50 protein-coding genes and 4 tRNA genes (2 of these 54 only partly in view) are annotated in these 57,671 nt (G+C 41.2%); 36 read left to right on the top strand and 18 right to left on the bottom strand.

Annotated features, from left to right (window positions below; genetic code table 11):
• The 8 genes from R2Q66_RS13405 to R2Q66_RS13440 form a co-directional block, all read left to right on the top strand.
• On the top strand, positions 1-1,304 hold the 3' portion of the coding sequence (locus tag R2Q66_RS13405) for a nitrite reductase (RefSeq protein ID WP_316749765.1). Its footprint begins 784 nt before the window's first position; 1,304 of the gene's 2,088 nt are visible here — the last part of the coding sequence; its start codon lies off the left edge, out of view; its stop codon occupies positions 1,302-1,304.
• Positions 1,304-2,092 carry a uroporphyrinogen-III C-methyltransferase gene (gene cobA, locus R2Q66_RS13410; RefSeq protein ID WP_316749767.1) on the top strand — a complete coding sequence of 263 codons (789 nt, stop codon included), beginning with the start codon at positions 1,304-1,306 and terminating at the stop codon, positions 2,090-2,092. Before R2Q66_RS13405 ends, cobA begins: the two co-directional genes overlap by 1 nt.
• Positions 2,093-2,097: 5 nt before the next feature.
• Entirely contained in the window at positions 2,098-3,615 is a 1,518-nt protein-coding gene (locus R2Q66_RS13415) for a TSUP family transporter (RefSeq protein WP_316749769.1), read from the top strand.
• Between the two features lie 2 nt (positions 3,616-3,617).
• A complete protein-coding gene (locus tag R2Q66_RS13420) occupies positions 3,618-4,322 on the top strand; it encodes a phosphoadenylyl-sulfate reductase (protein WP_316749771.1) in 705 nt (234 codons plus the stop codon).
• A gap of 11 nt (positions 4,323-4,333) precedes the next feature.
• Positions 4,334-5,239, top strand: coding sequence for a sulfate adenylyltransferase subunit CysD (cysD, locus tag R2Q66_RS13425; RefSeq protein ID WP_316749773.1), 906 nt, complete (start codon positions 4,334-4,336; stop codon positions 5,237-5,239).
• Entirely contained in the window at positions 5,239-6,489 is a 1,251-nt protein-coding gene (locus tag R2Q66_RS13430) for a sulfate adenylyltransferase subunit 1 (RefSeq protein ID WP_316749775.1), read from the top strand. The genes cysD and R2Q66_RS13430 overlap by 1 nt, the downstream gene beginning before the upstream one ends.
• A 512-nt stretch (positions 6,490-7,001) precedes the next feature.
• Positions 7,002-8,408, top strand: coding sequence for a glycogen synthase (locus R2Q66_RS13435; protein ID WP_316749776.1), 1,407 nt, complete (start codon positions 7,002-7,004; stop codon positions 8,406-8,408).
• Between the two features lie 11 nt (positions 8,409-8,419).
• Positions 8,420-9,691: a glucose-1-phosphate adenylyltransferase gene (locus R2Q66_RS13440; RefSeq protein WP_316749778.1), complete on the top strand. Its 1,272-nt coding sequence runs from the start codon at positions 8,420-8,422 to the stop codon at positions 9,689-9,691.
• A gap of 87 nt (positions 9,692-9,778) precedes the next feature.
• Here the strand turns inward: R2Q66_RS13440 and R2Q66_RS13445 are convergent, their stop codons facing one another.
• Together R2Q66_RS13445 and R2Q66_RS13450 are read right to left on the bottom strand one after the other, a co-directional pair.
• Complete coding sequence (locus R2Q66_RS13445) at positions 9,779-11,140, bottom strand: sensor histidine kinase (protein ID WP_316749780.1); 1,362 nt, start codon at positions 11,138-11,140, stop codon at positions 9,779-9,781.
• Positions 11,137-12,507: a sigma-54 dependent transcriptional regulator gene (locus R2Q66_RS13450; RefSeq protein ID WP_316749782.1), complete on the bottom strand. Its 1,371-nt coding sequence runs from the start codon at positions 12,505-12,507 to the stop codon at positions 11,137-11,139. The genes R2Q66_RS13445 and R2Q66_RS13450 overlap by 4 nt, the downstream gene beginning before the upstream one ends.
• 241 nt (positions 12,508-12,748) lie before the next feature.
• Between R2Q66_RS13450 and R2Q66_RS13455 the strand changes: the two genes are divergently transcribed.
• From R2Q66_RS13455 to R2Q66_RS13520, 14 genes are all read left to right on the top strand, one after another.
• Positions 12,749-13,993 (top strand): efflux RND transporter periplasmic adaptor subunit, encoded by a 1,245-nt coding sequence (locus tag R2Q66_RS13455; RefSeq protein WP_316749784.1) that lies wholly within the window; start codon positions 12,749-12,751, stop codon positions 13,991-13,993.
• A 17-nt stretch (positions 13,994-14,010) separates the two neighbouring features.
• The gene (locus tag R2Q66_RS13460; RefSeq protein ID WP_316749787.1) at positions 14,011-14,709 is read left to right on the top strand and encodes an ABC transporter ATP-binding protein; all 699 of its coding nucleotides are present in this window, start codon (positions 14,011-14,013) and stop codon (positions 14,707-14,709) included.
• Between the two features lie 7 nt (positions 14,710-14,716).
• Positions 14,717-17,080, top strand: coding sequence for an ABC transporter permease (locus tag R2Q66_RS13465; protein ID WP_316749788.1), 2,364 nt, complete (start codon positions 14,717-14,719; stop codon positions 17,078-17,080).
• 3 nt (positions 17,081-17,083) lie between these two features.
• On the top strand, positions 17,084-19,510 hold the full coding sequence (locus tag R2Q66_RS13470) for an ABC transporter permease (protein ID WP_316749790.1): 2,427 nt from the start codon (positions 17,084-17,086) through the stop codon (positions 19,508-19,510).
• A gap of 14 nt (positions 19,511-19,524) precedes the next feature.
• Positions 19,525-21,987 (top strand): ABC transporter permease, encoded by a 2,463-nt coding sequence (locus R2Q66_RS13475; RefSeq protein WP_316749792.1) that lies wholly within the window; start codon positions 19,525-19,527, stop codon positions 21,985-21,987.
• A gap of 60 nt (positions 21,988-22,047) precedes the next feature.
• Complete coding sequence (locus R2Q66_RS13480) at positions 22,048-22,737, top strand: ABC transporter ATP-binding protein (protein WP_316749795.1); 690 nt, start codon at positions 22,048-22,050, stop codon at positions 22,735-22,737.
• 40 nt (positions 22,738-22,777) lie between these two features.
• A complete protein-coding gene (locus R2Q66_RS13485; protein WP_316749798.1) occupies positions 22,778-25,156 on the top strand; it encodes an ABC transporter permease in 2,379 nt (792 codons plus the stop codon).
• Between the two features lie 31 nt (positions 25,157-25,187).
• Entirely contained in the window at positions 25,188-25,985 is a 798-nt protein-coding gene (locus R2Q66_RS13490) for a helical backbone metal receptor (RefSeq protein WP_316749799.1), read from the top strand.
• Between the two features lie 197 nt (positions 25,986-26,182).
• Positions 26,183-26,264, top strand: a tRNA-Leu gene (locus R2Q66_RS13495).
• 378 nt (positions 26,265-26,642) lie between these two features.
• Positions 26,643-26,724, top strand: a tRNA-Leu gene (locus tag R2Q66_RS13500).
• A gap of 532 nt (positions 26,725-27,256) precedes the next feature.
• A complete protein-coding gene (gene tig / locus R2Q66_RS13505; protein WP_316749801.1) occupies positions 27,257-28,603 on the top strand; it encodes a trigger factor in 1,347 nt (448 codons plus the stop codon).
• A gap of 174 nt (positions 28,604-28,777) precedes the next feature.
• Positions 28,778-29,488, top strand: coding sequence for an ATP-dependent Clp endopeptidase proteolytic subunit ClpP (clpP, locus tag R2Q66_RS13510; protein ID WP_316749803.1), 711 nt, complete (start codon positions 28,778-28,780; stop codon positions 29,486-29,488).
• A complete protein-coding gene (gene clpX, locus R2Q66_RS13515; RefSeq protein WP_316749805.1) occupies positions 29,472-30,713 on the top strand; it encodes an ATP-dependent Clp protease ATP-binding subunit ClpX in 1,242 nt (413 codons plus the stop codon). Before clpP ends, clpX begins: the two co-directional genes overlap by 17 nt.
• A gap of 149 nt (positions 30,714-30,862) precedes the next feature.
• Complete coding sequence (locus R2Q66_RS13520) at positions 30,863-31,726, top strand: AMP nucleosidase (RefSeq protein ID WP_316749807.1); 864 nt, start codon at positions 30,863-30,865, stop codon at positions 31,724-31,726.
• Here R2Q66_RS13520 and R2Q66_RS13525 read toward each other — a convergent pair.
• The 7 genes from R2Q66_RS13525 to sppA form a co-directional block, all read right to left on the bottom strand.
• The gene (locus tag R2Q66_RS13525; protein ID WP_316749809.1) at positions 31,723-32,223 is read right to left on the bottom strand and encodes a SixA phosphatase family protein; all 501 of its coding nucleotides are present in this window, start codon (positions 32,221-32,223) and stop codon (positions 31,723-31,725) included. The two genes, R2Q66_RS13520 and R2Q66_RS13525, sit on opposite strands and share 4 nt — an antisense overlap.
• 21 nt (positions 32,224-32,244) lie before the next feature.
• Complete coding sequence (locus R2Q66_RS13530) at positions 32,245-33,225, bottom strand: glycosyltransferase family 9 protein (RefSeq protein WP_316749811.1); 981 nt, start codon at positions 33,223-33,225, stop codon at positions 32,245-32,247.
• A gap of 13 nt (positions 33,226-33,238) precedes the next feature.
• Entirely contained in the window at positions 33,239-33,736 is a 498-nt protein-coding gene (rfaE2, locus tag R2Q66_RS13535) for a D-glycero-beta-D-manno-heptose 1-phosphate adenylyltransferase (protein WP_316749814.1), read from the bottom strand.
• Between the two features lie 2 nt (positions 33,737-33,738).
• A complete protein-coding gene (locus R2Q66_RS13540; protein ID WP_316749816.1) occupies positions 33,739-34,293 on the bottom strand; it encodes a D-sedoheptulose 7-phosphate isomerase in 555 nt (184 codons plus the stop codon).
• Positions 34,294-34,299: 6 nt separating this feature from the next.
• Positions 34,300-35,280: a D-glycero-beta-D-manno-heptose-7-phosphate kinase gene (rfaE1, locus tag R2Q66_RS13545; RefSeq protein WP_316749818.1), complete on the bottom strand. Its 981-nt coding sequence runs from the start codon at positions 35,278-35,280 to the stop codon at positions 34,300-34,302.
• Between the two features lie 38 nt (positions 35,281-35,318).
• The gene (locus tag R2Q66_RS13550) at positions 35,319-37,013 is read right to left on the bottom strand and encodes a helix-hairpin-helix domain-containing protein (protein ID WP_316749820.1); all 1,695 of its coding nucleotides are present in this window, start codon (positions 37,011-37,013) and stop codon (positions 35,319-35,321) included.
• A 98-nt stretch (positions 37,014-37,111) separates the two neighbouring features.
• Positions 37,112-38,887 carry a signal peptide peptidase SppA gene (gene sppA, locus R2Q66_RS13555; RefSeq protein WP_316749822.1) on the bottom strand — a complete coding sequence of 592 codons (1,776 nt, stop codon included), beginning with the start codon at positions 38,885-38,887 and terminating at the stop codon, positions 37,112-37,114.
• Positions 38,888-38,945: 58 nt separating this feature from the next.
• On the opposite strand from sppA, the gene folK reads away from it, so the two are divergent.
• Together folK and R2Q66_RS13565 are read left to right on the top strand one after the other, a co-directional pair.
• Positions 38,946-39,440 carry a 2-amino-4-hydroxy-6-hydroxymethyldihydropteridine diphosphokinase gene (gene folK, locus R2Q66_RS13560; RefSeq protein ID WP_316749824.1) on the top strand — a complete coding sequence of 165 codons (495 nt, stop codon included), beginning with the start codon at positions 38,946-38,948 and terminating at the stop codon, positions 39,438-39,440.
• A gap of 17 nt (positions 39,441-39,457) precedes the next feature.
• Positions 39,458-39,835: an Hpt domain-containing protein gene (locus tag R2Q66_RS13565; protein ID WP_316749826.1), complete on the top strand. Its 378-nt coding sequence runs from the start codon at positions 39,458-39,460 to the stop codon at positions 39,833-39,835.
• Here R2Q66_RS13565 and pssA read toward each other — a convergent pair.
• On the bottom strand, positions 39,819-40,535 hold the full coding sequence (gene pssA, locus R2Q66_RS13570) for a CDP-diacylglycerol--serine O-phosphatidyltransferase (protein WP_316749828.1): 717 nt from the start codon (positions 40,533-40,535) through the stop codon (positions 39,819-39,821). The two genes, R2Q66_RS13565 and pssA, sit on opposite strands and share 17 nt — an antisense overlap.
• Before the next feature lie 6 nt (positions 40,536-40,541).
• Positions 40,542-42,227: a transcription termination factor Rho gene (gene rho, locus R2Q66_RS13575; RefSeq protein WP_316749829.1), complete on the bottom strand. Its 1,686-nt coding sequence runs from the start codon at positions 42,225-42,227 to the stop codon at positions 40,542-40,544.
• Positions 42,228-42,499: 272 nt separating this feature from the next.
• Between rho and pyrF the strand changes: the two genes are divergently transcribed.
• From pyrF to R2Q66_RS13595, 4 genes are read left to right on the top strand one after another with little or no spacing between them, the layout of a single operon-like run.
• Positions 42,500-43,330, top strand: coding sequence for an orotidine-5'-phosphate decarboxylase (gene pyrF, locus R2Q66_RS13580; protein ID WP_316749831.1), 831 nt, complete (start codon positions 42,500-42,502; stop codon positions 43,328-43,330).
• Positions 43,327-44,217, top strand: coding sequence for a DMT family transporter (locus R2Q66_RS13585; protein ID WP_316749833.1), 891 nt, complete (start codon positions 43,327-43,329; stop codon positions 44,215-44,217). The genes pyrF and R2Q66_RS13585 overlap by 4 nt, the downstream gene beginning before the upstream one ends.
• A 51-nt stretch (positions 44,218-44,268) precedes the next feature.
• Entirely contained in the window at positions 44,269-45,549 is a 1,281-nt protein-coding gene (locus R2Q66_RS13590) for a DUF2851 family protein (protein ID WP_316749834.1), read from the top strand.
• Position 45,550: 1 nt separating this feature from the next.
• Positions 45,551-45,772, top strand: coding sequence for a PspC domain-containing protein (locus R2Q66_RS13595; protein WP_316749836.1), 222 nt, complete (start codon positions 45,551-45,553; stop codon positions 45,770-45,772).
• 53 nt (positions 45,773-45,825) lie between these two features.
• Here R2Q66_RS13595 and R2Q66_RS13600 read toward each other — a convergent pair whose 3' ends face one another.
• Positions 45,826-46,476 carry an ankyrin repeat domain-containing protein gene (locus tag R2Q66_RS13600; protein WP_316749838.1) on the bottom strand — a complete coding sequence of 217 codons (651 nt, stop codon included), beginning with the start codon at positions 46,474-46,476 and terminating at the stop codon, positions 45,826-45,828.
• Positions 46,477-46,794: 318 nt separating this feature from the next.
• On the opposite strand from R2Q66_RS13600, the gene R2Q66_RS13605 reads away from it, so the two are divergent.
• The 4 genes from R2Q66_RS13605 to R2Q66_RS13620 all read left to right on the top strand — a co-directional run bounded on the left by R2Q66_RS13605 (position 46,795) and on the right by R2Q66_RS13620 (position 51,078).
• Positions 46,795-49,503, top strand: coding sequence for an FtsK/SpoIIIE family DNA translocase (locus tag R2Q66_RS13605; protein ID WP_316749840.1), 2,709 nt, complete (start codon positions 46,795-46,797; stop codon positions 49,501-49,503).
• 16 nt (positions 49,504-49,519) lie between these two features.
• Complete coding sequence (locus R2Q66_RS13610) at positions 49,520-50,170, top strand: outer membrane lipoprotein carrier protein LolA (protein WP_316749842.1); 651 nt, start codon at positions 49,520-49,522, stop codon at positions 50,168-50,170.
• Positions 50,171-50,208: 38 nt separating this feature from the next.
• Positions 50,209-50,973 carry an MBL fold metallo-hydrolase gene (locus R2Q66_RS13615; RefSeq protein ID WP_316749845.1) on the top strand — a complete coding sequence of 255 codons (765 nt, stop codon included), beginning with the start codon at positions 50,209-50,211 and terminating at the stop codon, positions 50,971-50,973.
• 21 nt (positions 50,974-50,994) lie between these two features.
• Positions 50,995-51,078: transfer RNA gene (locus tag R2Q66_RS13620), tRNA-Leu, on the top strand.
• A gap of 19 nt (positions 51,079-51,097) precedes the next feature.
• Here R2Q66_RS13620 and idi read toward each other — a convergent pair.
• Positions 51,098-51,649 (bottom strand): isopentenyl-diphosphate Delta-isomerase, encoded by a 552-nt coding sequence (gene idi, locus R2Q66_RS13625; RefSeq protein WP_316749847.1) that lies wholly within the window; start codon positions 51,647-51,649, stop codon positions 51,098-51,100.
• A gap of 124 nt (positions 51,650-51,773) precedes the next feature.
• Positions 51,774-52,241: a DUF6265 family protein gene (locus R2Q66_RS13630; protein ID WP_316749849.1), complete on the bottom strand. Its 468-nt coding sequence runs from the start codon at positions 52,239-52,241 to the stop codon at positions 51,774-51,776.
• Between the two features lie 298 nt (positions 52,242-52,539).
• On the opposite strand from R2Q66_RS13630, the gene R2Q66_RS13635 reads away from it, so the two are divergent.
• The 4 genes from R2Q66_RS13635 to R2Q66_RS13650 all read left to right on the top strand — a co-directional run bounded on the left by R2Q66_RS13635 (position 52,540) and on the right by R2Q66_RS13650 (position 56,199).
• Positions 52,540-54,276, top strand: coding sequence for a HAMP domain-containing sensor histidine kinase (locus R2Q66_RS13635; protein WP_316749851.1), 1,737 nt, complete (start codon positions 52,540-52,542; stop codon positions 54,274-54,276).
• Between the two features lie 80 nt (positions 54,277-54,356).
• Complete coding sequence (locus tag R2Q66_RS13640) at positions 54,357-54,788, top strand: DUF2147 domain-containing protein (RefSeq protein ID WP_316749853.1); 432 nt, start codon at positions 54,357-54,359, stop codon at positions 54,786-54,788.
• Positions 54,789-55,811, top strand: a complete 1,023-nt coding sequence (locus tag R2Q66_RS13645) for a WD40/YVTN/BNR-like repeat-containing protein (RefSeq protein ID WP_316749854.1) — start codon at positions 54,789-54,791, stop codon at positions 55,809-55,811. It begins immediately after the preceding gene.
• 4 nt (positions 55,812-55,815) lie between these two features.
• Entirely contained in the window at positions 55,816-56,199 is a 384-nt protein-coding gene (locus tag R2Q66_RS13650) for a VOC family protein (protein WP_316749855.1), read from the top strand.
• Positions 56,200-56,366: 167 nt separating this feature from the next.
• Here R2Q66_RS13650 and R2Q66_RS13655 read toward each other — a convergent pair.
• The 4 genes from R2Q66_RS13655 to R2Q66_RS13670 form a co-directional block, all read right to left on the bottom strand.
• Positions 56,367-56,437: transfer RNA gene (locus R2Q66_RS13655), tRNA-Cys, on the bottom strand.
• A 91-nt stretch (positions 56,438-56,528) separates the two neighbouring features.
• Positions 56,529-56,843, bottom strand: a complete 315-nt coding sequence (locus R2Q66_RS13660) for an iron-sulfur cluster assembly protein (RefSeq protein WP_316749856.1) — start codon at positions 56,841-56,843, stop codon at positions 56,529-56,531.
• A gap of 3 nt (positions 56,844-56,846) precedes the next feature.
• Positions 56,847-57,290, bottom strand: a complete 444-nt coding sequence (locus R2Q66_RS13665; protein ID WP_316749857.1) for a SufE family protein — start codon at positions 57,288-57,290, stop codon at positions 56,847-56,849.
• Positions 57,290-57,671, bottom strand: the 3' portion of a protein-coding gene (locus R2Q66_RS13670) for a cysteine desulfurase (RefSeq protein WP_316749859.1). The gene runs 860 nt beyond the window's last position; the window shows 382 of its 1,242 coding nt (coding positions 861-1,242); the start codon falls outside the window, past its right edge; the stop codon is at positions 57,290-57,292. Before R2Q66_RS13670 ends, R2Q66_RS13665 begins: the two co-directional genes overlap by 1 nt.

Consider the following 57,671-nt stretch of genomic DNA (forward strand, 5'->3'; position numbering starts at 1 on the left):
GATTAGAAGAACTATTGAGATTAGTTGAGGAGGAAAGAATCGCCAATAAATCAAAATCTTTCCAGATAGATAGGGACGCTGTCCTTTCTCCTGAGCCTCCAGCTTTGCTGGATTATCCGAAACTGGACATTGAAGATACGCTGGAGTATCAGCACTGGCGCGCTACAAACGTAGTTCCTCAAAAACAAGAAGGTTTTTATGGGGTCTATGTAAAGGTGCCGGTTGGTGATATCAAAACAGACCGTGCCCGTAAAATGGTAGCAGGCATCAGCCCTTATGTGGCAGATGAAATCCGCATCACCCAAAATCAGGGCTTACTTTTGAAATTTGTTAGAGCAGGCGCTTTGCCTTCCTTATATGTAGCCTTAAAAGCGGTAGATTTTGCGACCCCTGGATTTGACAGCATCGGTGATGTGACCACTTGCCCGGGAACAGATACCTGTAACCTTGGGATTTCGAACAGTATGTCGCTTTCTGTGGCACTGGAAGAAGTGATCTACGAAGAGTTTCCGGAATTGATCTACGATAAAGACATTAAAATCAAAATCAGCGGTTGTATGAACTCTTGTGGTCAGCATGGTCTGGCACACATCGGTTTCCATGGCAGCTCTGTAAAAGCAAACGGAAAAGTAGTACCGGCAGTACAGGTAATGCTGGGTGGCGGAACGGTAGGTGATGGCGAAGGTAGAGTAGCGGAAAGGGTGATTAAAGCACCTTCTAAGCGTGCTACGGCGGTATTAAGAACACTGTTAAACGATTTCAGTACCAATAGTGAGACTGAAGAAAGCTTTCACCATTATTACGACAGACAAGGGAAAGATTATTTCTATCAGTTATTGAAACCACTGGCAGACCTGACGACCCTGAAAGATGACGAATATGTAGATTGGGGGCATGAAGAGATCTTTAATACGGCAATTGGTGTTGGAGAATGTGCGGGGGTAGTGATCGACTTAGTAGCGACCTTGCTTTTAGAAGCAGAAGAAAAACTAGGTTGGGCAAAAGCTTCCTTCGAAGCAGAGGCCTGGTCTGACTCTATTTACCATACTTACGCGGTATTTGTGAACGCTGCAAAAGCGCTTTTACTAGATAAATCGGTAAGTAGCAGCACGCAAATCGGTGTAATTCGTGAGTTTGATACCCATTACGTAGAAACCGGCGAATTTAAACTGAAAAGTACTTTCAATGAACTGGTGTTACAAATCAATAAGAATGAGCCTACAGCAGAATTTGCTGCCGCTTACCTGGCTGATGTAACCGACTTTTTTAATCAGATTAATGCAAAAAGAGAGGAGCAAATCTAATGAGCACTAAAAATATAAACAATAAAGAGCCAAAAATTACTTTGGTAGGTGCCGGCCCTGGTGATCCTGAATTGATCACGATGAGAGGTGCAAATGCCTTGAAAGCTGCGGATGTGGTTTTATACGATGCTTTAGTGAATGAAGGGGTGCTGGATTATGCCAATCCTGAAGCGATTAAAGTATATGTAGGAAAGCGCTCCGGCGAACATTCTTACTCGCAGGATGCAGTGAACAAGTTGATGATTGATTATGCCCTTAACTATGGTCATGTGGTACGCTTAAAAGGTGGCGATCCTTTTGTATTTGGCAGAGGTTATGAAGAACTGGATTTTGCTGCGGGATATAGCATCCCGGTTACCGTTATCCCAGGTTTATCGAGCTCGATATCTGTTCCTGGTTTGCAGCAAATTCCGGTTACACACCGTGGATTAAGCGAAAGCTTCTGGGTGGTTACAGGAACTACAGCTTCTGGAAAAATTTCCAACGATTTGTATGAAGCAGCAAGATCTAAAGCTACTGTGGTGGTATTGATGGGATTGGGTAAACTGAAAGAAATTGTGAAACTTTTCCAGAATGAAGGAAAAGGACAACTACCGGTAGCGGCAATTCAAAGTGGTTCTACGCAAAATGAAAAACTGGCGATAGGCGTGGTAGATACCATTGTAGAGACGGTAGAAGAAAAAGGAATTGAAGCACCAGCACTATTGATTTTTGGTGAGGTGGTTTCTTTGCATCCTTCTTTCCAACCCATCAGAGAATTTTTCAATGCACTTAAAGCTGAACAATAATTAGTATGGAAGACAACCAGTTATTTCCTGTCTTCATCAAATTGAATACCATTCACACGGTGCTGATTGGTGCTGGTCCGGTTGGACTGGAAAAATTAGCAGCCATCTTGTCGAATAGTCCGGAAGCCCGCGTTACCATCATTTCAATTGATGTTTTACCGGAACTTCGGGAACTGGCAGCGGCTCATCCGGAGGTTGAAATTGTCCAAAGGGAGTTTAGTCCTGCGGATCTGGATGATGCTGATCTGGTGGTAGCCGCGACTAATAATGAGGCTTTAAACCAGCAAATCAGAACCGAATCCGATCAGCGGAATCTGTTGGTGAACTTTGCCGATAAACCGGATCTGTGTAACTTCTACCTGGGTTCTATCGTAAAAAAGGGCAACCTGAAAATCGCGATATCGACCAATGGGAAATCACCAACAATTGCAAAACGTTTAAAAGAAGTACTGAATGATAGTCTGCCGGAAGAACTAAATGATACTTTAGGAAACATGGAAGCTTTAAGGAATACTTTAAACGGTGATTTTGCCGCAAAAGTGAAAAAGCTGAATGAAGTAACGGCGATTCTGGTCAATGATCATCCTTCGGAGAAAAACGCAGCAGCGGAGCAGATTGCCGTCTTAGAAAAGCATGTCGACAAGGTAAAGCAAAATTTTAAGTGGCTCATCTGGACTTCAATTGTACTTTCTTTTCTGGTCGTGATTGCAGCTTTCTGGCATAAGGAACCTGAATTTCAGGCCTACCTGACGCAGCTGGATCCGTTATTTTATTGGTTCCTGATCGGGGGATTTGTCTTTGCCATGATTGATGGGGCGATTGGAATGTCTTATGGCGTTACTTCCACTTCTTTCTCCCTGGCCATGGGTGTTCCTCCGGCTTCAGCGAGTATGGGTGTCCATTTATCGGAAATCCTGAGTAATGGAATTGCCGGCTGGATGCATTACCGTTTTGGAAATGTAAACTGGAAATTGTTCCGTATGTTGTTAATACCGGGAATTGTGGGCGCTGTAGTAGGTGCTTACCTGCTGTCGTCTCTGGAACATTATAACCATTATACCAGGCCCATCATTTCGTTGTACACGCTGATCCTTGGTGGGGTGATCCTTTCTAAAGCTTACAAAATCAACCGTAAGGTGAAAGGGCCAAAAGATAAAATCAAAAAGATCGGCATGTTGGGTTTGTTCGGTGGTTTTATTGACGCTGTTGGCGGTGGTGGATGGGGATCAATCGTTTTGTCGAGTTTAATTGCCGGTGGAAGAAATGCAAGGTTCTCTTTGGGAACAGTAAAAATCACCCGCTTTTTTATCGCCTTGATGAGTTCCCTTACTTTTATCACCATGTTAAATGGTGCCCATTGGGAGGCTGTAGCAGGTTTAGTGATTGGAAGTGCCTTGGCATCGCCGATTGCAGCAAGGGTATCTAACAAGATCTCCGCAAAAACAATTATGGTGTCGGTAGGCGTGTTGGTGATCTTAGTCAGCTTACGCAGCATCATCAATTTTGTCCTTAAAGAATTTTAGTTATGAAAGAAGATTTAGCAGCAATAGCCGCACAAATAAAAGATAAAGATCCGGTGGAGGCGCTACGATATTTCGCAGCTACTTACCCCGGGAAAATAGTGTTCTCTACCAGTTTTGGTTGGGAAGATCAGGTCATTACACACCTGATCTTTTCAAATGATATTCCTATTGAAGTGTTTACCCTGGAAACAGGCAGGCTTTTTCCGGAAACATATTATGTATGGAACAGAACCTTAGAGAATTATAAAAAGCCGATTCTGGCTTACTACCCACAAGCAGAAGCTTTACAGGAAATGGTGAATGCCAAAGGTCCAAACAGTTTTTATGAATCGGTAGAAAACAGAAAAGAATGTTGTCATATTCGTAAATTGGAGCCTTTAAAAAGAGCCATTACGGGTAAAGATTGTTGGATCACGGGCATCCGTTCTGAGCAATCCGTAAACCGGACAGATATGACCAACCTGGAATGGGACGAGCAGAATAACCTGCTGAAGTTTCATCCGATTTTTTACTGGTCGCTGGAAGAAGTAAAGGCCTATATCAAAGAACACAATATCGTATACAATACCCTGCACGATAAAGGTTTTCCGAGCATCGGATGTGCTCCTTGTACCAGAGCGGTACGCGAAGGGGAGGATTTCAGAGCCGGACGCTGGTGGTGGGAAGATCAATCAAAGAAAGAATGTGGTTTACATGCCACCAAGTAAAAGATAAGAAAATGAGTAAGTATAATTTAGATTATTTAGACGAACTGGAGGCCGAAGCGATTCACATTTTACGTGAAGTAGCAGGGCAATTTGAAAAGCCAGCATTGCTATTCTCCGGAGGAAAAGACTCGATCACCCTGGTGCGACTTGCCGAAAAAGCATTCCGCCCGGGAAAGTTTCCTTTCCCTCTGGTACATATCGATACCGGTCATAACTTCGAAGAAACGATAAACTACCGCGACCAGATGGTGGAACGCCTTGGCGAGAAACTGATCATTGGTCATGTGCAGGAATCTATCGATCAGGGAAAAGTGGTAGAGCAAACAGGGAAAAATGCGAGCAGAAACTCCCTGCAAACGATCACTTTACTGGATACGATTGCCAAACATGGTTTTGATGCCTGTATCGGTGGCGCACGTCGAGATGAAGAAAAAGCAAGAGCCAAAGAAAGAATTTTCTCCGTAAGGGATGAATTCGGACAATGGGATCCTAAGCGTCAGCGTCCGGAATTGTGGAACATCTATAACGGTAAAATCCATAAAGGAGAAAATGTCCGCGTTTTCCCAATCAGTAACTGGACGGAACTGGATGTATGGAACTATATCAAAAGAGAAAATATTGATCTTCCTTCTATTTACTTCGCGCATCGTAGGGATGTGATTACCAGAAATGGTCAGCTGATGGCGGCATCGCCATTCCTGAACATGGATGCAGAAGATATCGTAGAAAATAAAATGGTTCGTTTCCGTACCGTAGGTGATATGAGCTGTACCGCAGCCGTAGAATCGGAAGCCGATCAGATCGAAGACATCATCAGGGAAATCAGTGCATCAAAAATTAGTGAACGGGGCGCCCGCTTAGACGATAAAGTATCGGAAGCTGCAATGGAAGACCGCAAAAAAGGAGGGTATTTTTAATGAATTTATTGAAATTTTTTACAGCAGGAAGTGTAGACGACGGAAAGAGTACACTTATCGGAAGACTGCTTTACGATACAGATTCTATTTTAGCGGATCAACTGGAAGCCTTACAGCAATCTAACCGCAAAAATGACGATGGCACCATAGATTTAGCCATCTTAACGGACGGACTAAGAGCAGAAAGAGAACAAGGAATCACCATCGATGTGGCCTATAAATATTTCCAGACGGAAAAGCGTAAATTCATTATCGCCGATACCCCTGGTCATATTCAATATACCCGAAACATGGTTACAGGTGCTTCTACAGCCAAATTGGCCATCATCTTAATTGATGCCAGAAACGGAGTGGTAGAACAAACCATCAGACATTCGTACCTGGTTTCTTTATTGGGTATTGAGCATGTTGTGGTTGCCGTTAATAAAATGGACATGGTCGATTATAGTGAAACGGTGTTCAATGCAATCACGGAGAAATATACCTTACTGGCAGCAGAACTGGACATGAAGGAAGTAACATTCATCCCTGTAAGTGCATTGAAAGGGGATAATATCGTTCATGAATCTCAGAATATGCTTTGGTATCAGGGACGTAGCCTTTTACATTTCCTGGAAACAGTTGATGTGGAAGATAAACAAAGTTATAACCTGGCCAGAATGCCGGTACAATGGGTAGTGAGGCCTCAGACGGATGAGCTTCATGATTACCGCGGTTATGCTGGTCGTGTGTTGAGCGGTTCTTTTAAAGTGAATGATAAGGTGACGGTATTGCCTTCGGGAAGCAGCTCTGTCATTGACAGGATTGAGATCTTTGATCTTAGACCGGAAGAGGTTCATGCCGGACAATCGGTTACCCTTCACCTGAAAGACAATATAGACATTAGCAGGGGCGATGTACTGGTAAACGCCGATCATCTGCCGCAAAATGCGAAGCTGATTGAAGCAGATGTTTGCTGGATGGATAGTCGCCCGCTTGATGAAAGTATCACCTATTTATTGCAACACAATAGTAAGGTTACTAAAGCGAAGATCAGCGAAATTATCTATAAAGTGGATATCAATACTTTAGAGAAGCAGAATGCTACGGACTTCAAACTGAATGATATCGGCCGGATTTTAATTAAAACTGCGGATGAGTTGGCTTTTGATCTTTATACGGAGAATAAAGCGAATGGTGCAGCGATTTTGATCGACAGCAGAACGAATTTGACGGTTGCCGCGCTGATGTTTAGAGCGGTTGCTGATTAACATAGTTTATTGAACTAAAAAAAAGGAGCATTACTAATAAAAGGTTGAAATCTTTTACGCTGAAGGGCGCAAAATTTTCTATACCTTTTCTTAGAACGCTTCTTTTTTTATTACCGCAGTAAATAAGAACATCAGTCTTTCTGACCTTTTTCTCAAGTATTACCCATACTCTTTTTACCCTCCTTTTCCTTTAAGCATCCTGTTCAGCTTCCCACCTCCAGGAGTATCCTGCGTTAATCAATACTTTTCTCAAGTATTACCCATACTCTTTTGCCCTCCTTTTCCTTTAAGCATCCTGTTCAGCTTCCCCCCTCCACGAGTATCCTGCGTTAATTTTGCTGTCGTTAAAAAAAGTTTTGCTGGAGAGAGATCTAGAAAATTTTGCGCCCTTCAGCGCAAAAGATTTCAGGCTCGAACAGCAAGCTTTTTTTAAGTGAAATTATTTGCAGGAATAATTGCCTTTTCACCTTGTATTACCTAATTTAAGATACTTTTTAACCCCCCTGAGAATTATGGAGATTATCCACCTGAGTGCAGAATGTTACCCTATTGCTAAAGTAGGTGGTTTAGGCGATGTTGTTGGCGCTTTGCCGAAATATCAGAACAAGCTTGGCCACGTTGCTAAGGTGGTAATGCCGGCATATCAGACCAAATTTATGCAGGAAAACGAGTTTGAAGTTGTGTATGATGGATGGGGGAAACTGGGTTTTCAGGATTTTCCGGTAAGGATATTCAGGGAGCTGACCAACAAACTGGGCTTTGACTTATACCTGGTTCATATACCTGGTTTAATGGATCGGCCAAATGTTTACGGTTATGACGATGATACCGAGCGTTTTTTAGCTTATCAGATTGCCGTATTGGATTGGATTGCACAGTGGGAGCATAAGCCGGATGTGATCCATTGCCATGATCACCATACTGGATTGGTTCCTTTTATGATGGCACATGGGCATCAGTTTAAAAAGCTAAGTCATGTTCCTACGATTCTGACCATTCATAATGCGCAGTATCAGGGGCAGTTTGGCTGGGATAAACTCCATTATTTGCCGCCATTTGATTTATGGAAATCCGGACAATTAGATTGGAAGGGATCAATAAATCCATTGGCTGCGGCCATTAAATGTGCCTGGAGGGTAACAACGGTATCACCGAGTTATTTAGAAGAAATTAGTTTTAAAGCCAATGGACTGGAAGACCTGCTCGCGCAGGAGCGCTCCAAATCTGTGGGCATTTTAAATGGAATAGACAATGAAGTATGGGATCCGCAGAACGATCCTATGCTGGAGAAAAAATATGCGTTACGTACTTTGGATGCTGGGAAAAAGGCAAATAAGGCGGCTTTATGCCGTGTGTTTAACCTGGACCCTGAAAAGCCGTTATTTACATTTATCGGTAGGTTGGTAGGAGAGAAGGGAGCAGATTTGCTACCTGAGATCTTTTACAATGCCTTGTCGAAGGGAAATGGAGCGATTAATGTACTGGTATTGGGATCCGGCGATCCTCAGGTAGAAGGTAGGTTGATGCAGTTGAAAGAGGCTTTTCCGGGGAATTACAATGCGTATATTGGCTACAATGAACAGTTATCACACCAGATTTATGCCGGGGCAGATTTCCTGCTGATGCCGAGTAGAGTGGAGCCATGTGGACTGAATCAGATGTATGCTTTACGTTATGGAACGGTGCCTATCGTCCGCAGGATAGGAGGATTAAAAGATACGGTGGTAGATATTGGTGATGGAGGTTTTGGGATTTGTCACGATCAAACCAGTGTTTGGGATGTCGGACACGCGATTGGCAGGGCTTATGAACTGTATCAGGATCAGGAGCAACTGAAAGAAATCCGTAAGTATATGATGCAATTAGACCACTCATGGGATAGAGCGGCACAACAATATATTGATTTGTACCACATATAAACTGAATATTTATGACTGATAAAGTATTAGCCGTCATCCTCGGTGGTGGCCAGGGATCAAGGCTTTCCCCACTAACGCAAACGCGATCCAAACCTGCAGTTCCGATTGCAGGAAAATACAGATTGGTCGATATTCCGATTTCTAACTGCTTAAATTCGGGTATACACCGGATGTTTGTCCTGACGCAGTTTAACTCTGCATCGCTGAACAAACACATTAAGAATACGTATCATTTCAGCCATTTTAGTGCTGCTTTTGTGGATATTCTGGCGGCAGAACAGACGCCAGACAATCCGACCTGGTTTCAGGGAACTGCGGATGCTGTGCGACAGGTGATGCACCATTTACTGAACCACGAGTTTGAGTATGTACTCATTTTATCCGGTGATCAGCTTTATCAAATGGATTTCAATGAAATGGTGAATGCCCATATTGAAAGTGGCGTACAAATCACCCTGGCTACCATTCCGGTAACCGCAAAAGAGGCGCCGGACTTTGGGATTCTTAAAGCCAATTCCGACAACATCATTACCTCATTTATCGAAAAACCTGCCGCAGAATTACTGGAAGAATGGACTTCTGATACGGGCGAAGAAATGCGTGCAGAGGGTAGAGAACATCTGGCTTCTATGGGTATTTATATTTTTAACAGAGACCTGCTGATCAAGATCTTCGCTGAAAATGCAGAGGAGAAGGATTTTGGGAAAGAGATTATCCCGAGATTATTGACCTCTAACCATGTGTTGAGCTATCAATATGAAGGGTATTGGACCGATATCGGAAACATATCTTCTTTCTTTGAAGCCAATCTTGGCCTTACCGATGACCTGCCTAAATTCAATCTTTTTGATAGTAAACACAGCATTTTTACCCGTGCACGTATGCTGCCGCCTTCTAAAATATTAGGCACCACACTGGATAAAACCATCATTGCCGAAGGTTGTATTTTACATGCTAAATGTATCAAACATTCGGTGATCGGTATCCGCGCAAGGATTGGGAAAGGCACCACGATCGACAGCTGTTATATCATGGGGAGTGATAAATACCAGGTGTTGGAAGATTTAGAAAAGGATTTGGAGCAGAAAAAACCATGGATTGGTATCGGTGATAATTGTACGATTACCAATGCCATTCTGGATAAAAATTGTAGAGTCGGGAATGACGTACAAATCATTGGTGGCGCACATCTTCCGGATAGCGACCATTCTTTATATACCGTTAAAGATGGTATTGTAGTAGTTAAAAAAGGAGCAGTGATTCCGGATGGTACCGTGATTTAAGCAACGAAAACGTTGTGATTTAAAAAGCTTTGTATAAGGAACTTCCTGTACAAAGCTTTTTTTTATGCCTTTTATCTCTATAGCTGATTATTGATACCTGAAAACTAAAGAGAATACGGTCTTTTCATAAGGCACCGAGTTGACTTCCAGGTTTCCATGGTGCATTTTCATGATGTTTCTGGTGATGGTAAGCCCGATACCTGATCCGTTTTTTCTGGTGGTAAAGAAAGGCACAAAGATCTTTTCGATCAATTCGCTGTCAATTCCTTTTCCATTGTCGCTCACTTCCAGGTAAAGTTTATTCTGATCCAAACGGTAGTTGATTTCTATGACCGGATGTTCTACACCTTCCAAAGCGTAAATACTATTTGTAACCAGGTTGATCAAAGCCTGTTCCACCAGTTTCAAATCTATTTGAATGGTGATCTTCGACGAAGTTTGCTCCACTTTAAGCATGATATTTCTGCCATTGGCAAAAGGTTGCATCAGCACTTTAATGTGTTGCAGGATTTCTCCGATGGTATGGTATTCGAGGTCAGGGGTAGGCAGTTCTGCAATCAGACGGTAGTCCTTTACGAAGTCCAACAGGCCTTCAGACCTTCTTTTGATCGTCTTTATCGCTGGTTTTAAATCTTCAAGATCTTCCGCATTTAAATAATCCTTATCTGCGATCATGCTGTTTACCGTATCTGATAAGGAGCTGATTGGCGTAATAGAATTCAGGATTTCATGGGAAATCACACCGATCAGGCGGTTCCAGGCTTCGGATTCCTTTTGCTCAATCTCATCTTTGATATTCTGGAAGGAAATGATGGTATAATCGGTCAGGTATAGGTTTAAAGGGATCACTTCTGTGGAAAGTTGGATCAGTTTGTCCTGGATTTTCAGCTCCATAAAGCGCTTGCCACCTTTACCAATATTTTCTATTTCCTGAGCAAACTGTGGACTATGTTGTGCCAACCGGTGCCAGTATTTATAGGATGGAATCCCCAGTAAGCTGGTGGCTGCCTGGTTAAAAAATACAATCTCTGCCTGTTTGCTATCCTGCTCATTGTCTTTCACCACAATCACACCTACGGGAACCTGTTCCAGAATAGTCTTGATCAATTGAAACATAGAATCTTTTTCCAGCTGCATATCTTTTTGCGTCTGGATGATATCATTGAAAGATTCATAAAGCTCCGGGAAACTCCCTTTTGTGGCTTTATTCCGGAAGTTTAAGGTGCTGTCGCGGGTTTTTACCGCTAGGATAAAGCGTTTAATGTCTTCCCTGATCTGGTTGATGTAGAAATATAAGTTCATCAAAGCCGCAATCAAAAGAATAGTCAATCCGGAAATGGTGAACCAAAGTTCTGTGTTCCGGATCAGATAATACAAAAGAATACCCAGAATATTGATAATCAATAATCGGTAGAGCAGGCGGAAGGTGAATCGGTTGTAAAAGATCATAGGTCAAACTTTTCTATGCGTCGGTAGAGTGCCGCACGAGTGAGGCCCAGCTCTAGTGCAGCTCTGGAAATATTTCCTTTGTGTTTATCTATGGCTTTTTGAACCATCAGTTTCTCCATTTCCTCAAGTCCCATTTCCGGTTGGATCAGCGTTGCACCGCCAAATTTCTGCGGACTCAGCTGTAGATCATGCGCAGAAATCTCCATGCCATCGGCCATAATTACCGCGCGTTCAATCACATGCTGTAGTTCCCGAACATTGCCTGGCCAGTGGTAGCCGAGTAATAAGCTTTCCGCTTTCGGCTCAAATTTGTAGAGGTTTTTATGGTATTTATTGCTGAAACTATGTAGGAAATGGTTGGCCAAAAGGGTGATATCTTCGCCTCGTTCTGCCAGTCCGGGTAACAACAGCTCTACGGTGTTGATGCGGAATAGTAAATCCTGTCGGAAAGTCCCCTTGGCTACCATTTCATTTAAAGGCATATTGGTAGCGGTAATTAAGCGGACATTTACTTTTCGTTCCTTACTTTCTCCGAGCCTGGTCACCGTTCTGTTTTGTAGCACACTCAATAGTTTGGCTTGTAATGGCTGAGATAAATTACCGATTTCATCAAGAAATATAGTTCCACCTTCGGCAAGTTCAAACCTGCCGGGTTTATCTTCTTTGGCATCAGTAAAAGCACCTTTCGCATAGCCGAAAAGCTCACTTTCAAAGAGGTTCTCATTGAGGGAGCCTAAATCTACATGCATGAAGATCGCGTTTTTCCTGAGCGAATGTTTGTGTAATTCATAAGCGAACACTTGTTTCCCCGTTCCGTTTTCGCCCAATATCAAGACATTGGCATCGGTTGGGGCTACTTTTGTTAAGGTATTTTGCAAATGTTTGATGGGCGCAGAGTTCCCAACGATGTGCTCAAATTGTCTGGCCTGATCCTTTTGAAGAGAAGAATGGATCTTTTCCAGCTTTTTCACCTTTTTATTGGATTGTCTTAACCGTGAGGCGGAAGACAGGGTTGCAAACAGCTTGTCATTTTCCCATGGTTTAAGGATGAAATCTGTGGCGCCTTTCTTGATGGCTTGTACGGCAAGCTCTACATTTCCGTAGGCAGTCATCAGGATCACCACATAGTCCTTGTCAATTGATAAGATGTGTTCCAGCCAGTATAAGCCTTCACGGCCATCACTGGCCCCTTTTTGGTAATTCATGTCCAACAAAATCAAATCTACTTCATTATGACTGAGTAGTACATTGATTTCTTTCGGGGATTTGCAGGTGATCACCTGACTGAAATGTTGTTTTAAGAATAACCTTGCACTGAGTAGGATGTCGTCATCATCATCAATAACTAAAACATTTGCATCTATCATGGTATGAATTTAAGCTTTTCTTTATTAATCCTGCCCGCCATCGGAATCAATTGATTCCTTTCCCAATCTTCTTTAGGTTTCAAAAATAAAAGAAACTGTTCGATGCTGTACAGCTACTGTCCGATTATGAACGGTATTTAATATCAATATGATTTAACTTGCTGATAATTAGTTATATAAAAGTGTTTTGGTAGATTGGCACAGCCTTAGCTTATGGCAGATCAATAAGCGTAATACAAAAATGGATAAGATCATACAGAAAAAACGGTTCAATAAAAAAACGATTATAACGATAGTAGGGGCGGTGGTATTAGTGGGACTGGTAGCCTATGGATACAGCCTGTCTTTAAGCAAGGTTTATAAAGCAGATGCTGAAAAGCTGACCATCAACAAAGTGGCTTTTGGCGACTTCGAAGATGTGGTCTTGTTAAATGCCAGTGTCGTTCCGCTGACTTCTGTGATTGTGAGTTCGCCGGAAGGTGGAACCGTAGCGGAGATCTTTACCGAAAACGGAGCCTCCGTAGTTAAGGGTACACCTTTGTTGAGAATCGCCAATCCAAACGCTTTATCCAGTTATACCTCCAGCGAAACCAGCATCACCGAACAGATCAATCAATTGAGAAAATTAAGATTAGATCTGGAGCAGAATCAACGGATCATGGGTCAGGATATGATGGATATTGAAAATAGTTTGAGAACTGCAACCCGTAAGTATAAAATCGATAGTGCCTTGTTTAAGAAGAATGTGATCACCAGAGAAGAGTTCAATACTTCTAACCAGGATTATGAATATTTCCAGGGCAGAAGAGGGATTTTGAGACAAGCGATCAAACAGGAAAACCAGGGTAGGGTAATGCAGTTGAATCAAATTGATATCTCTATCGGAAGAATGAATGAAAGTCTGGAAACTATCCGGCAAAACATAGAAAATATGACTATTAAGGCACCTGTGGCCGGCCGTCTCTCCTCTTACGATCCGGTCATAGGCAAGTCTTATAGTCCAAATGAAATGCTGGGTAAAATTGATGTGTTGCAAGGGTATAAATTGCAAGCCAGCGTAGACGAATATTATGTGAACAGAGTGAAAGAAGGGCAGACCGCCAGCGTAGAATTCAACGGAAATACCTATAAATTAGTAGTGCGAAAAGTGATTCCTGAGGTTACTGCCGGACAATTCCAGGTAGAACTCGTGTTTGATGGGAAAGCACCGGAAGACCTGAGAAGAGGGTTATCTATGCAGGTGAAACTGACGCTTTCCGACAATAGTAAGTCGCTGCTGATTGCACAGGGACAGTTTTTCCAAAGCACCGGAGGCACCTGGGTATTCGTCCTGAAAGATGGCAAAGCAACCAAAAGAAATGTAAAAATTGGCCGCAAAAACCACAAGTATTATGAAGTACTGGAAGGATTGCAAAAAGGAGAGGATGTGATTACCTCATCTTACGACCAGTTTAATCAATATGATATCGTAGAAGTAAGTAAATAACCTGAAAAAATATAGCCATGATAAGAATTGAAAACCTGGAGAAAGTTTATAAAACTGAAGAAATTGAAACTACTGCTTTAAATGGGATCAACCTACATGTTAAAGAAGGCGAGTTTGTATCCATTATGGGGCCATCCGGATGTGGTAAATCTACCCTCTTAAATGTGATGGGCTTACTGGATAAACCGGAAAGTGGCAGCTACAAATTTATAGATACAGAATTACTGAAACTAAACGATAAAGAGCGCTCTAATTTCAGGAAACGTAACATGGGCTTTGTGTTTCAGAACTTTAATCTGATTGATGAATTGACAGTTTTTGAAAACATTGAGCTGCCCTTGATTTATAACAAAGTAGCGGCAGCAGAACGCAAGCGACTGGTCAACGAAATTATCGAAAGGATGAATATCGTGAATAGGAGCGGGCACTTTCCGCAACAACTATCCGGTGGACAACAACAGCGGGTAGCCGTAGCCAGAGCGCTGGTGACCAAGCCTAAATTGGTCCTTGCCGATGAGCCAACTGGTAACCTGGACAGTTCTCATGGGAATGAAGTGATGGAATTACTGTGTGAGCTGAACGAAACAGGAACCACGATTGTCATGGTGACCCACTCTTCTCATGACGCCAGTTTCTCTAACCGCATTATCAACTTAAAAGATGGTCATGTGATCTCGGAGAAAATCAATAAAACCCGTACAGAAGAATTAATCTAAAATCCCAATGTTCCGACTCAACCTCAAAATCGCAATACGCAACCTTTGGAAGCATAAAGGCTATACCCTGATCAATGTAGGAGGGCTGGCAATTGGTTTGGCCAGTTGTATGCTTTTGCTGTTATACGTGGCTTACGAATGGAGTTACGATAAATATACCGCGGGTTACGACCGCACTTATGTGGTGTATAGTAATCAGAAAAATGCAAATGATATCAATAGTTATGCCTGGACACCAGGGGTGATGGCACCGTACTTAATCAGTACCATGCCTGAGGTTGCCTTTGCTTCCCATTCTACTTATCCCAACGAATTTTTGATTACTAATCAGGATAAATCTTTTAAGAAACCGGGCATTTTTACTGATCCTTCCTTTCTGAAAATTTTCCCTTATCAAATGATTAAAGGGAATAAAGAAAAAGCATTAAAGTCTCCAAATGGAGTGATCCTTACGGAAAGTTTTGCTAAAATTCTGTTCGGCAAGGAAGACCCAATAAATAAAACGGTTAAACTTAGTGGTAAACATTTACTAACCGTAGAGGGTGTTATTGAAGATGTACCCCGCAGTAGTAGTATTCAGTTTGATTACCTGATGTCATGGGGGATGTATGAGCAGACCAACCCATGGGTTAAAAGAGCTGGCTGGGGATTTGGCCATTGCTTAACTGTGCTTCAATTGAAAGACAACAGTTCTTTTGAAAAGGTAAACGCCTCATTCAGTACTATTTTTACAAGAAATCAGAAGGGAAATGATAATGTTGGATTGATTCATCCACTCTCAAAATGGCATTTATACGATAAGTTTGAACAGGGGATATCTGTTGGAGGAAAGATAGATACGCTTAAGATATTTGTGATACTCGCTTTCTCTATCTTATTGATCGCTTGCATCAATTTTATGAACCTCTCCACCGCAAGGTCGGAAAAGAGAGCAAAAGAAGTAGGTGTGAGAAAGGCCATTGGTGCCGCAAGAAAATCATTGATCGGACAGTTTATGCTGGAGTCTATGTTACTCGCCTTTTTGGGAATGATTGTCGCTTTTATCCTGATTGAAGTTAGCCTTCCATACTTCAATGGATTGTTAAATACGACCCTGACGCTCGATTATGCGGATTGGAAATTCTGGACTGTATTATTCGGACTGACACTCTTTACCGGCTTTATCGCCGGCAGTTATCCCGCATTTTACCTTTCTTCTTTCGAACCGATAAAAGTATTAAAAGGGTTCAACAGGGCTGGAGGCGCTTCTTTATCCGTTAGGAAAGTCCTGGTGGTCTTCCAGTTTGTCTTCGCTTCCAGCCTGATTATATGTACTGCAGTAATTTATCAGCAGCTGACTTTCATTAAGAATAAACCGGTTGGTTATCAGAAAAATGGATTGGTAGAAATCCCGATAGAAGGGGCACTGGAAGATCCGGCTAAAGCCATCTTACTGCGGGATAAATTACTGAAATCCGGGGCAGTAAGTCATGCAAGTATGTTCAGTGTGAGCCTGACCCGTGGCGGTAACAATACCATTGATGTGAGTTGGCCAGGGAAAAATCCAGAAGAAAGGATCATGTTCAATTCCAGATATGCTTATTATGATTTTGCCGCTACGCTGGGTTCCGATTTACTGTTGGGCAGGGATTTTTCTCCCCGTTTCAATGATTCTACAAATGTGGTGATCAATGAAGCTGCGGTTAAAGTAATGGGACTATCAAAACCGATTGGTTCGGTGGTCACTATGGATGGTGATCAATTGACAATAATTGGCGTCATGAAAGACTTTGTGATGGACAATCCTTATCAAACTGCTGCGCCAATGTATATCCGGAATGAGCAGGTTGGGGAGGGGGTGATGGCCATGCGCTTAAATCCTAAGCAAAATATCAGTACTTCTATAGCAGAAATACAGGCGATTGTAAAAGAGATCAATCCTGATTATCCAGCGGAAGTTTCCTTTTTGAGCGACAGCTTTGAAGCGAAGTTTAATAATGAAAAACTGCTGGGTGTGCTGGCCAATTGGTTTGGTGGCTTTGCGGTATTTATCTCTTGCCTCGGGCTCCTGGGGCTCACATTATTCATGGCCGAACAACGCAAAAAAGAAATCAGTATCCGGAAAGTATTGGGTGCTAATACTTTTCATATCCTCACCTTATTGAATAAAGACTTTATTAAACTGGTGGTCATTGCCAACGTAATCGCCTTTCCTATCGCCTATATTATCATTAATAAATGGCTGTCTAATTATGAATTCCGGGTGGAGATTTCAGTGATCCCATTTGTCCTTGCCATCGTTTTATCCTTGCTGATTGCCCTGTTTACGGTATCCATGCAATCGCTGAAAGTGGCGAAAGCAAACCCCGTTGATGCACTTAAATACGAATAAACGATGTTCAGACTCAACCTTAAAATCGCTCTGCGTAACCTTTGGAAAAACAAGGTTTATACTGCTATAAATATCGGTGGACTTGCCATTGCTTTGTCTGCATTTATTTTAGTAGCGATCTATGTACGTTTTGAGACCAGTTTTGATCATGATGTTCCTGGTCATGAAGATATTTATTTGGTAGGCAGGGTTTTGCCGGACAAAAAAACGAATTACACTTCCTTGTCCCTGGCACAAGCGCTCAAAGAAGCCATACCGGAGATTGAAAGTGTAGGCAGAAGCAAGGGAATAAACTTTGAGTTCGCCTTTAACACTCCCGAAGGCCGTGTTTATGGAAAGGAGGTGCTTTCAATTGATTACACTTTAGCTAAAATGTTTCATATTAAACCGCAGGGAGGCTTGTTGAAACCGAAAGGAGATGCGCTTAGTTTGTATATGCCGAAAGAATTTGTAACCGCCTTATTTCCAAAGAAAACACCTGTTTTTCCTGTTAAGGTGGGGATTGGGCCAATCAGTGCGGGTCAATCTGGTGAGGTCTCAGGGTTTATAAACCATAATTCTGCACATTCCAATGTAGTCTTTGATGCGCTAATCATTGCCGGGGATGTCGGGAAAGATCAGGAACCAAGTGCCAATAATTATTACACTTATATTAAGGTTAAACCAGGTACTGACCCGGATTTGCTTCAGCAAAAGGTTAACGCTGTGTTCAAAGAAGAGATCAGGAAGTCGACTGTAACTGCTGCTAAAGACCGGAATTCTGCCGAATTGAGTATGGTGCCTGATGTGAATATGGCTGCGGATGTAAATACCTTAACTAAATCAGGTGTCTTTTTAGATCCCCTGGATAACCTGCATCTAAGACCTGTTGCCGGTAACAATACCAATTATAAAATTGTGATGGCACTATCCGTACTCACCGTATTGGTGATGGTGATTGCCTGTATCAATTTCACCAACCTGACGATTGCACAAACGAATAAGAGAGCAAAAGAAGTAGGTGTGAAAAAGGTTTTGGGTGCTTACCGCCTCAACCTGATCTTCCAGTTTTTGATCGAGATTTTTATGCAATGCCTGGTGGCATTGATTCTGGCAGTGATTCTTGCCGAAATATTTCTGCCGCAGTTTAATGAAGTCTTTGGTGTTTCATTTTCGCTATGGAAAGATAACCATGAACTGGCCTGGCAGCTACCTGTAGTGCTGTTGATCATTACCTTCATTTCCGGTATTTACCCTGCATTAGTCCTGTCGGGGTTTAAACCGGCAGCGGTATTAAAAGGGAATCTTCAAACCAGCTATAAAACGCTATGGCTGAGGAATGCCTTGTTGGTGACACAGTTTACGGTGGCCATTGTTTTCATGGCTGGATTACTGATTGTGAGTAGTCAATTGAAATACATGCGTACAGAAGATACCGGTTTTAAAACCGGAGAGGTGGTTTACATCAAGAATATTGCCTGGTTCGATCGTGGGTATTTTGATAACATGAAAGCGCGTGTGATGGAAATCCCCGGAGTCAATTCATTTACCGTGGCTTCCGATATTCCTGATGGCTCACGCCCGGGTAGGGTTAATTATACCATGGCGGGTAAAGAACTGGGTATGGACATTGTTCATGTAGATTTCGACTATTTCGAGACCCTGCGTTTGAAACTTAAAGATGGCCGTTTCTTTTCCAAAACTTATCCTGCTGATGCAGAAAATGCAATCGTGCTCAACGAAGCGGCGGTGGCTGCTTATGGAATAACACAACCTGTAGGAAAGACCATCAGAGGCTGTGATATGGATTATCGCATTGTTGGAGTTATTCAGAATGCCAAAATGCAAGGCTTTGAGTCTGCGGTTGAACCTACTGTTTATGCGATCAAAAGTGCTTGTGCCAACGGTAAAATGAAACTGATGGTCAACATAGATCCTGACCAGATGGCGGGCGCACTAGCTGCTTTGAAATCTAACTGGAAAGACCTGAATAAGATGGACGGAGACGACTTCAGATATGAATTTATGGACGAATTGTATGGCCGCCTCTTTAAAAAACAAGAGCAATTACAAGCTGTTTTTTATGGCGCTGCGCTGTTAACTATTTTCATTGCTACGCTCGGTCTTTTCGCTTTTTCTGCCTTTACGATCACCACCAGAATGAAAGAAATTTCTATCCGGAAGGTATTGGGTGCTACAGATTATAATATCCTCAGTTTGCTTAATTCATTCTTTATCCGGATCGTGCTGATCGCTAATCTTATCGGCTGGCCAATAGCTTACATCGCTGCACAGCGCTGGCTGGAGTCTTTTGCTTATCGAATCGACCTGCCAATCCTGCCATTTATCATTGCCGGATCAATCAGTATACTGTTGACTTTACTAACCGTTAGTTTTCAGGCGCGAAAAGCGATGAATGCAAAACCTGTTGACGCTTTAAAATACGAATAATAAATACCTCAACCATGTTTAGACTTAACCTTAAAATCGCGCTGCGGAATCTTTGGAAGTATAAAGGTTATACCGCCATTAATATCGTTGGACTGGCTATCGGACTGGCAAGTTGTCTTTTGATCTTTCTCTTTTTAAGATTTCAGACCAGTTTTGATAACAGTTATGATAAACAGGATCGCATCTATAGAGTGGTGTCTTCCTGGACTTATCCTGATGGAGTAAATTTTTCCAATGGCGTGCCAGCTCCTTTGGCTCCTGCCTTGCGTAATGATTTTTCGCAACTGGAACAGGTGGCTGCGGTACGAAGTACGAGAGGCGTAGTTTTAGCAAAGGGAACCTATCCGGTTGCCAATGCCAGCTCAGAAAATCCGGAGGAGAAACCGGGCAATGGAGCGTCTGCTGCAACAGGGGGAAATACCGATGTCAAAAGAAAAGAACAGCTCTATTATGTGGAACCGCAGTTCTTCGATATTTTCAATATCGAATGGCTTTCCGGCAAACCAGCTACCGCTTTATCGGCTCCGGGTATGATGGCAATGTCTGAAAAAACAGCGGTTAAATATTTCGGTTCCTGGCAAAATGCGATTGGGAAAAGCGTCAATTTCGATCAAAAGACTGATTTTAAGATCACTGCGGTCTATAAAGATTTGCCTCAGAACAGTGACTTTCCATTTGGATTGATCGCTTCTTATGCCTCCTTTCCGGGAAAGGACTCTAAGGAATGGGGAAGTGTAACGAACAGGGCGGAGTGTTATGCCTTGTTAAAACCCGGAGTAGCAGCTGAAGATCTGGACCAACCCTTGAAAAAGTTTGTTGACAAATATTATACGCATAATGCACCTGGAAAAGAGAATCATATTTTTCAGGCAATGAGCGAAGTTCACCACGACGGACGTTTCGGGAACTTCAGGTATACGACCATTTCTTATAAGGAATTGGCCGGTTTAGGGGTGATTGGTATTTTTCTTTTGATCACTGCCTGTATCAACTTTATTAACCTGGCTACAGCCCAGGCGATCAGTCGCTCTAAAGAAGTTGGGGTGCGTAAAGTGATGGGCAGCAGACGCGGACAATTGGTGTGGCAGTTTTTAAGCGAAACTACGTTGATTACGGTGATTGCCTTGTTGTTGGCTTGTGTGATGACTGAACTCGCGATTCCGGGGATGGAACATCTGATGGATGATCAGGTTAAATTTCAGCTTTTTTCTGAGCCTGCCATCTTTGGATTTATGCTGGTACTGGTCATTGTGGTCAGCTTTCTGGCAGGTCTTTATCCTGCACTGGTGATCTCTGGATTTAGTCCGGCACTAGCGATTAAGAACAAGATCAGCGCGGCAAATGCCGGAGGTATAGGCTTAAGGAAAACATTGGTGGTGTTGCAGTTTGCCATTACCGCAGTTTTAATCATTTCTACCTTGGTAGTGGTGAGGCAAATGGAGTTTGTACGGGAGAAGTCTCTGGGCTTTGATCATGCTTCGGTTGCCGTGATTGATATGCCAACGGATAGTCTGAACCGGACTAAGCAGCATGGCTTCAGAGAAAAAATAATGCAGTTGCCGGGGATTAAAGAAAGTAGTTATTGTATTGCTGCCCCTTTGTCAAATGGCAATAGTGAGACTAACTTTTCTTTTGATCACCGTGGGAAAGATGAAGACTTTCAATTGAATCTGAAAATAGCCGATGAAAATTACCTGAAAACTTTTAATATGGTTGTTGTTGCCGGACGTGGCTTGTCAAAAAGCGATACGATTAAGGAATTTGTTGTCAATGAGCAGTTATTGAAAATGTTAAATGTATTGCGTCCAGAGGATGCGATCGGGAAAAGATTGAAGGTAAGTGGTAAGGAAGCCCCTATTGTGGGGGTTATCAAAGACTTCAATAACAATTCGTTAAAACAGGCGGTTTCTCCCCTGGTTATCTTTAGTAACCAGAAGCATTATGGTTCTATGGCGATGAAAATTGATCCTAAAGAGCTCAGTAAAACCATGAGCCAGGTAGAAGAGCTTTGGAATGCGACTTTCCCCAATGATGTTTATGGACTGGAATTTATGGATCAGACCATTGAAAGCTTTTACAGAACAGAACAAGTGATGGGGGTGCTTTTCAAAGTATTCGCCGGAGTGATCATTTTTATCTCTTTTATTGGTTTGTTTGGATTGGTTTCTTTTATCGCCACCCAAAGAACAAGAGAAATTGCGATCAGGAAAGTACTGGGTGCCTCCACCATGGAGTTGGTGAAAATGTTGAATCGTTCCTTTTTGTATATGGTGCTCATCGCAAACCTGCTGGCCTGGCCATTGGCTTATATTTTCACGTCGAAATGGTTGGATGGTTTTGCGTACCGGATTGACTTAAGTATCTGGCCATTCTTGCTGGCGATGGTGTTATCGGTATTGATTACACTGGTTACCGTAAGTTTAAGGTCTTTAAAAGCCGCAAAAACCAACCCGATCGATGCTTTAAAATATGAATAATAGCTGCTTCAAAATAGGAGTAGTAAAAAATTAAATCAATAAGAATAAAAAGAATTTACCATGATCACACTTAAGAATATAGAGAAGTATTACGCGAATAAAGGGGTTAAAAGTTATATCCTGCGTCATGTGAGTACCGAGATTAAACAAGGAGAATTTGTATCCATTATGGGGCCTTCCGGTGCCGGGAAATCTACTTTGCTCAACATCCTTGGAATGCTCGAAGAGCCTACTTATGGCGAATATGAGTTCATGAGCGAAGATGTGCTTTCGCTCAATGAACGCAAACGGATTGAGCTGTACAGAAACCATATCGGATTTGTGTTTCAGGCTTATCATTTGATTGATGAAATGACTGTAGCTGAAAATATCGAAGCGCCTTTATTATATAAAAAGATAGGGGCAGCAGAGCGAAAAAGCAGGGTTGCAGATGTATTGGATCGTTTCAATATGGTGGCTAAAAAAGATTTGTTTCCGAACCAGCTTTCCGGTGGTCAGCAACAATTGGTGGGAATTGCCAGGGCTTTAGTTGCGCAACCTTCCATCATTTTAGCTGATGAACCTACGGGGAATTTGCAATCAACACAGGCGCTTCAAATTATGGATCTGTTTAAGAAACTGAATGAAGAAGAGGGGATTACAATTATTCAGGTGACACATTCGGAAGTAAATGCTGCTTATGGCAGTCGGATTCTACATTTATTGGATGGTGTAATCAAAGAAGACCTGGTAGTAGCACAGGGTGTTTAATCAAATTGTCTTTTGTTTTTCAAATTAACCCAGACTCCCGATGTTTAAACTAAACTTTAAAATTGCGCTCAGAAATTTATTAAGGAATAAAACCGCATCGCTGATTAACATTAGCGGTTTGGCGATTGGTCTTGCCGCCTGTTTAATGCTGTTATTGTATGTGGCTTACGAGTGGAATTACGATCGTGGTTATAAAAACAAAGATAATATTTACCATGTGATGGTGAATTTCGCTGATCAGAATAAGCAGATCACGGCTACCGGAGATCAGGCGCCTAATATTCTGGCAAAAACACTAAAAGAGGAAATTCCGGAAATTGAACACATCGCCAGAATTTTATGGCCTGTAAAACGCCTCCTGGCTACCGGCGAGAATAACTTAAAAGTAGAAGGCAGGTATGCAGATGCCGAAATCTTGAAAATCTTCGATTATCAATTTATTAGTGGTAATCCGGATAAAGCATTTAATGACCCTAATTCGGTGATTATTACAGAAAGTACAGCAAAACGATTGTTTGGAAGCACAGATGTGTTGAATAAAGTGATCAAATATGAAAACCAGGTCAATGTAAAAGTGACCGGTGTGATCAAAGATCATGCAGCCAATACCACCTATAAATTTGACTGTTTGATCCCCTGGACATTGAGTGAAAAACTGGATAGTTGGGCTGGTAAAGCAAATTGGGGTAATTTCTTTGCCTATACTTTGCTCAGTTTAAAAAAAGAAGTTAATGTAACTCAGTTTAACCAGAAAATCAGCAATATCATTGTTAAACATGCACCAAGTGATACCACAGACCCCAGCGTTTTTGTGGAGCCTTTACTGAATCTTCATTTGTATGGGGAATATGAAAATGGACATCCTTCCGGCGGAAGAATTGACCAGCTGCGGTTTTTTGTTGCCCTCGCTTTGGGGATTTTAATCATTGCCTGTATCAATTTTATGAATCTGGCTACAGCAAGATCTCAAAAGAGAGCAAAAGAGGTGGGTATAAAAAAGACCATTGGTGCTTCCAGGAAATCGTTAATTATGCAATTTCTGTTAGAATCTTTATTGCTCACTTTTGTAAGTGTGGTGCTTGCCGTAATACTTGTGGAGCTGGCTTTGCCTAAATTTAATGAGTTGGTAAACATTCAGTTGGAATTGAATTATACAAATCCATTGGCCTGGTTAGCAGCGCTTGCATTGATCTTCTTTACCGGTGTGTTGGCGGGAAGTTATCCGGCATTTTTCCTTTCTTCTTTTAGTCCGATACAGACCATGAAAAAGGCGGTAAATGCTAAAAAAGGTTTTTCATTGAACTTCAGACAAGTGTTGGTGGTGGTTCAGTTTAGCTTTGCAATTGTACTGATCGTGGGGACTTTGATTGTTTATCAGCAACTGCAATACATTAAGAATAAACCGCTTGGTTATAACGTCAATTCCTTACTGGAAATGCCGCATGAAGGAAACCTATATCCTAAATTCGACTTGTTAAAGGAGCGTTTACTAGCTTCCGGAGCAGTAACCGGTGTTACTCAGTCGTCGGGAAGTATTTCTACACCCAATTCAAATTCCAGCGGAATGGAATGGGAAGGGATGGACGAATCCGGTAAACGAATGTCCTTCAATCAGATTTATACCAACTATGACTTCATTAAAACAAATGGAATCCAATTGGTAGAGGGCCGTGATTTTGATCCGAAAATTGCCTCGGACAAGACGGCTTTAATGTTGAGTGAAACCGCAATTAAAACCATGGGTTTAAAAGAACCTGTTGGGCAGAAAATTAAGCTTTGGGGCATGGACAGGACAATTGTAGGTGTGTTTAAAGACCTGACCTGGGGTGATCCTGCTAAGAGAAATCTTCCAATGCTGATCGGTTTTAATCCGCAGAATAGCGATGTGATTAATATGCGGATGAACCCTTTAAATTCCAGCGCACAAAATATTGCGCTGATTACCCAAATTACGAAGGAGATCAATCCGGAGTTTCCGGTTGATATTAAATTTGTTGACAGTCTGATTGAGGTCAAATTTGAAAACGAAAAGATATTGGGCATCTTGTCTAATTTGTTTGGTGGACTGGCGATATTTATTTCTTGTCTGGGCTTATTTGGCCTGTCCGCTTTTTCTGCCGAGCAACGGACAAAAGAGATCGGTGTGCGTAAAGTACTGGGCGCCTCAGTAAGCGGTCTGGTGAAATTATTATCCCTGGATTTTGTCAAAATAGTATTAATAGCACTCGTAATTGCGATGCCTGTTGCCTACTGGATGATGGACAAATGGTTGTCGAAATTTGATTACCATGTGGCTATTGGCTGGCCTGTTTTTATGCTAACAGCGCTTTCTACTTTAACGGTTGCCCTTTTAACGGTCAGCTGGCAAGCGTACAAAGCCGCAAAAACAAATCCGGTAGAGGCCCTCAAATACGAATAGATTTTTAAAGAATGGCGTGTATCTTTGTAGGATGCAACGCAGTTTTACAGATCAGCTTAATCGTACCATCACTATTAATTATCCGCCAAAAAGGATCATTTCTCTGGTTCCATCTCAGACAGAATTACTGTTTGAGTTGGGACTGGACAAAGAGGTGATTGGAATTACCAAATTCTGTATTCATCCGGAAAAACAGTTCAAAGAAAAGACTAAAATCGGAGGAACAAAGAAATTGAATATGGAGCTGATCAGGAGTCTGAAGCCAGACCTGATCATTGGGAATAAGGAAGAGAATGAGCGCGGTCAGATCGAAGCGCTGATGGCAGAATTTCCGGTCTGGATGAGCGATATCTATGATCTGGAAGGGGCGAAGCGTACCATCACTGAAATAGGGGCGCTGGTAGACCGGGAACCCGAATCTGCCTACCTGAACCATTTGATCACAGCCGGCTTTAATGATTTACAGACCCTGGCTTTACAAAACGGGTTGGATAAATCGGTGGCTTACCTGATCTGGAAGGGTCCGTATCTATTTGCCGGCAGAAATACGTTCATCAACCAGATGCTGGCCATGAACGGCCTTAATAATGTGGTCAAAGAAAACCGTTATCCTGAAATGGATCTGGAAACACTGGCCGCATTAAATCCCGACCTGGTATTTTTATCCTCCGAACCTTATCCCTTTAAAGAAAAACACCTGGAAGAAATCAGCCTGGCTTTACCAAATGCAAAAGTAATGCTGGTTGATGGCGAAATGTTCTCCTGGTATGGCAGCAGACTGGTAAAAGCGGTGGAGTATTTGTTTCATTTGCAAAAAGAATTGTACTAAAATTGAGCTAAGGCGATTAGGTCATAGCCTTAAATCTATTGATTTTTACGTTTGATTAAAGTTCCTGTAAAAAAGATTGAAAATTAAATCCTGTAAGATCAATAAGTTAGCTAAAGTGCTCCTGAATAATTGCAAAAGAGTTTTCTAGTTTAAAAACAATATCTATATTTGCAATCCCGAAAGGGAACATCCTAACTGCGGAAGTGGCGTAATTGGTAGCCGCACCAGACTTAGGATCTGGCGCTTCACGGCGTGGGGGTTCGAGTCCCTTCTTCCGCACAACAATTGAAAAGCAGCCCCGAAAGGGCTGTTTTTTTTTGCCCAAAAATTAGCTCCATGCATTCCATAGTGTGACTGTAGAATTGCTGTGTTCAGGCTGTCCCGAGCGGGTTTCCAAACCGTCTCCGAAGCGTTTCTAAAACTTTTCAGTAAGTAATCCAGGTTCAGAAGAAGCTATAATCAAGAGAGGAAGTGCTTGTGGTAAAAATATTCAGGCTTATTGAAGTGTTTGATTTCTGAGCTAAGCGTCTGATTGTTTGCGGGTAAAGTAAGGTGCTGCTCCCGACGGTCAAAAAATCCTTTATTTTTATTTAAAATATTTATGGCTTTTTAAAAAACTATTCTATCTTTGCAATCCCGAAAGGGAACATCCTAACTGCGGAAGTGGCGTAATTGGTAGCCGCACCAGACTTAGGATCTGGCGCTTCACGGCGTGGGGGTTCGAGTCCCTTCTTCCGCACAATAATGGTGATAGATTGAAAAATTTATCACCATTTTTATTTTACGCACATTTTTTTGTGCATTCTTGTAGAAGACAGCAGCTAAACCTCAGCGATCAGATAACTTCTCTATGATTTTAGTTCCTATAGGATTGCTATACTGGTTGTAGTTGATGAGGAGTTGACGTAGAGTTGAAGAAGGGTTGCTTAGGGTTAAGCCCTAATCAACCGTTACCATCCCTTCTACAACCCTTCGCTAACCCTCCGGCAACCAGCAGCACTGTAGCATTTTTATAGCCGGATTATAGCTGGTTTGTCAATTCTTAATCCTACCCGGATACCCTGTTTTTTTAGACTTTGGAGTGCTGAGATTCAGACAATCAGCAGACATAATATTTTCAATTATAGGCATTGAAATCAACAAAAAAGAATATATTTGCGCCCTCGAAAGGGAATTTTGAGCGGTAGATTGGAGTCCATTCTTCCGCAGTAAAAGTTCCTCCTCAAGGGGGAATTTTTTGTATAGACATTAATAATTATTGATTCAGAAAGATGAACATTACACAGGAAAAAATTAACGACTTAAACGCGGTTGTAAAAATTAAGATTTCACCTGAAGATTATACTGAAAAGGTTGATAAATCTATAAGAGAACAAGCTAAAAAATCAAACCTTCCTGGTTTTCGTAAGGGAATGGTACCTATTGCACATATTAAGAAAATGTTCGGTAGAAATATTTTAGTGGAAGAAATCAATACCCTATTGAGCGAAACTTTAAGTAAGCACCTTGCTGATAATAAAGTGGAAGTTCTTGGTCAGCCATTACCAATCATGGATGATACTAAAGACTACAAATGGGATGGTACTGACGAATTCGAGTTTGACTATGAAATCGGTCTTGCACCAGCAGTAGAGGTGAAAATCACAGATAAAGATAAATTTACTCAATACATAGTTAAAGCGGATCCGGAAACCTTAGCTTCCCGTATCAAAAATATCAGAAGAAGCTATGGCAAAATGACAAACCCGGAAGTTTCGGCAGAAGATGACGTCCTTTATGCCGATTTAGCACAACTTTCTGAGGATGGTTCAGTTTTTGAAGGTGGCATTACCAGCACAGGTTCTATTCGCTTAGATCAGGTTGCTGATAAAAAGATCTTGAAAACCTTAATCGGTTTGAAAAAAGGCGATGTAGTTGAATTAGATGTTCAGAAAGCGTTTGACAACAATGAGGTGATCATTGCAAAATTGTTAAACCTTCCGGAAGATGAAGCTAAAGAAGTTAAATCGAAATTCCAGGTAACGGTTAAAAATGTAAACCGTTTAGAGGAGTCTGATTTAAACCAGGAGTTCTTTGATAAATTATTTGGTGAAGGTGTAGTAACTGATGAAGCAGGTTTTACCGCTAAAATCACAGAAGAAGTAGAAGGAATGTTCAAGCAGGATGCAGATCGCAAATTGCAGAATGACATCTACACGAAACTGACTGAAAGCGTGAAAATGGAACTTCCGGATGTGTTTTTACGTAAGTGGTTAAAAGCGACTAACGAGAAATTAACGGATGCTGAATTGGATCAGGGATATGAAGATTTCGCTAAAAACCTGAAATGGACTTTAATTGAGAACAAATTAATTAAAGACAATAGCATTGAAATCAAATATGAAGATGTATTCCAGACTGCTAAACAACGTTTAGATGCACAGTTCAGAATGTACAGCCCGGCGCCAATGCCAGAAGATCAGTTGGCACAATACACGGCAACTTTCTTGAAAGAGAAAGACAATGCAAACCGTATTTTTGATGAAGTAAAAGCAATTAAAGTTTTTGAATACATCAAGTCGGTAGCTTCAATTGAAGAAAAAGAGATAGCTTATAATAAATTTATCGAAATGAAGTAATTCAGGGGTAACCGGGATACTTTTAACAGATATTAGAATAAGGCGGCTTTATTAAGGCCGCCTTATTTATATAAAGAGATTACAGAATTTTACAATACCACAATAAATTACCAATTTAGTTTTATTAATTTGGTAAACATTATAAGGGTAGATTAAATATAAATAGACATACCGATGAATATAGACAAAGACGAATTTAGAAAATACGCTGTTAAACACCATCGTATTAATGGTTTAAACGTGGATCGTTTTATTGGTGCTACCAATAACTCTCCAAAAAGTATGACTCCTTATATTATTGAAGAGCGTCAGCTTAACGTGGCACAAATGGATGTGTTCTCCCGTTTAATGATGGACCGTATCATATTTTTAGGTGATGCGATCTATGATGGTAACGCGAACATTATACAGGCACAATTGCTGTTTTTACAGTCTACCGATAACAATAGAGACATTCAGATTTATATCAATTCACCAGGTGGTTCTGTATATGCAGGATTAGGTATCTATGATACCATGCAATACATCACACCAGATGTGGCTACCATCTGTACCGGTATGGCTGCTTCAATGGGCGCTGTATTATTAGTAGCAGGTGCTAAAGGAAAACGTGCTGCATTGCCACACTCACGTGTGATGATTCACCAACCATCAGGTGGTGCTCAAGGTGTTGCTTCCGATATGGAGATCAACCTGAGAGAGATGTTGAAATTGAAAAAAGAATTATATGATATCATTTCTAACCACTCCGGACAAGATTACGAATGGGTAGAAAAAGCTTCAGACCGTGATTACTGGATGAAAGCTGATGAAGCCAAAGGCTTTGGAATGATTGATGAAGTGCTGGGAGCGAATAACAAAGAAAAAAATGGCGAAACAAAATAAAGAATCCCGTTGCTCTTTTTGTGGATCTGGTAAGCAAGATACGTTAATGCTTATTGAAGGTCTTGATGCTTACATTTGCGATAAATGTGTGACTCAAGCCAATCAGTTGCTGGCTCAGGAACTGGGAAACAAAAAAGGGAAACCAATGGATACCTCGGTTACCTTATTGAAACCAATGGAAATCAAAGCGCATATTGACCAATACGTTATCGGTCAGGATGATGCCAAGAAAGTACTTTCTGTAGCGGTGTATAACCACTACAAAAGATTGGGTCAAACGGTAGATCAGGCGGATGAAGTAGAGATAGAGAAATCAAACATCATGTTGGTAGGGGAAACCGGAACCGGAAAAACCCTGTTGGCGAAAACTATTGCGAAGATCTTACACGTTCCTTTTTGTATCTGTGATGCAACGGTATTAACCGAAGCCGGATATGTTGGAGAGGATGTGGAAAGTATCTTAACCCGTTTATTGCAGGCTGCGGATTATGATGTAGCTTCAGCAGAACGTGGTATCGTTTATATCGATGAGGTAGATAAGGTGGCGCGTAAGAGCGATAACCCTTCTATCACCAGAGATGTATCCGGAGAAGGCGTACAACAGGCTTTATTGAAGATCTTAGAGGGCACAGTAGTGAACGTTCCACCTCAGGGCGGACGTAAACACCCGGATCAGAAAATGATTCCTGTAAATACCAATAACATTCTGTTTATCTGTGGTGGCGCTTTCGATGGTATCGAACGTAAAATCGCAAACAGATTGCGTACACAGGCGGTAGGTTATAAAGTGAAAAAGGATGATGAAGAATTAGACTTAAACAACCTTTATAAATACATTACCCCTCAGGATTTAAAATCTTTTGGTTTGATTCCTGAACTGATTGGTCGTGTACCGGTATTGACACACTTGAATCCTTTAGATAAATCAGCATTGCGTAATATCCTGACTGAACCTAAGAACTCTTTGTTCCGTCAGTACGTGAAGTTGTTTGAATTTGAAGGCGTGAAATTAACTTTTGACGATGATGTTTTAGACTTCATCGTAGATAAAGCAATGGAATACAAACTAGGTGCAAGGGGCTTACGCTCCATCTGCGAGGCCATTATGCTCGATGCCATGTTTGATATCCCTTCGGATCCCAGCATTAAGGAATTGAGCATTACGCTCGAATACGCGCTGGAGAAATTCGAAAAGGCTGATTTTAAAAAGCTGAAAGCTGCTTAAATAATTTAATCCCCGTTTTACGGGGATTTTTTTTAACTTGTTATTTTAGGATCTGATCGGGTTTTCATCCATCAACCTTCGGATCCTGAATTCTGGCAGGTTCCTTGCAGCAATAACACCATTAACTACACTAGAAAAACGAATATATTATGAATGAAGAACTGGAAGTAAACAAAGACGGAGAAGCAGGAAAAAAAGTAAAGAAAACTAAAGAAGTAGAAACTCCGGTGAAATCTGGTTTGAAATCTAAAGGAGATATTGTTAAAAACTGGCTCCCAAGATATACGGGAAGGCCATTAGAAGAATTCGGACAATACATCTTATTGACCAATTTCAGCAAATACGTACATATGTTTTCTGAATGGCATGGCGATGCACCTATTATGGGGCTGGATAAACCAATGCAAAGCGTAACTGCAGACGGGATTACGATTATCAATTTTGGTATGGGTAGTCCGATGGCCGCTACCATGATGGACTTATTAACTGCAATTGCGCCTAAAGCAGTCTTGTTTTTAGGAAAATGTGGTGGTTTGAAAAAGAAAAACCAATTGGGAGATCTGATCTTACCAATCGCCGCAATCAGGGGAGAAGGAACATCAAATGACTACCTGCCTGCAGAAGTACCGGCATTACCTGCCTTCGCCTTGCAGAAAGCAATCTCTACCACCATTCGCGACCATTCCAGAGACTATTGGACCGGAACCTGTTATACCACCAATCGCAGGGTTTGGGAGCACGACAAAGCGTTTAAGAAGTATTTGAAAACTTTACGTGCCATGGCAGTAGATATGGAAACGGCTACAATTTTCACGACGGGATTCGCCAATAAAATTCCTACAGGTGCATTATTACTGGTTTCTGATCAGCCAATGATTCCTGAAGGGGTGAAAACTGCAGAAAGTGATAGCTCAGTAACCAGTAATTACGTGGATACACACTTAAGAATTGGAATTGATTCCTTAAAACAGTTGATTAATAATGGATTAACAGTGAAGCACTTACACTTTTAGTCTTCATCAGCGCTTTTAGGGAAATCAAAAGCTAATAAATTACCGGTATGGTTGCTTAGTTGTTCCCATTTTTCAAATGGAAACTCCATAAGCACTGTACCACAAGTAGGGATATTATAGATGTTCGCATTACTCAGGTAATTGGCGAATTCTGTAAGTCCCGGATTGTGACCAAACAGCGCCACACTATCGTGTTTGTCGCTCAGGTTATTCACCACATTTAATAAGGCCATCACGTTCGCTTCATAGATGGAAGGTTCTTCCTGAATCTTTTGCAAGGGCTTGTTCCATACTTCGGCAAAGTGTTTTGCGGTAGTGAGGGCGCGTACCGCCGGACTGCTCACCAGTAGCTGAGGAATAAGGTCTTTTTTGACTATTCTACTTGCCATTTCCGGTGCATTTCTAAGTCCACGGGCATTTAATGGCCTTTCAAAATCAGAAATATGACTATTTCCCCAATCAGATTTGCCGTGTCGTATTAAAAGAAGTTGCTTCATATTGGAGCCTTTAATTATGGATTAACTATTTATAAAGGTAACAATCTCAGCCGTGTTAATGTTTTCCATACAGTTAAAATGTCCGAGCGGACATTTCTCTAATCCGAATTTGGAACATGGCCGGCAGGATAAATCTACTCCGGCAATCAGTGAATCCGAGATTTTATAAGGCTGTACACCCAGTAATTCCGGGGTTGTTCCTCCCCAGATGGAGGCCAGTGGCTTGTTGAAAGCTTCAGAAATATGGGTTAATCCGGTATCAAAACCAATTACTTTAGCCGCTTTGGAAACCAAAAATACCGATTGATCTAAATTGGTAAGGCCGCAGGTACTATAGACCTGATCTCCGATGGCTGCTTTGATGATTTCCGCGTTTTCCTGCACATCATTTCCACCCAATAAGACAATAGGAAGGCTTATTCCCCTGCAAATTTCAATGATCTTTTCATTCGGCAATCTTTTAGTGAAATGGGTTGCCCCGATCACGAAAGCGACAAATTTTTCCTGATGGCTTACCGGCAGAAATTCCGACAGCTCATATTTTTTAGCGATATAATAATCGATGGGTTTATCGTCATTTTTAACGCCCAGAAATTTTACTGTTTCCATGTATCGGTCTACCAGATGCAGCGGGGAAATCAGTTTCGTCCATTTAAATTTTAAAGCCAGCCATTTGTTAATCCTGTCCTTTTTATACGTGGAGGCAGGAATACCGGTTCTTAATTTAATGATAGAGGTACGCAGGTTATTATGCAGGTCGATGATGTAATCAAAGTTCTCCGCTTTAATCTCCTTTATCGTGTCAGAAAGCTTTGGTTGTAAGACATGGAGCTTGCTGAGGTGTGGATTATTCTGGTAGATGTATTTGAATTGCGTCTTGGTGAGAAAGTGTATTTCACAACCTGGCAATTGTTCTTTCAGGCAGCGCACAATAGGGGTGGTATAAATAATATCACCCATAGAACTGAATCTGATGACAAGAATTTTTGCTGGCGTTTTCAAATGATCTGTTGGATTAGGATTCTTTTATCTTTTCGATGATGGCTGTAGAGGAATAGCCCGGTAGGAAGCTCAGTACTTTAACCTCTGCACCTCTTTCCAGGGTTTCTTTAGCACCTACAATGGTATCAATCTGGTAATCTCCACCTTTAACGAGTACGTCTGGTTCCACCACATTGATGAGGTTTAAAGGCGTTTCTTCGTCGAAAAACACCACTGCATCCACAAAGAACATCGCTGCCATCAGCTGACTGCGACTAAATTCGTTGTTGATTGGTCTTTTTTCTCCTTTGAGTCTTTTAACCGACTGATCGGTATTTAAACCGATCACCAGTTTATCTCCCAGACTGGCTGCCTCATTGAGGTAAGCAATGTGCCCTGGATGAAGAATATCAAAACAGCCATTGGTAAAAACAACCTTTTTACCGGCTGCTTTCCATTCCTGAACTTTCGGCAGCAGGCTTTCTTTGGAAAGGATTTTTTCGCTGAGTACTTCCTGTGTATTTCTAACCATGATTAATAAAGTTCGTCTACCGCTTTACAAAGGATATGTCCGATCAGGATATGCATTTCCTGAATTCTCGCGGTGTTTTCTTCAGGGATTACAATATTCAGGTCGCAAAGATCATTCATGCTGCCACCCGTTCTTCCGGAAAGGCCAATGGTGGTACAACCGAGTTCTTTTGCAGTACGTAAAGCACTTAAAATATTCGGACTATTACCACTGGTAGAGATCGCAATAAAAAGATCTTTTGGTTGGGCAAAAGCTTCAATCTGACGTGCAAATACTCTTTCATAACCATAATCATTGCTGATCGCTGTTAATGCAGAGGTATCAACCGTCAGGGCAATTGCAGGTAATGCTTTGCGTTCCTTCACAAATCTGCCGGTAAGTTCAGCTGCAATATGCTGTGCATCAGCAGCACTTCCGCCATTTCCGGCTAATAAAACTTTACCACCGGCAAGGATGGTTTTGGTGATGATATCGCAACCTGCTTCAATCTGGGGAACAAGTGTAGCGATGACTCTATCTATAGTCTGTCTGTGAAGATTTAATTCGTTTAATACCATGAAGTATTACTTGTTTTTTAGAGAAGTGATAATTTCGTCTACTGTAGTGGTGGCGCTTCCGATGTGTTTGATCACAATGGATGCCGCGTAATTGGCTACTGTTGCCGCTTCTTCGATACTGAAACCATGAGAAAGGCAATAGGCCAGCGTGGCGATAACGGTATCACCAGCACCGGTTACGTCATAAACTTCTGTGGCTACCACAGGTATAATTTTGCAGTTATCTTTGGTAATGATCGCAATTCCGGCTTCAGAAAGGGTCACAATTAAATACTGTGCTTCTGTAGTTTTCAGAATGATATTGGCCGCTTTAATCAGGGCCTCATCATTGTTGATTTTCTCTGTTTTAGAGGCTTCTGCAAGTTCTTTACGGTTGGGCTTAATGATGAAAGCGCCTTTATATTTGCTATAATCCAATCCTTTAGGATCTACAATAATCTGTTTGTTTAAAGACTTGCAAAGGGCTGTAATTCTCAGGGAAAGGCTATGGGTAAGCAGTCCTTTATTGTAATCAGAAAGGATTACGATGTTCACTTTTTCGATAAATGGCGCAAGGAAATTGAAGAATGTTTCTTCTAATTCTGCGGAGATATCATGAACATCTTCTTTATCAATTCGTACAATCTGGTGATTGCCGGCAATGATTCTTGTTTTTACGGTTGTTCTTCTACTGAAATCTTTGACAACCAGATCGGTATTGATTTTTTTAACTTTCAGCAGTTCTTTAACTTCGTCTCCAAAGCTATCGTCTCCGATGATGCCTGCAAGGTAAACGTCTGCACCAAGATCAATCAGGTTGCTGGCCACATTTGCAGCACCTCCGATGATTTTGGATTCGCGGCTTGCATTTACAATCGGTACAGGTGCTTCCGGAGATAACCGGGTTGCAGAACCGAAGATATAATGGTCAAGCATCAGGTCGCCTATCACTAAAATATTGGGAGCCGGATTTTTATGATGGGCATTATATAATTTTTCTGCTAACATGGTAGGGTATTAAGTGGCAAATATAGGTATTATGGGTCTTACAAAGGGCTAATATTACTTTTTCTATCTTCAAACAGGCTGCTGATCTCAGCTAAAGTCATGGCGTTTAAGCATTGTTTTGCTTCCAGTCCGCCTTTTCTACCCATCAATACGCCGTAGTGCATATCGTAGAAACCTTCCATTCTATGCGCATCCGGGTTCACCGATAATAACACGCCTTTTTCCAGCGCGTAACGGTGCCAGCGCCAGTCCAGATCTAAACGTAATGGGTTGGCATTGATCTCGATCACCACCTTATTTGCGGCACAGGCATCGATTATTTTTACGTAATCTATCGGGTAACCCTTTCTGCTCAGTAATAGTCTGCCGGTAGGGTGTCCTAAAATCGTAGTATATGGGTTCTCTATGGCTTTAATCAGTCTGGCAGTGGCTTTCTCTTCATCCATTCTCAAATTGCTGTGCACAGAGGCTACCACAAAGTCGAATGTTTTCAAAATATCATCACTATAGTCTAATGATCCATCATTTAAGATGTCACTTTCTATGCCTTTAAAGATTTTGAAAGGGGCAAGTTTAGCATTTAACGCATCAATTTCCAGGTGTTGGGCATATAAGCGTTGCTCGTTTAATCCGTTGGCATAAAAGGCAGATTTGGAGTGATCGCAAATTCCGAAGTATTCCATTTTCAGGTTGTCCTTACAGTAAGTGGCCATTTGTTCCAAAGTATGTACGCCATCGCTCCAGGTGGAGTGATTGTGTAAACTACCTTTCAGGTCTTCGTAAGTGATCAGGTTTGGCAGTTTGTTTTCTTTAGCCAGCTGTACTTCGTTTAATCCTTCTCTGATTTCCGGAGCTACAAAAGCCAGTCCTGCGGCTTTGTAAATGGCTTCTTCTGATTCAAAAGGGGCGTTTCCTGCCAGAGTAAGCACTTCTTTAACGTGTTGTTCATTGCCGGTCAGCTCAAACCATTGCAGGTAAAAAGCATCTTTAGGGCAGATATGTAGTTGTATTTTTAATCCGGATGGGGTAGTGGCATGGAAAGTTCCATCGGCTTGTTCTTCGAAAGTAAGGTCTTCGAAAGTGCTGATTTTCTCTTGAACTTCTTCCGGAGTTGTAGCGCCAATCAGGAAAGGAACATATTCTACAATCTCCATACAGCGGCGGTATTCGCCGGCGATACCCAATAGCGGTTCTCCGGAGATTTTATTTAACCAAACGGCAAGGTCTGCATATAATTTATTGACGGTGCTTTCTGCATGGGCATATAGGAATTTTCCTAGTCCGGCCATTCTGAACTCAATGATCTTTTTAATCTCTTCCTGGGTTTTCAATCCGAAGCCTTTGGCTTCGATCAAACGGTTTTCATTACAGGCGTAATAAAGTTCTCCGATGTTTTCAATACCAAGGTCTTTCCAGATCACTAAGATCTTTTTTGGTCCGATGCCTTTGATCCCCAACATTTCGACAATACCTTCCGGTGTTCTTTCCAGAATCTCCTGTAAATCGGTCATGGTGCCTGTTTCCAGAAGCTCCCAGACCTTGGCAGAAATACTCTTTCCAAGTCCGTCAATCTGTGCGATTTCCTCCAGTGTTTTGCCTTGAATAGCAAAGGGAAGTTTATCAACTTTTAAACCAGCATTGGCTACTGATTTGATTTTAAAAGGGTTCTCATTGTGTAATTCCATCAATTGAGAAAGCAGTCGCAAGTTGCGTGCAATGGTCTTATTTTCCATGGGGTTGCTAAATTAAAGAAAAAGCCCCGATTTTCCGATTAAACTGGAAATGTCGGGGCTTTCTTGCTTTAGAATGATAAGAAATGCGGATTGCAGGTTTATTCGACCTTAATATCAAATGGCATTCTCGCCTGGATACCAGATTTTGAGATCGCCTCTTTAACCTGTTGATAGATCATATAATTTGCACCAAATTCCTTTTTAGCATAATAGACTTTTATTTTATCGGTAGAAGTTTCCAGTAAAGCTTTGATCGGGTCAATCATTTCCGGGTATTCTACGATTCTATAGTCGGTGATTTTAGCTTTTTTAGCAGCGGCTTTAATGGCATCTTCAAAGCTACCTGTTCTATCGGCAAGGCCAATTTTAACGGCATCAGTTCCAACCCATACACGACCACCAGCGATGCTGTCGACATAGGCTTTACTTTTCTTACGGCCATTTGCTACTTTGGTGATGAAGCTATCGTACACCTGGTTTACGCCAGTCTGAACGATCAGTCTTTCACCGGCAGTCATTGGACGAACAGTACTCATGATGTCTGCATATTGTCCGGTTTTTACGCCGTCAAAGGTAATTCCAAGTTCCTGGTTAAATAACTTTTGCATGTTAGGGATCATACCAAATACGCCGATAGAACCTGTAATGGTATTCGGTTGTACGAAGATAGAATCGGCAGCACAGGCGATATAATATCCGCCGGATGCGGCTACATTACCAAAAGAAGCGATTACTGGTTTCACTTTTTTAGTGAGCACTACTTCTCTCCAGATCACATCCGAAGCAAGCGCGCTACCACCAGGTGAGTTTACCCTTAACACAATAGCTTTAATGCTGGTATCGGTTCTGGCTTTTCTGATGGCGCGGGAAACTCTTTCCGAACCGATCTGGTTATTGTCGCCTTCACCACCCATAATATCGCCATTGGCATAGATCACTGCAATTTTAGTTCTATTGGTGTTTCCTTTGCTTTCCATAATGACATTTTTTGCATAGTCATTGATAGAAATGGTGCTTAGGTTGCTGCTTTTACTGGTTCCGCTAAGTGATTTTAGCTCGTCAATAATTTCATCTTTATACTTTAATCCATCTGCCATTTTATACTTTACCGCATCTTTTGGCTGTTGGATTTTATAGTCGTTGGCAATCATAAACAGGCTGTCTGTAGAGATGTTTCTGCTTTTGGAAATATCGCTCAGGAAGGTTTTATAGAGACCGCTTAGGTAAGCAGTAACCTGCTCACGGTTTTTCTCACTCATTTTAGTATCGATAAAAGGCTCTACTGCACTTTTATAAGTACCTACGCGGATGATCTGCATCTCGACACCTAATTTATCTAATGCCCCTTTAAAGAACATGGATTGAGAACTTAATCCTTTAAATTCTAAGGCACCTTCGGGATTGATGTATACTTTATCCGCCACTGAAGCTAAGTAATAAGCACCTTGTGTGTAGACTTCGCTATAGGCGATAATTTTCTTTTTACTGGTTTTAAAGTCGATCAGGGCTTCTCTGATTTCTCTCATATTGGCATAGCCAGCATTTGGAGAAGAAACGCTCAGGTAAATACATTTGATATTATCGTCGTATTTAGCTGATTTGATGGCTTTAATGACATCTGTAAAGCCGATGCTTTTTCTACCGTCATCACCTATGATAGGGAGTTCGGAAAGCGGATCGCTATAAGTACGCTCGGTAATGGGTTGATCCAGGTTGAGGTAGAGCACCGTATCATTGTCTACCAGGACGGTTCTATCTTCCCCGAGAGAAGAGACAATACCCACGATAATGGCGATGAATAAGATGAAAAACACCCCCACCGATAATATAACTCCTACAACAGTTGCAAAAACATACTTAAAAAATTCTTTCATTTGCTGGTTAAATATTTAATTTGTAAATAAAGGTAGAAAAAATGCCCGAGGGTTTTGTATGGAGTTGGATAGTAAAGATGTTTATTTGTTACTGGGAAGTAATTTAGGGGATAGGGAAGAGCTATTGAATGATGCGGTTGTACAGATTGGAAAACAAGTGGGGGAGGTGTTTGCACAATCGTCATTTTATGAGACTGCTGCCTGGGGTAAAACCGACCAGCCATCTTTTATAAACCTGGCTGTAGGCTTAAAAACCGGACTCAGTGCTTTGGAAGTTTTGAAAGCCGTATTGGGGATTGAAGCGGAATTGGGAAGGGTAAGAAAAGAGAAATGGGGGGCGCGCCTGATTGATATAGATGTGATGTTTTACGGGGATGAGATTGTGGATATGGGCGAGGAACTTCAGATTCCACATCCGCAGTTACAGCACCGAAAATTCGTATTGGTTCCCTTAGCGGAGATTGCAGGAGGGTTAATTCACCCGGTTATCGGTAAACGTGTATCAGAAATATTAGCTATATTAGAGGATAATTTAACTGTAACAAAAATTTAATTTATTAGATTTGTTTGATGATCGATCCAAATAAAAACAACGAACCACTTGACCTGACTTACTTAAAAGATATGTCAGGAGACAGCGCAGAATTCATTATAGAAATGTTAGACCTTTTTAAATCACAGACGCCTACATATGTAGCGGATTTAGGAAAGGCTATCGCAGATGAAGATTGGGCAAGGGCATCGAGCTGTGCGCATAAAATCAAACCAACCTTTGCTTATGTTGGCCGAGAAGATGCGAAAGATCATATGCAAATGATGGAAAGAAATGCCAGGGAGCTGAATAATATCGCAGAATTGCCACAGGCTTATAACGAGCTGCTTGATTTTGCAACCGTCTTATACAGACAACTGGATGAAGCTAAAGCCGATCTTAAGAAACGGCTTTAACTTTTGTCGTTCTATTCTCAATAATGGATAGAACGATATACAATACCAGAATTAGTGGGATCGCCACAAATTTAAAGATCAGTAATAATAGGATAGAAGCGATAATAAGGATATACCTGAAGGTATTTTCAGCGAAGCCGAAGCTTTTAAATTTCAAAGCGATCAGGGTAATTTCACTCACCAGTAAATAACAGGCCAAAGGAATAAAGGCCAGGTATAGCAATACGGTGCTGGTAGAACTGTCGAAATAAAACACATCACTTTCATAGATAAAAGGTACGGATGCGATCACTGCGGAAATGGCCGGAGTGGGCACGCCTATAAATTTATCAGTTTGCCTGGTATCCAGATTGAACTTCGCCAGTCGGTAAGCAGAAAAAACTGCGATAAAAAAGGCTAAGTAAGCAAGGACAGGGAAGGCCTCATATCCGAAAAATGATTTTGGTGCCATGTGGAACAGGATCACCGAAGGCAAAACGCCAAAGCTCACCATGTCTGCCAAAGAATCCAGTTCTTTGCCCATAGGCCCGCTTACTTTCAATAAGCGAGCAGCAAAACCATCAAAAAAATCGATGAACAGGGAGATCAGGATACACAAGGCAGCCGATCTTAAATCCTGGTTAAATGCGAAAACAATGCCAATACATCCGGTAAACAAGTTAGCGGAGGTAATGGCATTGGGTATCTGTTTTATGATCATTTCAAATTAGCTATTCATAGAAATCAAAAACTCTTCATTGGTTTTTGTATTTCTGATTTGCTGTTGTACAAACTCCATGGCTTCCTGAGCGTTCATGTCCGCAAGGTGATTACGTAAGATCCAAACACGTTGTAACGTGTCTCTATCGTGTAGTAAATCGTCTCTACGTGTACTTGAAGCGGTGATATCAATAGCAGGGAAGATACGTTTGTTAGATAATTTACGATCCAACTGTAATTCCATGTTACCGGTACCTTTAAACTCTTCAAAGATCACCTCGTCCATTTTAGAACCGGTATCCGTTAAAGCAGTCGCAAGAATGGTTAATGAACCACCTCTTTCGATGTTACGTGCAGCACCGAAGAAACGTTTAGGTTTGTGTAATGCGTTAGCATCCACACCACCTGAAAGGATCTTTCCGGAAGCAGGAGCCGTCGTATTGTAAGCTCTGGCTAACCTCGTAATCGAGTCTAATAAGATCACTACATCATGACCACATTCTACCAGACGTTTCGCTTTTTCTAAAACGATGTTGGCAATTTTAACGTGTCTTTCAGCAGGCTCATCAAAAGTAGAAGCAATTACTTCCGCTCTTACGCTTCTTGCCATATCTGTAACCTCTTCCGGGCGCTCATCGATCAATAAAATGATCAGGTATACTTCCGGGTGGTTTTTAGCAATCGCATTGGCAACTTCTTTCAGTAAATTGGTTTTACCGGTTTTAGGTTGTGCTACAATCAGACCACGTTGTCCTTTACCGATTGGGGTAAATAAGTCGATGATTCTGGTCGAGTAGTTATTGCTTTCTGTGAACAGATTTAATCTTTCTGTAGGAAATAAAGGAGTCAGGTAGTCGAAAGGAACACGGTCCCTTACATCAGCAGGTAAACGTCCGTTGATGGTTTCTACTCTTACTAAGGGGAAATATTTCTCGCCTTCTTTTGGAGGACGGATACTTCCTTTAACGGTATCACCGGTTTTCAAACCAAATAATTTGATCTGAGATTGAGATACGTATATATCATCCGGAGAAGACAGGTAGTTATAATCCGCAGATCTTAAGAAACCGTAACCATCAGGCATAATCTCTAATACCCCTTCGTTGGTGATGGTATTGTCGAAATCCAGGTTAGAATAACTGTTTTCGCTTTGTTTCTGACTTGCGTTGTTGTGGTTAGGCGCTTTCTGTGGCCTGTTGTCTTCTCTTGGCGGACGTTGTTGTTTTTTAACTTCAGTCTGCGTGTTTGCTGTCGTTTCGGTTTTTACTTCTGCAACAGCTTCCGGAGTTGGTGCTGCTGCTTGTTCCGTAACGGTTTCAGGAGCGTTAGTAATTTTCTCTTCTGCTACTACCGGGGCCGGAGCCTGCGACGGGGCCTGAGAAGGCTCATTGTCGAATAATGCAGCTCTGTTAAAGTTAGTGTTCTTGCTTTCTTCTTCCTCTTTAGGTGTTATTCTGATCCTTTTTCTGGTAGATTTTTCAGCAGAGCTTTCTTTTACAGCTTTTACTTTTGGCGCTTTTGCAGGTATATCACCTTCAACAGGTGCAACAGTTGGTTGTTGCTCCGTCATTTGAGAGATGATTTCAACCAGTTCAGCTTTACGCAACTCATCGGCATTTAGGATACCTTGAGTTTTAGCTATCTCCCGCAATTCAGCGGTGAGCTTTTCATTTAATTCTGTTTTGTTAAACATTATATGGGTGTAGAGAATATTTTAAATAAAATTGTTTATCCAATTGAACAGAGCAAAAAATGCATTTATAAAAGATGGTTTGGAACAAAATTTTACGGGATTTTCTGGAATGATCAGATAAACTATAGGGAATTATGCCACAATTGTATGTATTTGTAAATTAATCTCCAAGTAAAACTTTAAAATGTTTATAAAAATTACATTGAAAAGTTTAAAAACAAGTCTTAAATCCTTGTGAAAATTGGCATCTTTGCACACAAAATTACGCATAGATGAATAAAAAACAGCTATTTGAGCAGATCCAGACTAAAAAATCTTTTTTGTGTGTTGGCCTTGATCCGGTATTAGAAAATATCCCTCCGCACCTTCTAAAATACGAAAATCCGGTTTTAGAATTCAATAAGCAGATTATTGATGCCACCAAAGATTTGTGTGTGGCTTATAAACCGAACACGGCTTTCTACGAATGTATGGGATTGAAAGGTTGGGAAACCCTGATCAAAACCTGGCAATATATGCCTGAAGATATTTTCAGTATTGCAGATGCAAAAAGAGGAGATATCGGCAATACTTCTGCGATGTATGCGGATGCTTTTTTCAATGAAGCGAAGTCCGACATGAGTTTCGACTCCGTTACCGTGGCTCCATATATGGGTAAAGATTCGGTAAGCCCTTTCTTGAATTATAAAGATAAATGGGTGATTTTACTGGCACTAACCTCAAATGCTGGTCATAGTGATTTTCAATTACACCAGACTCCGGAAGGTAAATTGTACGAAGAAGTAATTCGTGTTTCTTCTCAATGGGCAGATAGCGAGCAGTTAATGTACGTAGTTGGCGCAACCAGAGGGATTGAATTTAAAAATATCAGGAGACTGGCACCGGATAATTTCTTATTGGTTCCTGGTGTCGGTGCGCAAGGCGGAAACTTAGCCGATGTCTGCGAATTTGGCTTAAATAAAGAATGTGGTCTACTGGTAAATTCTTCCAGAGGTATCATTTATGCAAGTAAAGGGGAAGATTTTGCTGAACGTGCAAGAGAAGAAGCTTTGAAATTGCAGCAGGAAATGGAAGCAATTCTATTGGCGGCTAAATTAATATGACCCAAAAGACTGACTTAAAACTTATTGGGGCATTACTGGTAGTCGCCATTGTATGGGGGACTACCTATCTCAGTATTCGCATAGCGGTTGAAACGATTCCCGCCTGGTTTGTGGCAGCGATGCGACAAACCATTGCTTCTTTGATCCTGATGACCATCCTCCTGTATCGAAAAGAATTGGCCTGGATGGGCTGGCCTTACCTCAAACGACAAATCATGTTGTCTACTTTGATGGTGGTGATGGCCAATGGGATGGTTACCGTGGCAGAAGAGACGATTCCCAGCGGATTAACCTCCCTGCTGAATTCCTTAAATCCTTTAGTCGTGTTTTTAGCCTGTGTCGCTGTAGGTTTGCAAAAACCATCATGGAAAGGGTTTTTAGGCGTGGTGATTGCTTTTCTCGGGGTGGTCTTTATTTTTAGGGATGGCATCAGCGAATTGCTGGATCCGAATTATAAAACAGGGATCATGTTCCTGTGTTTCGCGATTAGCGGTTGGACGATCGGTACCATTTACACCAAGAAAAACAGCCATAAATCGGATCATATCTTACTGGATTTATTTTACCAGTTTGCATTTTCGGCTGTCGCGCAGTTTGCCCTGGCTTTCCTGTTTTCAGAGACTACTTCTGTGAGTAACTGGAGTTTGCATAGTCTGTTGGCGGTTGTTTATCTGGCAGTTTTCGGTTCCGTATTTACCTTTTTCTGCTACCATTACGCGCTTAAAAGGGTGTCCCCTACAGAAGTTTCTATTCTTACTTATTTCAATACGGTCATCGCTTTATTCCTGGGTTGGCTGGTTTTAGATGAGGTGATTACAACCGATATTTTAATCGCAACGGTGTTGATTATCGCTGGTGTTTTTATAACCAATTATAGAAGAAAATAATTTATTTTGTTTATGGTGATAGTTTAACTTGCAATACTTAAGTTAGACTTCATGAGATTCCCTGAAAGCTTCCTTCATTTTATCTGGCAATTCCGATTGTTCCAGGCCCTGAATCTGTTTTGTACCAGTGGGGAGTCGCTGAAGATTTATGCTGTAGGGATGCCGAATAAGAATGCAGGGCCGGATTTTGCACAGGCAAAGTTGAGTATTGATGGTCGTAACTGGATCGGGGATGTAGAAATACACCTGAAATCATCCGATTGGTTTTTACATGGTCATCAGGACGATCCGGGTTATGATGCCGTGATTTTACATGTGGTTTATGAGCACGACCGTCCGGTTTATCGAAAGGATGGGACCGAGATTCCGGTATTGATCCTGAAAGACCTGTTCCCCGAAAGCCTTTTAACACATTATGAAGGTTTAGTCAATTCTGTCCACACTTTCCCTTGCGAAAAGTTAATTCATAGCATAGATCCGGTTATTATTAACGGGGTTTTATCCAGAATGATGATAGAGCGCCTGAGACAAAAATCGGAACTGGTCTTTGATCACCTGGCTAAAATGAACGGGGACTGGGAAAGTACATTCTATCATTTTTTAGCAAAAAGCTTTGGCTTTAAGGTAAATGAGATCCCTTTCGAAATGCTGGCCGCTTCTTTACCTTTATCAGTGATCAGAAAACATCTGGATCATCCGCTACAAGTGGAAGCATTGGTGTTTGGACAAGCTGGTTTTTTATCAGCTTCCTTTAAAGAGGCTTATCCCCGGAGCTTAAAAACGGAATACCTGTTTCTGCAAAAGAAGTATGGTCTGATCCCTATAGGAGTAGGGGCATGGCGGTTTTTAAGGATGCGCCCGCAGAATTTTCCAACAGTAAGGCTGGCCCAGTTTTGCGCCTTATTGCTGAAATCGGATCGGCTTTTTTCTAAGGTGATGGAATTGGAGGACTTACCGGAATTAAAGAAATTGCTACAAAATCTTCCGGTTAATCCTTACTGGATTACCCATTATCATTTTCATAAGGAGGCAAAAAAAGTAGAGGTCCAGCTGGGTGCCAGCTCTGTTTTTCATTTGATTATTAATGTGATTTGCCTTTTTATAGCTGCTTATGGCAAATATTCGGATCAGCCGGATTTAATGAATCGTGGCTTACAGCTGTTGGAGGAGATTCCTGCCGAACGTAATGTAATCACAAAATATTACCAGCAAGCGGGAGTTCGCCTCGACAATGCTTTTTTTTCTCAGGCTGTGCTTCAAATTAATAAATACTATTGTGCTCAGAAAAAATGCTTAAATTGTGGTATCGGAATCAAGATATTAAACCAATAAGATGTTCCAGCGTATTATTACATTTTTTGAAAAGCAAAGCTTTGGCGTCTGTACCTATCTGGCGGAACGCCTGGGGATATCGATCAGCAAAATCAGGTTGTTTTTTATTTACTCCTCTTTTCTGGCGGTTGGCTTTCCTATAATTTTTTACATTCTGGCCGCTCTGGTGCTGGATGTGAGACATTACGTAAAAAAAATCAGGTTACGCATCTGGGATGTTTAAACGGTGCTCCTGAAACTGTCCTCCCGGAGTGTTTAAAATTTCCTCCTAAAAATTTAAATCTTTAAAATAGCTGCAATCTCCGGAAATCCTTTTTCTTCAGCCAGGTCAGTTGGTAATTTACCACCTTCCATTCTAATGTCTAAGGGGGCTCCATGTTCCAGTAAGAGGATGATAATCTCTATATTTCCGATTTGTGCAGCGGCATGTAAGGCGGTTAGTCCGGCTTGTTGTTTTGCATTTACATCCGCTCCGGCTTCTAAAAGCATTTTGGTAATGGGAAAACTTTTCGCCGCAACAGCAGAGTGAATCGGGAAAACATTAAATCCATTGTTAGCAGGGATATTAGGGTCGGCACCTTTGAAAAGTAATAATCTGGTGATCTCTTCATGCCCGAAATAAGCGGCCAATCCTAGTGCCGTGAATCCATCTTTTGAAGTAGAATTGAGTAGGTCTGGCTGTTGGGTCAGTAAATTATCCGTTTCCTTAAATTTTCCTAGGGCACAAGCTTCAAAAAGGGTGATGTTTTTCGCAAAACCAGCAATTATTCCGGCCGTTACCGGTTTTTTATAATAGCAGGCAAGTAGTAATGGCGATATGCCATGACTGGTTTCCTGGCTGGTTAGTTCCGGATGCTTATTCAGCAAGTCAGAAATCTCTTGTTTTTTGTCTGTTTCTATTAGCGTTTCGAGCTGAGAGATGTCCATTGTTGGATTTATTTCTTGAAATATGGGAATAAATAAACAAATTTTAAATGACATCAATATAAAAAAAATCCCGCCAGATAAAAATACCCGGCGGGATTAACCTTAAAACAAAACTTATCTATAATTAAAATTCAAACGCTAGGGGTATGACTATGATGTGGTTAGAAGGTTTAATGGCCTGCCGGATTTTGTGATTTTAGCCGGTTTAAACAGATGAGAATTTTTATTTAATTAGCTTACGTTTAAATGTATTTATAATAACTTAGTACATACAAGGATATGTTTTATATTTGTTGTGTATAATATTAGTCACGAAAAATGTCGGTAAGGGGAAATCAATTCAAGTCAAATTCGTTTAAAAATGAATCGGGCGATAAGCAAAGCTCGAAGTCTACAGCGTCCAGACCATCCACAGAAAGATTTAACATCATGCCCCGCCTGGATTTCCAGAATGGCAGGTTGTTTAAGATCATAGGATTAGTGTTTGTCGTTTTGTCTTTATATTTTCTAATTGCTTTTACTTCTTATCTTTTCACCTGGCAGGAAGACCATAGTTATGTGATCGATGCAAACGGGGGATGGGGTAATCTTTTTAAAACTACCGAAGAACTACAACAGGTAAATATTAATCCGGTAGTGTCTAACTGGCTCGGAAAAATCGGAGCCTTACTCGCACACCAGTTCATTTATGAATGGTTCGGTTTAGCTTCTTTCTTATTCATCTTTGTATTCTTTGTGATCGGATACCGTCTGCTGTTTAAGGTGAAAATATTCTCTATAGAAAAAACACTGGCTTATAGCCTGTTCTTTTTATTGTTCATCTCCTTAACCCTGGGTTTTGCGCATTCCTTTATCAGCGATACCCCTCATTTCCTGGAAGGGGAGTTTGGCTACTGGACAAATAAACTATTGGCTGCCCAGATCGGAAAGGCTGGTGTTGCCGGCTTAATCGGCTTTTTAGGCTTATCCATCCTGATCATCGCTTATAATATCGACTTTAAATTACCGCAGCGTAAAAAACCGGAAGCCATTATTTCTGATCTTCCTGAACTGGAAGAGGAAGAAGAAGGCGAAGGAACTGGAAATGCCTTGCGCTCAGAATCGGTAGAATTTACCTTAAATGACCGCCTGGCAAGAGATAAAAAGAGAGAACAGACAATCATGCCTTCCACCAGGTTTGAAGAAATGGAAGAACCAGAACTGGAAAGAGATCTGATCTCAGAATATAACAGGTCAACGGCTTCTCCAGTGGCTAATGTGCCAATGACAACGCCTCCTGTAGTTCCGGTGCCAGCATTTGTACCTCCGGTAGTGCCACCAATGCCAACACCAGAGCCGGAATATGTAAGAGAACTTACTCCGCAACAAGAGCCGGAACCTGCGCCACCGGTTTCAGTTGCCGCAGCAATGCCGATGGAGATTACCCCTGTTCCGGAACCAGAACCAGAATTGGAACTCCTGATTGAAAAAACGGAAGAAGAGCGTAAATCTGAAGATCTGGTAGAACAGTTTGGTAATTACGACCCTACTTTAGATCTGGCAAGTTATAAATATCCTACCCTTGATTTATTAGACAATCACGGTTCCAACAAGATCTCTGTAAACACAGATGAATTGGAAGCGAATAAGAATAAAATTGTCAATACGCTGCTTCATTACAATATCGAAATCGATAAAATTAAAGCAACGATTGGCCCAACGGTAACCTTGTATGAGATTATTCCGGCACCGGGCGTCAGGATTTCCAAGATCAAAAATCTGGAAGATGATATCGCTTTAAGTTTAGCGGCATTAGGAATCAGGATTATTGCACCAATGCCCGGAAAAGGTACAATTGGTATTGAAGTACCTAATTTACACCCGGAAATGGTGTCGATGAGAAGTATTCTGAGTACAGAGAAATTCCAGACGACTACGATGGAGCTGCCAATTGCCTTGGGTAAAACCATTTCCAATGAGGTTTATATTGGTGATTTGGCCAAAATGCCCCATTTATTGGTGGCAGGTGCTACCGGTCAGGGTAAGTCGGTAGGGATCAACTCGATCCTGGTTTCCCTGCTTTACAAGAAACACCCTTCGCAACTTAAATTTGTATTGGTCGATCCTAAAAAAGTAGAGTTAACTTTATTTAATAAAATTGAGCGTCACTTCCTGGCTAAACTTCCGGGAGAAGCTGATGCGATTATCACAGATACCAAAAAGGTAATCAATACCCTGAACTCGCTTTGTATTGAAATGGATCAGCGTTATGATCTGTTAAAAGATGCACAGGTGAGAAACCTGAAAGAGTACAATGAGAAGTTTATCAAAAGAAAACTAAACCCGAACAACTCACACCGTTTCCTTCCTTACATCGTATTGATTGTGGATGAGTTTGCAGATTTAATGATGACTGCCGGTAAAGAAGTAGAAGCACCGATTGCCCGTTTGGCGCAGCTGGCACGTGCGATAGGTATTCACCTGGTACTGGCTACGCAACGTCCTTCGGTAAACATTATCACCGGTACGATTAAGGCGAATTTCCCTGCCCGACTGGCCTTTAGGGTATTGTCGAAAATTGACTCCAGAACCATCCTTGATAGTGGTGGTGCCGATCAATTGATTGGTAGAGGAGATATGTTGTTATCCACAGGAAATGACCTGATCCGATTGCAGTGTGCTTTTGTGGATACACCTGAAGTGGATCGTATTTCTGATTTTATTGGTAACCAAAGAGGCTATGCGGAGGCTTATCAGCTTCCTGAATATGTAGATGAAGCCGCAGAATCGGCTAAATCAGACTTCGATCCTAAAGACCGTGACTCGATGTTTGAAGAAGCTGCACGTTTAATTGTGATGCATCAGCAAGGTTCTACTTCTTTGATTCAAAGGAAGTTGAAGTTGGGTTATAACAGGGCAGGTAGGATTATCGATCAGCTGGAAGCCACCGGTGTGGTAGGTCCTTTTGAAGGTAGCAAAGCCAGAGAAGTACTGATTCCTGACGATTATGCTTTGGAACAGTTCTTGACTGACCTTAAAAACAACTAACCCGAAATAGAAATAGATGAAAAAGATAATATGGTCGTTACTGGTATTGACAGGGTTTGGATTTTCCGGTTATGCACAACAGGATGCGAAGGCGAAAGCAATATTAGCAGAGGTAAGTAAGAAATACCGTTCTTTTGATGTGGTAAAGGCTGACTTTACCTTTTCTTTAGATAACCCACAGGCGAAGCTTAAAGAAACACAACAAGGAATTTTAATTGTTAAAGCGAAAACGAATAAGTACCGCGTGACCATGACGAATCAGGAATTGATTAGTGACGGTAAAACGCAATGGACTTATTTAAAAGAAGATAAAGAAGTACAGGTAACAGACGCTGATCATAGCGGGGATGCCTTAAATCCAGCACAGCTATTCACCATTTACGAAAAAGGCTTTAAATACGGCTATACCGGCGAAAGTAAGGTAGGCGGTAAAGTATATCAAATGATTGATCTGGCTCCCATAGACGTTAGTAAATCATACTTTAAGATCCGTTTAGGAATTGACAAGGCCGCCAAACAGATTGGTACGGTAGTCATTTTTGATAAAGGCGGTAGTAAATACAGCTATAAAGTCAATAAGATGATAACCAACCTGAAAGTTCCGGAAAGTACTTTTTCTTTTGATCCGAAGAAGTATCCGGGTGTAGATGTTGTAGACTTAAGGTAATTTGTTATTTTTGAAGATATGGTCTCAATTCAGCTATTTTGAAAGTTACATTTTTAGGAACAGGTACCTCCCAGGGTATTCCGGTGATCACTTGCAATTGTCCCGTTTGTCAATCTCCAGACCATAAAAACAAGCGCCTTAGGGTTTCTGTATTGGTCGAAATGGGAGATAAGACAATCGTAATTGACAGTGGTCCTGATTTCAGGTACCAGATGTTGCGTGCAAATGTAAAAGACCTGGATGCCATTATCTATACCCATGAGCATAAAGATCATGTGGCCGGTTTAGATGACATCAGACCTTTTAATTATCTTTTGAAAAAGAACATTGACATCTATGCGACAACACGTGTTCAGGACGCTTTAAAAAGAGAGTTTTCCTATATTTTCGCAGATACGCATTATCCGGGATTACCACAGATAGATGTACATACGATTACTGATCAGCCTTTTGAAATTGGCAATACCACCGTGATCCCCTTAAATATCATGCATTATAAGCTGCCGATTCTAGGCTTTAGGATTCATGATTTCACCTATATCACGGATGCCAAGACCATTTCTGAAGAAACCATTGAAAAAGTGAAAGGAACAAAGATTTTGGTGATCAATGCTTTGCAGCACGAAGAACATGTTTCCCATTTTACACTACAGGAAGCCATAGATTTTGCACAAAAGATAGGTGCAGAAATGACTTACCTCACGCATATCAGCCATAATTTAGGCCTTCATGAGGAGGTAGAGAAAGAATTACCAAAAAATATTAAATTAGCCTACGATGGCTTAAGCATATTCTGCGAATAAATATATATTTGTAGGAGAAATACCCAGGTGGCGAAATTGGCAGACGCACCACCTTGAGGGGGTGGCGCTTGAAAAGGCGTGGCAGTTCGAATCTGCTTCTGGGTACTGACCGGATTGAATTCTTCTAGAATTTAATCCGGTTTTTTTTATGCTCCATGACCTGATCAAAACAGATTTTCAACCATTCGGTATAGGCTGTTGGATCCTGTTGTAAACGATGTTCCAGGGCTTCCATGCTAATATATTGGAATGCTGCCACTTCTTCCGGATTAGGAACCGGCAACGTATCGGTACTCCCAAAGTAAACATGGTCGTATTCATTTTCAATCAATCCGTTTTCAAGTTCAGCAGTATACGAGAAGCTAAAAACAGGGCTTAATTCACATTCCATCCCCATTTCTTCTTGTAACCTTCTGTTTGCGGCATCTGCGGTAAGTTCGCCTGGTCTGGGGTGACTACAACAGGTGTTGGTCCACTTTCCCGCAGAATGGTACTTATCGGCTGCACGTTGTTGGAGTAAAAGTTCGCCGGCACTGTTAAAGACAAAGACGGAGAATGCCCTGTGAAATTTACCCGCAAGGTGTGCCGCTAGTTTGGGCATCGTTCCTATGGGCTTATCATTTTCATCAACCAGTATCACTTCTTCTTCTTCTTCTTCTTCTGTCATCAAATTCATGCTTTCTTTTTCTGCAAATTGCAATTTTAGGTACCTATAAATGGGTAGCTGCGAAGTTCATCATTTTTCTTAATGAATGCAGTAAATTCCTTGTTTTTCCTTGTATTTGCTGTCCTTTTGCTGATTAATTCTCTTTAATAAAGTCGAAGTCTATCGTTTTACCTCCTCCTGAAATGACCGCTTTCAAGTTTTTTCCCTTTCTCTTGTAGATGATCTTTTTCGGGAAATCATGTTCAGGGTTTTCACAGGTAAAACCATCCTTGACCAATGAAGTGACTTTGAAATAGGTAGGTTGTTTATCACCTTCCGCTATTGCAGTGTAATAAATGTCTTTTCCCCTGGTAATGAATTCCATGTTTTCTGCAAAAATGGGGCTTGTCCCTTTAAGCGTAACCATTTTCCCGGTCAGTTTTAAATTAGCTGATTTTTCCCAGGTCTCCTGTCCGCTTTCTCCGGCTTTAGCATTGGTACGTTCCCATTTGCCAATTAACCACTCCAGCTTTTTGAATTTTTGTGGCATGCTTTCTTGTGCATAGCTGGTATTGATGATGAGCAATGCCGGAATGAACAAGAGTAATTTTAATGTTTTCATATTGTCTTTTGATTTAGAAGCGGGGATACTTATGGAGATGATGTGCTGTAAAATTGTAAAGTATAGCTTAAAAAGGAGGGGGAACCCAAGGGAATAGCAAGTAAAATAGCAAGGAGAAATCGCATCAGAAACCTTCTAAAAAAGCGCGTTAACGATTAAAAATACTATTTTTATTTAATAAATCTCAAATCAGTAGCCCTTTATTTGCTTGACTTACTGATCTTTCTTCTTTTATAGCAGATAAATATTAATAAATTTGCAGTCCACGAAAATCTTGGTGGAAACATTAAACAATAATATGTTCGTTAATAAATCAGGTGAAACTTCTAAAAATCTTCGTAAACTTTTCGTTTTATTTCTAGTTTTCACTTTTCTAATCGCCGCGGGATCTTTATTACTGAGGCATTCTATTTTCCAAAAACTGGATACACTTGCGGAAAAATTACGCGGGCATTCTCAGAATCAGGAAATCAGCAATATTTTATTGGATTTAAGTGGTGCCGAAAGTGATTTTCAGCAAGCCATTCTCTATGGGGAGAATCAGAAATTAGAAGATTATAAAACGAAACTGACCCGTACCTTCAATCAGATTGAACTGATCTTGAAGAAACATGATCTGGATAGTGCTGGTGGATTCACAGCAAATAAGGAAGAATTGGGCAAGGCATTTGGCGATAAACTGCAGATCTCTAAAGAGATTTTCAGCCTGAAGCATAATTTCGATTCCCTGCTGCGGATTACAAATATTCAAAGTATGGTTGGGAAATCCCCTAAAGAGTTTCCCGAAACATATAACTACAAGACCACAGGTAAAAGAAGTTCCGGAAAGGCGGATACCACGGTTCGGATTATCAAACCTGAGCCGAAGAAAAAAGGTCTTTTTAAGCGATTACAAGACGCCATTGAAAATAAACAGGAAAGCGCACAGTCACTTAAAGTGGTTACGGTAAACCGCGAAAGGCAGATCCGGGATTCCATCAGTAGGTCTGTCCTGAGGAAACAAAACAATACCCAGGGAGATATTCTCCGGAAACTGAATGAAGAAAATGGACGTCTGGCCAAATCTAACCAGCAATTGATCTCTGCAAATCTGAGTCTGGTGATTCAATTACATCAGCTGGTTCAGGAATTGAAAGATACTTATTTGAACGATTGGGAAAAAGCAAGATCTGAAATGCTCAACCAATATCAGGCAGCCACCAATGAAATGAATAGCTTTACCGGAGTAGCGGTATTGATGATCCTTATTTTTATCATTTTGCTGATCATTTACATCCGTAAAGCAGGAAAATCAGAAGACAATTACATTCGTGAAAACGAACGTGCCGTAGCATTGGCGGAACAGAAATCTGAGATGCTGGCGATCATGAGTCATGAGATCAGAAACCCGCTCACCACGATTACCGGCATGATTTATCTGTTGAACAGGACTCCACTCAATGAAGACCAGAAAAAGAAACTGAATTCTATCAATTTATCTTCAAGTATGTTGATGGATACAATCAACGATATCCTGGATGTCAGCAAAATTGATCATCAAAAAGAAACTGCCTTGAAAATAGTTTCTTTTCAGCCTTGCCTGGAGATTAAAGAAACGATTGCCGCCATGACTTTCATCGCTGAAAGGAAGCAAATATCTTTATCAGCCGAATTTAGCGGGGAAGAAGAGGCCATGGTTAATGGTGATCCTTTCCGGTTAAAACAGATCATGCTCAACCTGCTTAATAACGCGGTAAAATACACAGATCAGGGTGGAGTTAAAGTAAAAGTCAATTTGAGTACTGTTGGAGAACATACTACGTTATTAAATGTCAGCATCATTGACACCGGTATTGGTATTCCTAAAGAGCAGCAGGGAAAACTTTTCACCAGGTACTACCAGGCCAACAGATCGGCAGGGAAACCGGGAACCGGACTAGGCCTTTACATCTGTAAACAGCTAATCGAACTGCAAAACGGACACATCAGCGTAGAGAGTGATGCGGGAAAAGGATGTCATTTTAAATTCGATATCCCTTATCAAAAGCCGGAATAACAAACAATGTGCTAATTTTACTGTTGCTTACTTATTCTAGGGGCTATTTAGTAACTTTAGGTACACTTAAAATCTGAAATATGAGATACATTTCGTTGTTACTGCTATTCACTGCAATTTCTTTCTCAGGGTTTTCTCAAACCAGCGATGCTATTTTGGGACAATGGGTTAATTCTTCCGGTGAAGCACACATTGATATTTTTAAAAAAGGAGACCGCTTCTTTGGTAAAATCGTCTGGTTAAAAGAACCGAAAGACGAAAAAGGTAATCCTAAACTAGACGTGAAAAATCCAGGTGCTAACTTAAAAACAAGACCAGTATTGGGCCTTGAAATGCTAAAGGACTTTGTTTACGATGATGGTAAATGGGTAGATGGTACAATTTATGACCCGAAAGTAGGGAAAACTTACAGCTGTAATATGAGTTTGAAAAGCAATGGAGATTTGAATGTGAGAGGTTATATAGGCTTCTCTCTGATTGGTAGAACGGATGTTTGGAAAAGATTTAAATAGATGAGAGGACTTATTTTTTGTTTATTATTTTTTCCTTTATACTCTTTTTCACAAACCTACGACCTGATTCCGGTAACTACCGGAGAGAATACCAGTCTGCGGGGAATAAGTGTGGTTTCTGGCCAGGTCGCCTGGGTAAGTGGTAGTAATGGCCATATTGGTAAAACTACTGACGCTGGCAAAACCTGGGAATGGATCATACCTGCAGGGCATGAAAAACTAGATTTTAGAGATATTGAAGCCTTTGATGCGGATAAAGCAATCGTAGTAAATGCAGGTTCTCCTGCCTACATTTTACAAACTACTGATGGCGGTAAAACCTGGACGGAGCGTTATAAAAACCTGGATTCTGCCATCTTCTTAGATGGAATGGGCTTCTGGAATGAACAGCGTGGAATTGTTTTTGGCGATCCGATTAATAGTAAAATGCAACTGTTGAGAACAATTGACGGGGGCATTTCCTGGAATGATATTTCTGAAAACCTCCAGGCGAAAATGGGCGTTGGCGAAGCAGCTTTTGCTGCCAGTGGAACTACCATTAAAACCCTGGGCAACGGGAAAGTCTGGATTGCTACCGGAGGAAAAGTTTCTAATATTTATTACTCCAGTAATTTTGGCTCTACCTGGCAGATTTTCGAATGTCCAATCCTTCAGGGAGAAAATAGTACCGGGCCCTTTTCTATGGATTTTTATGATGATGATCATGGAATTGTAGTGGGTGGTGACTACCTGAAAGATAAAGAAAATGAAAACAATGTTTTATTAACCAGCAATGGCGGTAAAACCTGGGTTAAACCAGATAAACCAGTAGATGGCTACCGCTCCGGGGTAATCTATATCACAGAAAAAATGCTGATTGCTACCGGAAGTTCAGGAACGGATGTTTCTTCTGATGGTGGTAATAACTGGTATAATATTTCATCAGTCAGCATGAATGTGATTCAAAAATCAAAAACCGGTGATCTTATCCTGCTTGCAGGTAATAAAGGACAGATTTATCGGTTAACCATAACACCAAAGTAATTCCATGTTAACTAAAATTCACCATATCGCAGTAATTTGCAGCGATTATACCATTTCTAAGATTTTTTATACGGATGTATTGGGCTTAACCATCATTCGGGAAGTATATCGGGCAGAAAGAGATTCTTATAAACTTGATCTTGCCTTGAACGGGGAGTATTTGATCGAGCTTTTCTCTTTTCCTAATCCGCCTGCAAGACCTTCCAGACCAGAATCATTGGGTTTAAGACACCTGGCTTTTCAGGTGGATGATCTGGACAATGTTATTCAGGTGTTGAAAGAAAAAGGAGTGGAACCAGAGCCCATCAGAATAGATGAGTTTACAGGTAAGCGATTTACCTTTATTGCAGACCCTGATTTGTTGCCCATAGAGTTCTATGAGAATTAATATTTTTTAAAACGTATACAATAATCCGATGATTTAGTCGTCTTATATAGGAGAGCGTTAATTTAGATGACGGGGATGTGGCTGGAAGTTACATCCCCGTTTCTTTTTGCCCTTGATTTTCAATTGAAACTAAAAAGAAAAGCCTGCCGGAAGGCAAGCTTTTGATGACGTCATGGGCGGATTCGAACCGCCGTGAAAGGTTTTGCAGACCCATACCTAACCACTCGGCCACATGACTAGGTAAGCAGGTGTGGCACCTACAGCAGCAAATATATATAAAGTATACTAAAATAGTAGTCTTTATTTTAAAATACTTCTAAATCCGCATTTCACATCATTCCTAATTCGAATTTTGCACTTTCCGACATCATATCCCGGTTCCATGGCGGTGTCCAGGTTACGATGACAGCGACTTCATTTACCCCTTCAATCTTTTTCACTTTTTCTTCTACTTCCAGGGGGATACTTTGTGCAGCAGGGCAACCCGGCGCAGTCAGGGTCATCAGAATCTGAACATTCTGGAAAGGAGGCATGATCTCAATTTCATAGATTAACCCAAGTTCATAAATACTGACCGGTATTTCCGGATCATATATGGTCTGTAAGCAGTCAATTACTTTTTGTCTCAATTCTTCTGTGTCCATGATCTATTTGTTTTCAGTTTGCTGTATGGATTGATAAGCCAACGCGTAGTTTTTTATTTGTTTGATCATCGCCAATAAACCGTTGGATCTGGTTTGCGCCAGGTGACTGAACATCCCGATCTCTTTGAAGAATTCCAGTTTGCCCTCCAGGATGGCTTTTGGCGATTGTCCGGAGAGTACTTTAATGAGCATACTGACCAAACCTTTTACGATCATCGCATCGCTGTCGGCTTTAAAAAACACCTTCCCATCCTGATAGGAGGCGATCAGCCAGACGCTGGATTGACAGCCTTTGATCTTGTGATCTGTGGTTTTATAACTTTCTTCCAATGCTGGCAATTGTTTTCCCAAATCAATCAGGTATTCATATTTGTCCTCCCAGCTGTCAAACATGGAAAAATCAGAAATGATTTCTTTTTCTATCTCAGCTATGCTCTTTTGATTCATCAGGATAACATTTTAATGGATTTATAGATTCCTGCCAGAAGGATATCTATTTCTTCTTTTGTATTGTAAAGGGCAAAAGAAGCCCTGATAGTGCCTGGAATGCCAAAGCGTTTCATCAGTGGCTGGGTGCAATGGTGCCCGGTTCTTACCGCAATACCTAGATGATCCAGTAAGATACCAACGTCATGTGGGTGGATGTTTTTGAACACAAATGAAACCAGACTTACTTTCTCTTTCGCTTTTCCAATGATCTCCAGGCCAGGTATGTTTTCGAGTTGGCTACTTGCATATTCCAGTAATTCGTTCTCATGTTTTCTGATTTGATCTTTTCCTATGCTTTTGATAAAGTCTAGTGCCGTTTTTAAGACAATCGTATCAGCA

It is taken from the genome of Pedobacter gandavensis (assembly GCF_032677645.1).
GTDB classification, from domain to species: Bacteria; Bacteroidota; Bacteroidia; order Sphingobacteriales; family Sphingobacteriaceae; genus Pedobacter; species Pedobacter gandavensis_A.

Excerpts from the sequence above, each read along its gene's own strand:
- cobA (WP_316749767.1), top strand. The coding sequence starts at position 1,304 with ATGAGCACTAAAAATATAAACAATAAAGAGCCAAAAATTACTTTGGTA.
- R2Q66_RS13415 (WP_316749769.1), top strand. The coding sequence starts at position 2,098 with ATGGAAGACAACCAGTTATTTCCTGTCTTCATCAAATTGAATACCATT.
- R2Q66_RS13420 (WP_316749771.1), top strand. The coding sequence starts at position 3,618 with ATGAAAGAAGATTTAGCAGCAATAGCCGCACAAATAAAAGATAAAGAT.
- cysD (WP_316749773.1), top strand. The coding sequence starts at position 4,334 with ATGAGTAAGTATAATTTAGATTATTTAGACGAACTGGAGGCCGAAGCG.
- R2Q66_RS13430 (WP_316749775.1), top strand. The coding sequence starts at position 5,239 with ATGAATTTATTGAAATTTTTTACAGCAGGAAGTGTAGACGACGGAAAG.
- R2Q66_RS13435 (WP_316749776.1), top strand. The coding sequence starts at position 7,002 with ATGGAGATTATCCACCTGAGTGCAGAATGTTACCCTATTGCTAAAGTA.
- R2Q66_RS13440 (WP_316749778.1), top strand. The coding sequence starts at position 8,420 with ATGACTGATAAAGTATTAGCCGTCATCCTCGGTGGTGGCCAGGGATCA.
- R2Q66_RS13445 (WP_316749780.1), bottom strand. The coding sequence starts at position 11,140 with ATGATCTTTTACAACCGATTCACCTTCCGCCTGCTCTACCGATTATTG.
- R2Q66_RS13450 (WP_316749782.1), bottom strand. The coding sequence starts at position 12,507 with ATGATAGATGCAAATGTTTTAGTTATTGATGATGATGACGACATCCTA.
- R2Q66_RS13455 (WP_316749784.1), top strand. The coding sequence starts at position 12,749 with ATGGATAAGATCATACAGAAAAAACGGTTCAATAAAAAAACGATTATA.
- R2Q66_RS13460 (WP_316749787.1), top strand. The coding sequence starts at position 14,011 with ATGATAAGAATTGAAAACCTGGAGAAAGTTTATAAAACTGAAGAAATT.
- R2Q66_RS13465 (WP_316749788.1), top strand. The coding sequence starts at position 14,717 with ATGTTCCGACTCAACCTCAAAATCGCAATACGCAACCTTTGGAAGCAT.
- R2Q66_RS13470 (WP_316749790.1), top strand. The coding sequence starts at position 17,084 with ATGTTCAGACTCAACCTTAAAATCGCTCTGCGTAACCTTTGGAAAAAC.
- R2Q66_RS13475 (WP_316749792.1), top strand. The coding sequence starts at position 19,525 with ATGTTTAGACTTAACCTTAAAATCGCGCTGCGGAATCTTTGGAAGTAT.
- R2Q66_RS13480 (WP_316749795.1), top strand. The coding sequence starts at position 22,048 with ATGATCACACTTAAGAATATAGAGAAGTATTACGCGAATAAAGGGGTT.
- R2Q66_RS13485 (WP_316749798.1), top strand. The coding sequence starts at position 22,778 with ATGTTTAAACTAAACTTTAAAATTGCGCTCAGAAATTTATTAAGGAAT.
- R2Q66_RS13490 (WP_316749799.1), top strand. The coding sequence starts at position 25,188 with ATGCAACGCAGTTTTACAGATCAGCTTAATCGTACCATCACTATTAAT.
- tig (WP_316749801.1), top strand. The coding sequence starts at position 27,257 with ATGAACATTACACAGGAAAAAATTAACGACTTAAACGCGGTTGTAAAA.
- clpP (WP_316749803.1), top strand. The coding sequence starts at position 28,778 with ATGAATATAGACAAAGACGAATTTAGAAAATACGCTGTTAAACACCAT.
- clpX (WP_316749805.1), top strand. The coding sequence starts at position 29,472 with ATGGCGAAACAAAATAAAGAATCCCGTTGCTCTTTTTGTGGATCTGGT.
- R2Q66_RS13520 (WP_316749807.1), top strand. The coding sequence starts at position 30,863 with ATGAATGAAGAACTGGAAGTAAACAAAGACGGAGAAGCAGGAAAAAAA.
- R2Q66_RS13525 (WP_316749809.1), bottom strand. The coding sequence starts at position 32,223 with ATGAAGCAACTTCTTTTAATACGACACGGCAAATCTGATTGGGGAAAT.
- rfaE2 (WP_316749814.1), bottom strand. The coding sequence starts at position 33,736 with ATGGTTAGAAATACACAGGAAGTACTCAGCGAAAAAATCCTTTCCAAA.
- R2Q66_RS13540 (WP_316749816.1), bottom strand. The coding sequence starts at position 34,293 with ATGGTATTAAACGAATTAAATCTTCACAGACAGACTATAGATAGAGTC.
- rfaE1 (WP_316749818.1), bottom strand. The coding sequence starts at position 35,280 with ATGTTAGCAGAAAAATTATATAATGCCCATCATAAAAATCCGGCTCCC.
- R2Q66_RS13550 (WP_316749820.1), bottom strand. The coding sequence starts at position 37,013 with ATGGAAAATAAGACCATTGCACGCAACTTGCGACTGCTTTCTCAATTG.
- sppA (WP_316749822.1), bottom strand. The coding sequence starts at position 38,887 with ATGAAAGAATTTTTTAAGTATGTTTTTGCAACTGTTGTAGGAGTTATA.
- folK (WP_316749824.1), top strand. The coding sequence starts at position 38,946 with ATGGAGTTGGATAGTAAAGATGTTTATTTGTTACTGGGAAGTAATTTA.
- R2Q66_RS13565 (WP_316749826.1), top strand. The coding sequence starts at position 39,458 with ATGATCGATCCAAATAAAAACAACGAACCACTTGACCTGACTTACTTA.
- pssA (WP_316749828.1), bottom strand. The coding sequence starts at position 40,535 with ATGATCATAAAACAGATACCCAATGCCATTACCTCCGCTAACTTGTTT.
- rho (WP_316749829.1), bottom strand. The coding sequence starts at position 42,227 with ATGTTTAACAAAACAGAATTAAATGAAAAGCTCACCGCTGAATTGCGG.
- pyrF (WP_316749831.1), top strand. The coding sequence starts at position 42,500 with ATGAATAAAAAACAGCTATTTGAGCAGATCCAGACTAAAAAATCTTTT.
- R2Q66_RS13585 (WP_316749833.1), top strand. The coding sequence starts at position 43,327 with ATGACCCAAAAGACTGACTTAAAACTTATTGGGGCATTACTGGTAGTC.
- R2Q66_RS13590 (WP_316749834.1), top strand. The coding sequence starts at position 44,269 with ATGAGATTCCCTGAAAGCTTCCTTCATTTTATCTGGCAATTCCGATTG.
- R2Q66_RS13595 (WP_316749836.1), top strand. The coding sequence starts at position 45,551 with ATGTTCCAGCGTATTATTACATTTTTTGAAAAGCAAAGCTTTGGCGTC.
- R2Q66_RS13600 (WP_316749838.1), bottom strand. The coding sequence starts at position 46,476 with ATGGACATCTCTCAGCTCGAAACGCTAATAGAAACAGACAAAAAACAA.
- R2Q66_RS13605 (WP_316749840.1), top strand. The coding sequence starts at position 46,795 with ATGTCGGTAAGGGGAAATCAATTCAAGTCAAATTCGTTTAAAAATGAA.
- R2Q66_RS13610 (WP_316749842.1), top strand. The coding sequence starts at position 49,520 with ATGAAAAAGATAATATGGTCGTTACTGGTATTGACAGGGTTTGGATTT.
- idi (WP_316749847.1), bottom strand. The coding sequence starts at position 51,649 with ATGAATTTGATGACAGAAGAAGAAGAAGAAGAAGAAGTGATACTGGTT.
- R2Q66_RS13630 (WP_316749849.1), bottom strand. The coding sequence starts at position 52,241 with ATGAAAACATTAAAATTACTCTTGTTCATTCCGGCATTGCTCATCATC.
- R2Q66_RS13635 (WP_316749851.1), top strand. The coding sequence starts at position 52,540 with ATGTTCGTTAATAAATCAGGTGAAACTTCTAAAAATCTTCGTAAACTT.
- R2Q66_RS13640 (WP_316749853.1), top strand. The coding sequence starts at position 54,357 with ATGAGATACATTTCGTTGTTACTGCTATTCACTGCAATTTCTTTCTCA.
- R2Q66_RS13645 (WP_316749854.1), top strand. The coding sequence starts at position 54,789 with ATGAGAGGACTTATTTTTTGTTTATTATTTTTTCCTTTATACTCTTTT.
- R2Q66_RS13650 (WP_316749855.1), top strand. The coding sequence starts at position 55,816 with ATGTTAACTAAAATTCACCATATCGCAGTAATTTGCAGCGATTATACC.
- R2Q66_RS13660 (WP_316749856.1), bottom strand. The coding sequence starts at position 56,843 with ATGGACACAGAAGAATTGAGACAAAAAGTAATTGACTGCTTACAGACC.
- R2Q66_RS13665 (WP_316749857.1), bottom strand. The coding sequence starts at position 57,290 with ATGAATCAAAAGAGCATAGCTGAGATAGAAAAAGAAATCATTTCTGAT.